This is a genomic window from Winogradskyella sp. (genome assembly GCF_025210595.1).
Classification (GTDB): Bacteria; Bacteroidota; Bacteroidia; order Flavobacteriales; family Flavobacteriaceae; genus Winogradskyella.
The window spans coordinates 1-52721 of the sequence record NZ_JAOARH010000093.1 but is presented as its reverse complement, the minus strand read 5'-3'; the positions used below and the strand labels follow the sequence as shown (position 1 = coordinate 52721).

The window sequence follows — 52721 nt, the reverse complement described above, 5'->3', positions numbered from 1 at the left end:
AGTATATTGTTTTGTCGCATAGTAGCTTCGCCTTCTGTAAGTCTTGCAATACAACTACTACATATACCACCTTGGCAAGAATAAGGCGCGTCAATATCTTGTTTTAATGCAGCTTCTAGAATAGATTGCTTTTCAGAAACTGTAAACTCAAATTCTTCTTCGTCAACAATGACTTTTACTTTTGAACTTCCATTAAAGACATCTAAATTATCTTCATTTGAAGATTCTGTTGAGGCAGTAAATAATTCAAATAGAATATCTTCTTCTTTTATGTTGTTGTTTAGCAATACCTCTTTTACATTAAGAATCATGGTTTCAGGTCCACAGAGATAAAACTTATCAATAATAGCATTGTTGTGTTTGTTCTTTATTATAAAATTAACCGTACTTTTTTCGATACGTCCAAATAACGCATTGTTTTCTTGCGCCTGACTGTAAATAAAATATAGATGAAATCTGTCTTTGTAAGTTTCCTTTAATGCAAGTAAATCATTCATAAACATAGCGTCAGCTAATGTTTTGTTACCATAAACTAGTATAAATTCGCTTAAAGATTCACTTTCTAAAAGTGTTTTTGCAATGCTTAAAATAGGTGTTATGCCACTGCCAGCGGCAAAAGCAGCAATAGTTTTGGTTTTCGTTTCATCTGCTTTAAAAATAAAACGACCATTTGGCTCTGCAACTTCAATAGTGTCTCCAACCTTAAGTTGATTATTAGCAAAAACAGAAAAAGTTCCTTTTTCTACAGCTTTAATGCCTATAGTTAAAACTCCGCTTTTGGGAGAAGAACATATAGAGTAATCTCTTCTAATTTCTTCTCCATTGATTTTAGTTTTAAGTGTAATATACTGCCCAGCTTTAAAACTAAAGTTGTTTTTAAGGCGCTTAGGGATATTAAAAGTTATAGCGACTGATTTTTCAGTTAGTTTATCAATAGATGTTATGGTTAGCTTATGAAACTGAGACATAGGAATGTTTTTTTGCAAAAATAAGGAATCTCTGTTGGTTGAGGTCTTTAGTTATTTGTGAAATACCTTTTTTTGGTTTGAACCAATACATAAAATTCTTATGCATAAGAATTTTATGTATATTTGTTGTGTTATGAGTAATTCAAAATTATATAAGGGAAGTTTAAATACCATTATCTTAAAGTTGCTTAATGAAAATGATAAGATGTATGGTTACGAGATTACCCAAAAGGTTAAAGAGCTTACTAAGGGTGAGCTTAAAATTACAGAAGGTGCTTTGTATCCTGCACTTCATAAGCTCGAAGCTCAAGGTTTATTAGATGTTGAAGTTGCCAAAGTAGATAATCGTTTACGAAAGTATTATAAGCTAACCGAAAATGGTACAAAAGAAACCGTAAATAAACTCGAAGAATTAGCGGAATACATTAAAACCATGCAAGCTTTGGTTAATCCTAAATTGGCTTAGAATATGGCAAAGTTAGATAACGAACAAATACAGTTTATAGATAACTATTTAGAAAATTCTGAAGTGTTCTATGCAGATATAAGAATGGAGATGGTAGATCATGTTGCGTCTGCAATTGAAGCAAGAATAGAAAATGGAGATAAACGCGATTTCTACTATATTTTTAAGGATTATATGATTGAAAACAAATACAGGTTATTGAATGATAACAAACAGTTTTTGAAAGATGTAGATAAAGGAATTTTAAAAAGACTTTTTGTGCTATTAACCAAACCTCAGGCAATTATTGCTTTTGCCCTGTTAGTGTTTGTAAGCCACAAATACATGGAGATAAATGGTCATGCTGGGTTAGTGAGTGTGTTTTTTTGGTTTCCATTCATGTCAATAGTGCCATTTATGATATTATACTTTATGATGCTAAAGCTTTTTAAACTTTCAAGATTTTCGGGTGTAGAAAGACTAGCTTTTGTTTATATGTTTTTCTTTGAATTCTTAAATCTTTTAAGAATTCTATTTAGAAGTAACTTCAATTCTGAAACATCTAATCATTTAATTATTTCAGTTGTAGGGTCAGTTATGATTTTGATTCCAGCTGTGTTGTTACAATTAACGTATCATATAATGAATAATTACAGAAAAAAATACAGAACTATTTAATTCATGAAACTCACCAAAGAAGAAATACAATATATAGACAATTACCTTATAAAAAACGAGGTAAAGTTTTGGGATGTGCGTTTAGAATTGTTAGATCATATTGTGTCTGCAGTAGAAGATAAAATTAAAAGTGAAGGTATTTCGTTTAATGAAGCTTTGCTAGAAGTGCATCAAGGGTTTGGTAATAAAACAACAGTTGGTTATACCAACATCATTGATTTTGAAAAAGCATTATTTGTTGACGATAAGGGGTTTAAGACTTTTACAAGAAATAAACAGAAGGCAATGGCAAAAAAAAACCGTATGCGTTTTTGGAGTATTTTTAAGCAAATGATAATGTCTTCTAAGTTTCTGTTAGAATACGGTTTATATATTTTATTAGTGTTAATAGCATATCAGTACAAGCCTAAAGCAGCGTTTATGATTTCTTTAATAGCTTTGGTGTTGCCAGAGTTGTTAAAATTAAAATATGTCTTCAAAAAAGGTGTTCGCTATTCCTTAAGTGCCAGTATGGTTGGAGGCATTTCTTCTGCTATTTTATGTTTACAAAGTGGTCTTGTTAATTTCTATAAAGATGAATTTACTTTTAATGATGTGGTAGATTATAGGTATGTAATTTGTTTTTATATACTGTTATATTCATTATTTAGAGCCAATTATAATCTATACAAGGAAGTGTTAAGCACTACTATTAATCGTTATAATTTATTAATGTCTTAATGAAACTTACCAAAGAAGAAATTCAAGACCTATACACTTTTACGCGCAAGCACTTTGTAGAACATTATGATTTACAAACGGAGTTGGTAGACCATTTGGCTAATGATATAGAGCAAATGTGGCGAGAGCAACCCAAACTTGGTTTTGAAGATGCTAGAGATAAAGCTTTTAAAAAGTTTGGTGTTTTTGGCTTTATGGATGCTATTGAGCAAAAACAAAAAGCACTAAGAAAAAAATATACTAAGATTTTATTTCAACATGCAAAAGAGTGGTTTAAGTTGCCCAAAATCTTAACTACAATAATGATTTTTTTATTCTTCTATATTTCCATTCAAAATGCTATAGGGATATATTTTTTTTCAGTTGCTATAATAGGTTTAGTTATTGTTGAATTCTATTATGCCTTTAAATTAAAGAAAACAGCAAATCAGCGTTTTAAAACTAATGGTAGAAAATGGATGCTCGAAGAAATGATTTTTAATGTAGCAGCTATGGGAAATATTTTAATTTGTTCTAACCTGCCTAATTTTTTTAATCATATTTTAAAAGACTCAGCAACTCAGCTTCAAGCTTTATTTGTGGCTTTACTATTAACGTTAACAATTATATACTCATATATAACCTTAATGGTACTGCCAGCAAAAGCAGATGAGCTTCTCTCTGAGCAATATCCAGAATTTAGTTTGTAACATTATACACAAAAACGATACTAACACATCAAAATCAACCATAAATTATGATAAAGCACTTTCTTAATTTAGAGTGGAAACAATACTTTCGCTCTTCCTATTGGCAAAAGAGTATCGCTCTAAATATATTATTAGTGTTTTTTGCACTGTATTTTGTGGTTATGTTTTTAGGCTTAGGGTTTGGTTTACTTTTTATTTTAAAGAAAGCTTTCCCAGAGCAAGACGCATTTGTAATTACTAACGGATTTTTATTTTATTGGATAATTGGCGATTTATTAATGCGATTCTTTTTGCAGAAACTGCCAGTAATGAGCGTAAAGCCATTACTTACCTTGCCAATTAAAAGAGCAACAGTTGTTCATTATGTTTTAGGCAAATCGGTACTTAATTTCTTTAATTTTTTACCATTATTTGCTGTGATTCCATTCAGCATAATGCTAATAAGAGATGGCTATGCGGTACCTATGATTTTGACTTGGATGTTTACAATGATTATTATAGTACTTATTGTAAACTTCTTAAATTTTATAATTGAAGCTTTTTCTGCCGAAACAGAATTGTCTTTTCTTCCGGTAATAGCTGTAGTAGGAACACTTTTTGGGTTGGATTATTTTAACATTTTACCAATGAAATCTCTTGTTGGTGATGGACTATTGTATGTTGCTAACAATCCGGTTTTCATTTTAATTCCAATAGCAATATTGAGCATTTTTTACGCTTATAACTTTAAAATATTGAAAGAGAAATTATTCTTAGATAGTTCTCTAAAATCTAAAGTAACTGAAGTAAAAGCAGCAGATTTGTCTTGGACAAACCGTTTTGGAGATATTGCACCATTTATGCAGTTAGATTTAAAGTTAATTTGGAGAAACAAACGCACCAAGTCAATGGCTATGCTTTTAGTAATAGGTGTATTGTATGGTTTATTTTTCTATCCGCAGCCAATGTATCGTGAGATGGAGTTTATGTTTGCTTTTATAGGTGTTTTTTCAACAGGTTTTTTCCTTATTAATTTTGGGCAGTTTATCCCAGCTTGGGATAGTGGTTATTATAAAATGCTGATGAGTCAAAATATAAAATACGAGCAATATTTACGCTCTAAGTTTATACTTATGGTTATGAGTGTTGTTATATTGTTTGTTTTAGGAATTCCGTACGTTTATTTTGGGTGGAAAATTTTAATAGCCCATTTAGCAGCAGCAATTTATAACATAGGTGTTAACTCACATGTTATACTTTGGGGAGGTTCTTTCAACAGAAAAAAGATAGACTTAGATAAAAAGGCGGCTTTTAATTATCAAGGAACAGGAGCTGTACAGTGGTTAATAGGTATTCCATTAATGCTAGTGCCAATGGGATTATTTGGACTTATCAATTGGCTTCTCGGATTTGAGTCAGCAGTTGCCACACTTGTAATACTTGGAATATTAGGAATCGTATTTCATAAAAAATTAATGCGATTTATCACTCAAAAATACCTCGATTCTAAATACAAAATGATTGACGCTTTTAGTCAAGATAATTAATAAAACAGACCAATATCATGATATATACTAAAGATCTTTCAAAATCATACAACGGAACAACAGTTCTTAATATTGAAGAATTGAGTATCCCAAAAGGACAAAGTTTTGGTTTAGTAGGAAACAATGGAGCAGGAAAAACGACTTATTTTAGTTTGCTATTAGACTTAATAAAGCCATCTACAGGAAATATAACAAGTAATGATGTTATTGTAGATGAAAGTGAAGATTGGAAGCCATTTACATCTTCATTCATCGATGAAAGCTTTTTAATTGGCTATCTAACACCAGAAGAATATTTTTATTTCATTGGTGATTTACGCGGGCAAAACAAAGCAGATGTTGATGCATTAACAGCTCAATTCGAAGATTTTTTTAATGGAGAAATCATTGGGAAGAAAAAATACTTAAGAGATCTAAGTAAGGGTAATCAAAAGAAAGCTGGTATTGTAGCTGCGCTTATAGGTAATCCAGAAGTTATAATCTTAGATGAGCCTTTTGCTAATTTAGATCCAACCACTCAAATTCGTTTAAAACAAATCCTGAAAGATTTAGCCGAAAAACAAGGCGTTACTGTTTTAGTGTCTAGTCACGATTTAATGCATGTTACAGATGTTTGCGAGCGTATTGTGGTTTTAGAAAAAGGAAATATTGTTAAGGATTTAGAAACAAACCCAACCACTTTAAAAGAGTTAGAAGCTCACTTTTCTAGCAATATGAATAACGTTCTAGTAGAAGAAGAATAAAAAACTATTTTTTTGTTCCTTTAAACGGAATAACAAAATCAATTTTAAGGCATCAAGCCATCTTAATAAAGGTGGCTTGATTCCTTAAATACATTGCGATAAAACCAAATTAGGCTTTAAATTCAATCTCAATTTCAAAAAGATGCGTATTTTTACCGTTTAGCACACTATAAACCTAATAATTTAGTTATTTATAATGCTAAAATAGCATCAATTTAAATAGGATCAACGTTGAATTATCGCATAAAATTTACAATAGCACTTATTTTAATGGCGATTATCGCCCAAAGTTGCTCGCGCAAAAAGGATACTTTCATCAATAGAAATTTCCATGCTTTAGGAACCAAATACAACATACTTTATAACGGAAATATTTCTCTAGAACGAGGTAAATTAGCTGTTAATGATGCTTTTACTGAAAATTTCTGGGAATTGTTACCTGTGGAGAGAATGCAGGTTAATGATGATATATTTCTTCCTGGTAAAACTAAAAATGCCGATTTTGAACGCGCCGAAGAAAAAGCCATTAAAGCCGTTCAAAAACATGGCATGAATATAAATGGTAAAGAGAAAAACCCTCAAATAGACGAAGCTTATTTGTTATTGGGTAAAGCACGCTATTACGATCAGCGTTTTGTGCCAGCTTTAGCTGCATTTAATTATATTCTCAATAAATATCCTACGAGCGATAAAATTAATCAGGTGAAAATTTGGCGTGAAAAATCTAACATGCGCTTAGATAACAATGAAGGCGCTATTGAAAAATTAAAGCGTTTGCTTGATGAAGAAGATATTGAAGGCCAAGATTTAGCAGATGCTACGGCAACTTTAGCGCAAGCCTATATAAACATTAAATCAAAAGATAGTGCATTAGCTTTACTTGGTATTGCTGCAGAAAATACTAAAGTAAAAAGCGAAAAAGCACGTTTTCATTTTATTAGAGGGCAACTCTACAATGAATTTAAGGAAAAAGATAGTGCCAACATGGAGTTTGATGCTATTATAGATATGCATAGGCAAATTCCACGAGCATTTTACATTAATGCGCACTTAGAGAAATCCTATAATTTTGATGCTTCAAAAGGTGATGAGGTAGAATTTCAAGAATACCTTACTGAGCTAGAAGAAAACAGAGAAAACAGACCATTTTTAGATAAGATTTACTATCGTATTGCAGAGTATCATCGTAATAAAGCATCAGATAGTTTAGCAGAAGCTTATTATAACAAATCACTAAAAAAAACCACATCAGATAAATATTTAAGAGCGCTCAATTACGAAACGCTTGGTAATATGTACTTTGATCGTAATGTTTATAAAACAGCAGGTGAGTATTACGATAGTACAATGACTGCAATGGTTCAAAACTCAAAGCCATATAGAGTTATTAAGAGAAAACGCGAAAACTTAGATGATGTTATTTATTATGAAGGCATAGCGCAAACTAACGACAGCATTTTGCACATTATAGGATTGCCAAAAGAAGAGCAATTAGCAATTTACACCAAATATACTGAAGACTTAAAGCAAAAGGCTATTGAGGAAGAGCAGCGTAAAGCCGAAGAGTTAGAAAAACAAGAAGCTAAAAAGAATATTGCAACTAATGCAATGCAAAGTAAAAACTCAAGACAAGCAATTAGTCCAAGAGGTATACCAGGAGAGTTTTCAACTAAAAAGGGTAGCACCAATAAGCAAAGTAGTTTTTATTTCTATAATCCTACTACTGTAGCTTATGGTAAAAATGAATTTTTAAAAATTTGGGGAGATCGTAAGTTTCAAGATAATTGGAGATTGTCTAATCAGCGTGCTGGCATTAAAAATACAGGGAAAACAGAAAGCATTTCTAAAATTACAGGCAAAGAAGATACTTATAACCCTGAGAGTTACATAGCGTTACTGCCAACCGAAAAAACAGCAATAGATAGTATAGCCAAAGAAAGAAATTTTGCGTACTACCAATTAGGTATTATTTACAAGGAAAAATTTAGAGAACTGCAGTTGTCTCAATCTCGCTTTGAAAATTTATTAAATAACAATCCTGAAAATCGTTTGATTCTGCCTTCAAAATATAATTTATATAAAATTTATTCTGAGTTAGGTTTGTTGGCCAAAGCAGAAGCAATGAAAGCAGATATAATAGCGAATTATCCAGATTCTCGTTATGCAGAAATCTTATTGAATCCGCAATCAGAACTATCTAAAGATGCCAATAGTCCAGAAGCGATATATACCAGTCTTTATGAGAAGTTTGATAATCAACAATATGCTGAGGTCATTACAGAAGCAGAAAAGCAAATAAAACGTTTAGAAGGTGATGATTTCTTGCCTAAATTCGAAATTCTTAAAGCGTCAGCAAGAGGACGTTTATATGGATTTGAAGAATATAAAAAAGGAATAGATTATATTGCCTTAGCTTACCCAAATACCGAAGAAGGTAAAAAAGCACAAGAATTACTTCAAAATGCGATTCCTGTTTTAGCTAAAAAGGAATTTATTGCAGATGATAAAGCTAAGCACTTTAATGTAGTGTATCAATTTAATAATGGTGAAGGTGAAGATATTGATGCTTTTATTAAAACACTCAATGAAGAAATTGAAAAAAAGATAAAATATTTTGATTTAACCACATCAAAAGATTTATATGATGAAAACACAACATTTGTAGTTGTGCATGGCTTAACCAGTATACAAGGTGCTAGTGGGTTTGCAGAGTTGTTGCAGTCTAATGAAAAAGATAAAAGAGGTAGACCTGTAAAACCAAAAATCACTAAAGAATATTTTGCGATTTCTTCGCCAAATTATACCATTATTCAACGACATAAAAATTTAAGCTCATATTTAAAATTAGAATAAAATAAAAACCAAATCACCCATGTTTTCCTCAGACAACAAAAAACCTAAAAACGCATTAAGAATGGAAACAAGTACACAACAGAATATTATAGCTCATGGTACTAAAATAGTTGGCGATATTGCTAGTCAAGGGCCTTTTAGAATAGACGGAACCGTTGAGGGTAATGTTAAAACTTCTGGTAAAGTTGTTGTAGGTAAGTCGGGTTTTATAAAAGGTACATTGCAAGGAGAAAATGCAGATTTTGAAGGTAAGTTTTCTGGAAAATTGATTTTATCTGGTACACTATCTTTAAAGTCTACTGCACATATTGAAGGTGAGGTGCACACCAGTAAATTAGCAGTAGAGCCAGGAGCAACGTTTAATGCTACTTGTAGCATGAAAGGGACTGTAAAATCATTATCTAATGAGCCAATCAAAACCAAACAACCAGAACAAATTACCCAAAGGCAACAAGGGTAATTATAACAAGTTTATAAGATTTACTGGTGTAGCCCTTCAAATGGGATTAACTATTTATTTGGGAAGTCTTTTAGGTGAGTGGTTAGATGGCAAATATCCTAATAAGGATCAACTTTATACCAAAATTTGTACACTTGTAGCTGTTTTTATGTCAATAATTTCAGTGATTATACAAGTAACACGTCAATCTTCAAAAAATGATTAAACGTATTTTAAAATTTATTATAGCAAATATTTTAGTATTTGTAGTGTCTTACTTTGTGCATGATTATGTTATAAATTCTAATGCTGTGGCATTGTCATTTTCTTTATTCAGTGTTTATCTATTTCATGTAGTAGCAGCTTTTATTGTGTATGCTCTAGTTGAAATGGTTGCAGATAAGTTGCCTAATCAAGCAGGTTATGCTTATTTAGCATCTGTTTTTGTGAAAATGGGAATTTTTGTATTAGTATTTAAGGATACTATATTGTCTAATGATCAATTATCAAAGCCAGAACGTTTTTCATTAATTATTCCATTATTTATATTTTTAATTATAGAAGCTGTAGCGATTTCAAACCTACTTAAGCATAAGTAATTTTGTTTACTCTATAGATAGAGATTTACATACTACAAATATTGCTTATAAACATGTAAGTTTATTTCTTTTAAATGGCTCATTAGCTTACTGTAAGGTCGTTTACTCGATAGCGGTTTTTAGTTCTAGAAAACAAAGATTAAAAAGGGTTTGTAGTTTTAATTTATTGTTTACCTTTGCACGGAAATTTAGAGCGCATAAATCTACATTTATAAAAAGGTATGATGATAGCAAAAAAATCTATCAAGTTTTTAACAATAGTAGGAATAGTATTCTTCTCATTATCCACATTTGCAAAAAGTGGAGGAACTTCAGAAAAGGGTGGGCAAGTTAGTTCACCAGAACAAATCAACGATTATATAAAACATCACTTAGCAGATTCGCACGATTTTGCATTATTCTCGTATACAAATGATGCTGGTGAGCGAAAGCATGTTGGCTTTCCTTTACCTGTGATTTTGTGGACAAGTAATGGGTTAACAACATTCATGTCTTCAGAGTTTCATCATAACGATGATGGTCACGTATTAGTGGAGAAAAACGGAATGAAGTTTGCTAAAATTCATAGCAAGATTTATGAGTTAGAAGCAGGAGCTTCAGTAGTAGAGTTTGATGATGATCATCATGCTAAAAATGCTGCTAGAGTTTTAGACTTTTCAATTACAAAGAGTGTCTTTGGGATGTTGTTTGCTGGATTGTTAATGTTCTTAGGCTTTAGGTCACTGGCAAAAGGTTATAAAAAAGGAGCAATACCTACAGGTGTTGGTCGTGTGTTAGAGCCATTAGTGATTTATGTAAGAGATGAAATCGCAAGACCAAACATTGGAGAGAAAAAGTATAAGAAGTTTATGCCATATTTATTAACGGTATTCTTCTTTATCTGGATATTAAACCTTTTAGGATTAACACCATTAGGATTTAATGTTACAGGACAAATAGCAGTAACAGTGTGTTTAGCATTGTTTACATTGGTTATTTATTTATCAAATGGTACCAAAGATTTTTGGGCGCATACTTTATGGATGCCTGGAGTACCAGTAATATTAAGACCAATATTGGCGATTATCGAATTGGTTGGATTTGTATTGATTAAGCCTTTCTCATTATTAGTGCGTTTATTTGCAAACATCACTGCAGGTCACTTCGTAGTAATGAGTTTGATTGCTTTAATGATTACATTAAAAAATCAATTTGGAGCCGTAGGTTCAACAGGTATTTCATTAGTGTTAGCGTTGTTTATTTCCGTAATTGAAATATTAGTAGCGTTCTTACAAGCCTTTATCTTTACAATGTTGTCATCATTGTTTATTGGTATGGCTGTAGAAGAGCACGAACATCATTAAGAATAGAAAAAGAATTTGTTTAATTTATAAATCAATAATTATGTATAATTTAATTGGAGCAGGATTAATCGTAATCGGTGGAGGAATCGGATTAGGTCAAATTGGTGGAAAAGCAATGGAAGGTATTGCTCGTCAACCTGAGGCTGCTGGTAAAATCCAAACGGCGATGATCATCATCGGAGCATTATTAGAAGGTTTAGCATTCGGTGCTTTAATCTTAGGAAAATAATAATATTCTGAGAAACAAAAAAGAAAACACATTCCTGTAACGGTTGGTTGCAGGAAGTGTTTTTTAAGATTAAACAAAAAAATAATAAAAAAGAAAACCAAATATAATGGAGCAATTAATAAATGATTTTTCACCAGGATTATTTGCAATGCAATTATTAATCCTACTTATTTTATTATTTCTTTTAGCAAAGTTTGCTTGGAAACCAATCATATCTGCCTTAAACGACAGAGAAGAAGGTATCCAAAATGCATTAGATGCAGCAGAAGATGCTAAAAAAGAAATGCAAAATTTGCAAGCGGATAACGAAAAGTTGTTAAAAGAAGCTAGGGCAGAAAGAGAAACGATGCTTAAAGAAGCACGTGAGATGAAGAATAAGATGATTGAAGATGCTAAAGAAGAAGCTAAGGCAGAATCTACAAAGTTAGTTGCGGCTGCACAAGCGTCTATAGAATCTGAAAAGAAAGCTGCTATCGCTGAATTAAAATCGCAAGTTGCTAACCTTTCTATTGATATTGCAGAAAAAGTAGTTCGCGAAGAATTATCTAACAAAGACAAACAAGTAAAATTGGTAGAGTCTATGTTAGGAGAAGCAACTTTAAACTAATATAAAATGGCTGGAACAAGAGCAGCAATACGTTACGCAAAGGCAGTACTTAGTTTAGCTACAGAGCAAAATGTAGCAGATACTGTGAATAATGATATGAAGCTAATCACTAGTGCCATTTCTGAAAACGAAGAGTTAGGTCAAGTACTTAAAAGTTCTGTAATCAAATCTGAAGTTAAGAAATCAGCTTTAACTCAGATTTTTCCAAATATTAATGGGATTAGTTCTAATTTGTTCGATGTATTAGTATCGAATAAAAGAATTGATATTCTTGAAGAAGTTGCAGCAAAATACTCAGTGTTATTTGATGTACAAATCGGAAAAGAAGTAGCTACAGTAACTACAGCAGTGCCAATGACTGACGAATTGGAAGTAAAAGTATTGGCAAAGGTAAAAGAGTTAACTAATAAAGCAGTTGAGCTCGAAAACATTGTAGATGAAAGTATCTTAGGAGGTTTCATTTTACGTGTAGGTGATAAGCAATATAACGCAAGTATTGCTAACAAATTAAACAAACTAAGAAGAGAATTTACATTAAATTAAAAGTTTAGATGTCTAGACTCTAGAATCTAAAATCTAATATCTAAATATAAAAAGATGGCAGAAGTAAAACCAGCTGAAGTATCAGCAATCTTAAAACAACAACTTTCAGGTTTTGAAGCAGGAGCTTCATTAGATGAAGTAGGAACAGTATTAACTGTTGGTGATGGTATTGCACGTGTTTACGGATTATCTAATGCACAATATGGTGAGTTAGTTGAGTTCGAAAACGGACTTGAAGGTATTGTATTAAACCTTGAAGAAGACAACGTAGGTGTTGTATTATTAGGACCTTCAAAAGAAATTAAAGAAGGTGCAACTGTAAAACGTACTGAGCGTATCGCTTCTATCAAAGTAGGAGAAGAGATGGTTGGACGTGTTGTTGATACACTTGGTAATCCAATTGACGGTAAAGGACCTATTGGTGGTGACCTTTATGAGATGCCTTTAGAGCGTAAAGCTCCTGGAGTTATCTATCGTCAGCCAGTTGATGAGCCAATGCAAACCGGAATTAAGTCTATTGACGCTATGATTCCAGTGGGTAGAGGACAACGTGAGTTGGTAATTGGAGACAGACAGACTGGTAAAACTACTGTATGTATTGATACCATCTTAAATCAAAAAGAATTTTATGATGCAGGTGAGCCTGTATTCTGTGTATATGTAGCAGTTGGTCAAAAAGCTTCTACAGTAGCTGGTATTGCTAAGACTCTTGAAGAAAAAGGTGCTTTAGCATATACAGTAATCGTTGCAGCAAATGCATCAGATCCTGCACCAATGCAAGTATATGCACCTTTCGCAGGAGCTGCAATTGGAGAGTATTTCAGAGATACTGGTCGTCCAGCATTAATCGTATATGATGATTTATCAAAGCAAGCGGTAGCTTATCGTGAGGTATCATTATTATTACGTCGTCCACCAGGACGTGAGGCGTATCCTGGAGACGTATTCTACTTACACTCAAGATTATTAGAGCGTGCTGCAAAAGTAATTGCAGATGATGATATCGCTAAGAACATGAATGACTTACCAGAGTCTTTAAAGCCAATCGTAAAAGGTGGTGGTTCGTTAACAGCTTTACCTATCATTGAAACTCAAGCAGGAGACGTATCAGCATATATTCCAACAAACGTAATTTCTATTACAGATGGTCAGATTTTCTTAGAGTCTGATTTATTTAACTCTGGTGTACGTCCAGCAATTAACGTAGGTATCTCGGTATCTCGTGTAGGAGGTTCGGCTCAGATTAAATCAATGAAAAAAGTATCAGGTACTTTAAAATTAGACCAAGCTCAGTTCCGTGAATTAGAAGCTTTCGCGAAGTTTGGTTCTGACTTAGATGCTGCAACTTTAAATGTAATTGAAAAAGGTAAGCGTAATGTTGAGATCTTAAAGCAAGCGCAAAACGATCCATTTACAGTAGAGGATCAGGTTGCAATTATTTATGCTGGATCTAAAAACTTATTAAAAGACGTTCCTGTAGAAAAAGTAAAAGAATTTGAAATCGATTATATCGAGTTCTTAAACGCTAAGCATAGAGGTGTTTTAGATACTTTAAAAGCAGGTAAATTAACAGATGAAGTTATAGATACTTTAACCAGTGTTTGTAAAGAATTATCTGCTAAATATGTATAATTGTCATTCCTGCTTCGGCAGGAATCTCATTATTTAAAGTTCAACTTAAATAGATTTTGTGTTTAACACAAAATGACAAACAAAACAAATGGCAAACTTAAAAGAAATACGTAATAGAATATCTTCAGTATCTTCAACGATGCAGATTACCAGTGCTATGAAAATGGTGTCTGCTGCAAAGTTAAAGAAGGCACAAGATGCTATTACAGCAATGCGTCCTTATGCAAATAAATTGACTGAACTTTTACAGAGTTTAAGTGCAACATTAGATGCAGATAGTGGAAGTAAATTTGCTGATCAACGTGACGTAAATAATGTACTTATTGTTGCTATTTCCTCAAACAGAGGTTTAGCAGGAGCATTTAACTCTAACATCATTAAGCAAGTTAGTACTCTTTTATCAGAAACGTATTCTGGTAAAAACGTTTCTATTCTTGCTATAGGTAAAAAAGTCAATGATGCATTTGGTAAAGAGGGTAATGTAATTGCTAACAAAAGTGAAGTTTTTGATGATTTAACTTTTGATAATGTTGCAGAAATTGCTGATATGATAATGAATAAGTTTATCGAAGGTGAGTATGATAAAGTAGAACTTGTTTACAATAGCTTTAAGAATGCTGCAACGCAGATCATTATGACTGAACAATTTTTACCAATTGTTCCAGTAGAAGGAGACGTAAATGTGAATTTAGATTACATCTTTGAGCCATCAAAAGAAGAAATCGTAGAAACATTAATTCCTAAATCATTAAAGACTCAGTTATATAAAGCTATCAGAGATAGTTTTGCTTCTGAACATGGTGCACGTATGACAGCTATGCATAAAGCAACAGATAATGCAACTGAATTGAGAGATCAATTAAAGTTAACTTATAACAAAGCACGTCAAGCGGCAATTACTAACGAAATCTTAGAGATTGTTGGTGGTGCTGAAGCATTAAATAGCTAAATTTTATATTAAATTGTACTAAACTTGCTTTAGTATTTCAATTTTATAGATAAGTAAAAACCTAACTTTAACGAGTTAGGTTTTTTATTTAAACATTGCAGCTAACATAGCAACAGCAATAAAAACATAGCCTATGTATAAAAACCAAGCATGCTGAGCATCGTCTTTTATTATATCTATTCTACGTTGTGTTGTTGCATCTAAAGTATCTTTAGTGCTGTAAGCTTTTTTGCAATTAGAGCACGATAGTTCTGTAGATTTACCTAAAACAAAAGGCAGTATTTTAAGAATAAATATCTTAGAAAACACCTTAACCATTAGTGTATTTTGTTCATTGCAGTGCGTACAAGACGAGTTTTTAACTATTTCTTCTGTAATAAAGCGTTTACTAGTTCCAATCATATACCTTTAGTTTAATTATTTTTAAAAATAGAATAATATTTTAGGTATACATAATAGAAGTTATAACAAAACTCTGTTCAATATAAAATCTTACATTATTATGCCTTTCATCGATTAATGGGTTGAAATATCGGCAATATAGATTGTTTTAGTATATATTGTAGTTCCAAATTTTAACCTACTTATAATGAAAAAACTAAAAAAGGCAACCTATGCCATAGTTTTTATGGTCTCTTTTTCATTTACTTTTCAATGTGCAACTTCAAGTGTTAAGTCTACTAAATTTCAAAAACAAACACCATTTATGCTTAAATCGGTTCTTTTTCAAGAATGGTATGCAGGTGTTAAAGTTGGAGATAAAGGTATAAATGTGTTTATACCAATTAGTAATCTTAATGACGGTGTTACTCTTAAGGATATTTATTTTAGAAGCTTAAGTGGAAAGCTAGTTAAAGAAAACAATAAGTACATTGCTGTTTTAAAGCAGCAGTCTTATAATTATGCACCTTTTAGTGATAGCAAGCAGATCGTTTTTCCTTTCAAACTTAGAGATAATGAATGTGTAATAAGCTATATAGAAAACGGACAAACTAAATTCTGCAAAATAAAAACGCTTAATGAAATTGCTGCAACGTATTATGAAAACGAACCAACTTCGTTTTACACAAAAAGCAATTCTAACGGAATAGCTACCCTAGATGTTGAAGATGATGATTAGAAATTAAGAGAATAATGATTGAGCCTTACCTATTAGTAAGGCTTTTTTATTCTTAGCTATAGAAGACCCATTTATATTTAATATTTTTGGACAATATCATTTTTTTAATTGAGCGGATTTAAATCTCTTTTTAAGCAAACATTTATTTACGGTTTAGCAACGGTATTACCAAGGATGCTAAGCTTTTTACTTGTTCCTTTATATACAAGCGAAGCCGTCTTAGCTAACCCTTCAGAATATGGCAAGGTTTCGGTTATTTTTTCTTATTTCGTGTTGTTTAATGTGATTTTAGCCTATGGCATGGAAACCGCTTTTTTTAGGTTTTTTAATAAGGAAGATGATAAAGATAACGTAGTTAGTACGTCTACTATTTCTCTAATGGTATCGTCCTTAGTGTTTTTTGTTTTGGCTTTAGCGTTTCAAAATCAAATCGCTTATGTTATAGATATAGATGTTAAATACATTAATCTGGTTATTTCGATATTGCTTCTAGATGCATTGGTTATAATACCATTTGCATGGTTAAGAGCTAATGAAAAACCGATGCGATATGCTGTAATTAAGATCATAAACGTAGTAATAAACATTGGTTTAAATCTATTCTTTTTGTTAGCATTAAAAGATCTGGCTGCAAACGAAAACATCTTTAGCAGTATATATAAACCCAATTTTGAGATCAGCTATATATTTATAGCCAACTTGGTAGCAAGTGCTTTTACACTATTGCTAATGGCTTCATTTTATATAAAGCTAAATTATAAGTTCGATAAAAATTTATGGCAACAAATGTTACGATATGCATTTCCGGTTTTAATAGCTGGTGTAGCATTTTCAATCAATGAAACCTTTGATCGAATTTTACTTAAAGAATTACTACCCGCAGATATTGCCGAAAGCCAAATAGGAATGTATTCAGCATGTTATAAATTAGCATTGTTTATGACGCTTTTTGCTACGGCTTATCGTTTGGGAATAGAACCTTATTTTTTTAGTCATGCAAAAACTAAAAATCCACAAAAAAACTATGCTAATATTCTAGAATTTTTTGTTGCCTTTGGGTCAATTATACTTTTAGCTGTAGTTGTTTTTGCAGATGTTTTAAAACCATTTATTATTAGAAGTGAAGCCTATTGGGAAGCTATGCAGATTGTACCAATAATTTTATTAGCTAATTTCTGTTTAGGCATTTATCATAATTTATCGGTTTGGTATAAAATTACAGACAGAACTAAGTTTGGAGCATACATTTCTATCGTTGGCGCAGTAATAACCCTTATAATAAATTTTGTGTTTATTAAAGCATATGGTTATATGGCTTCTGCTGTTGCAACATTAGTAGCTTATGCAAGCATGATGTTATTATCGTATTATTTTGGTAGAAAATATTATCCAATACCTTATAACCTAAAAAAAATAGGGTTGAACTTATTAGTTTCTATCGCTTTTTCAATGTTGTATTTTTATCAATATCGAGGTAATTATATTATAGGGATTACAATGTTAATTGTATTTTTGGGATTGGTTATTTTGCTGGAAAAGAACCAACTATTATCAGTTCTCAAAAAGCAAAAATCTAATTAAATAAAAGAATAATTATATAATACAGTTTCTTCCTTTTTGGAAGAAGGAAGATGGACAGATGAAAATTAAAATCATAAACAAATCCAGACACGATTTACCACATTACGAAACCATAGCTTCAGCTGGTATGGATTTAAGAGCGAGTATTACAGAAGCTAGAACATTAAAACCTTTAGAGCGTACTATAGTCGGTACAGGTTTATTCATAGAATTACCAATAGGCTACGAAGCTCAAGTTAGACCACGTAGTGGGTTGGCAGCTAAAAAAGGAATAACAGTATTGAATGCACCAGGTACAATAGATGCGGATTATAGAGGTGAAATAGGAGTGATTTTAGTGAATTTATCTAATGAAGATTTCGAAATTAAAAATGGGGAACGTATAGCACAATTAGTCATTGCAAAACACGAACGTGCAGAATGGGAAAGTGTTGAAGTGCTATCTGATACAGATAGAGGAGAAGGAGGCTTTGGAAGCACAGGAACTTCCTAATTCCTATATGTGCAGAAATTTCAAAATTAATTACATAAAATTCTGGTATTTCTAGGTAATATGAATTAACAAGAGTATCAGTTAAAATAACTAATAAAATAAAGAGTTTCCTTTTATCAAAGGAATAAAGTATAACACAAAAAGATACCTGCTTTCGCAGGCAATGATATGAAAATAATAGTACCAATGGCAGGTCGAGGATCTCGCCTTAGACCACATAGTTTAACAGTGCCAAAACCATTAATTCCAGTAGCAGGTCAACCTATTGTACATCGTTTAGTAAAGGATATTGCAAAAGTTTTAAAGCAGCCTATAGAAGAGATTGCATTTGTACTAGGTGATCCAGCTTTTTTTGGGAATGATGTTGTAGAAAGCTTAACAGAGCTCGCTGAAGGTTTAAATGCCAAAGCATCAATTTACAGACAAGATCAACCTTTAGGTACAGGCCATGCTATTATGAGTGCTGAGCCATCACTTTCTGGGCCAGCAGTAATAGCGTATGCAGACACATTAATAAGAGCTGAGTTTGACTTAGATCCAGAAGCAGACAGTGTTATTTGGACAAAACGAGTTGCAAACCCAGAAGCTTATGGTGTTGTAAAGCTTAATGAGAATGAAGAAATAGTTGAACTCGTTGAAAAACCTGAAACATTTGTAAGCGACCAAGCCGTTATAGGCATTTATTATTTTAAAGATGTAGCAGTTTTAAAAGAGAAATTACAAGAAGTCCTTGATGAAAATGTAATGAATGGAGGTGAATATCAAATCAATGATGGTATTAAGCGAATGATGGCAGAAGGTAAAGTTTTTAAAACAGGTACTGTAGATGAATGGATGGATTGTGGCAATAAGAATGTAACCTTAGAGACCAATGCCAAGATGCTAAACTTTTTAAAAGCAGATAACGAAGAGCAATTGGTTCATGAATCAGTAGTATTAGAAAATTCTAATATCATAGAACCGTGTTTTATTGGTGAAGGAACAATTTTACGCAATACATCTGTAGGACCACATGTTTCTATTGGTAAAGGTTGTGTTATAGAAGATTCAAGCGTTAAAAATAGCTTAATTCAAAACCAAACAACTATTAAAAATGCTAATTTAGACGAAGCTATGATTGGTAATTATGTAAAGTATAATGGCAGCTTTACTAAGATTAGTATAGGAGATTATTCTGTTTTAGAATAACATTCCTTTGAAAAAAGGAATCTCATTGACTATAGTTTGGAATAACAATTGTGTCTAATAGATATATGTATATAGTGTTGTATACTTTTAATGTAAAGCCCAATAGAGAGAAAGACTTCTTAAAAGGATGGAAGGGCTTAACCGAGTTAATACAAAAACACGAAGGGAGCTTAGGCTCTAGGTTGCACATTAAGAAACCTTTAAATTATATAGCTTACGCACAGTGGCCAAGCAAAACTCATTTTAATGCTTCAGGAAATAATTTACCAAATGAAGCTAATACATATAGAGACTTAATGAGGTCATCTTGCGAAAATATTAAGGTTTTAGAGAAACTCGAAGTGGTAAAAGATTTACTTGTAAAGTAAAATATGATTAAAAGGAAAATTAAAATAGCATTTATTGTTTTACTAGGAATGATATTCATTTCTCAAACTTCTTTTGCTCAAGTCGATTTTAATAAGCGTCCAGATGATGACTTAGGAAATGTTGAAGACGAGTTTCAAGAACATTTCTTCGAAGCCTTAAAACAAAAAGGCATTGAGAATTATGAAAGAGCTGTTGAAGCGCTTCACAGATGCTTAAATTTAGATAGCAAAAAACCTGTTATTTACTTCGAGTTGGGTAAAAATTACAATAAGCTAAAAAATTTTGGAGCAGCTGAGAAACATCTTAAAAAGGCTATTAGTATGCAACCAGACAACGAATGGTTTTTAGATGAATTGTACGATGTGTATTATCAGCAAGATGATATTAATAATGCTATAAAGACTATAAAGCAATTGGTAAAGTATCATCCAGATTATAAAGAAGATTTAGCAGCATTATACGTAAGAGAAAAAAAGTATAAACAAGCCTTAGATCTTTTAGATGAGTTAGATGAAGAATTGGGAGTAAGTGAAGCTAGAGATGCAATGCGTAACGATATTTATAGCATTACAGGCAATGCAGATGATCGTATTGAAAATCTTGAGCAACGTGTTGCTAATAATCCAAATAACGAAGAAAACCACTTAAAACTCATTTACAGATATAGCCAAACAGGGAATAAAAAGAAAGCGTATAAAGCAGCTCAAAACCTTTTAAAGGTTAAACCAGAATCTAAGTTTGTGCATTTGGCTTTATATAAATTTTATTTAGAAGACGGAAAAGTTAATGACGCTATTAACTCTGTAAAAATAGCTTTAACAAGTCCAGAAATTAACGCAGATGCTAAAGCCAAAGTATTAAAGGATTTCGTTGCTTTTGTCTCTAAAAATCCTGAGTACGAAAGCAACCTAGTTGAGATTACTGCTATGGTAGATGATAATAAGAATGCACAAACGCATAGCGATTTAGGAAGGTATTATCTTAAGTCTGGAGATAAAACAAAAGCATTATTTCATTTTAAGGAGGCTTTAAAGCAAGATTCTAACGACTTTAAGCTTATTAAAGACGTCTTATTATTACAATTAGATATGGAAGACTATGCAGCAGTTGTAAAAAGCAGTAACAATGCTTTAGAGCTGTATCCTGCTCAGCCTATTTTGTATTTAGTAAATGGAGTTGCCAATAATAAACAAGGAGATTATAAAAAAGCTATTGATAATTTAGAAATGGGTTTAGATTTTTTAATAGATAACCCTAATATGGAAGCCGATTTTTATTCAGAGTTAAGTATTGCTTACAAAGCCATTAATAATATTAATAAATCTAATACGTTTGCTAAAAAGGCACAAGCTTTAAAAGCGCAACAATAATATTTCCACGAAAGTGGGAATCTCAATAGAGAATGAAAAAACAAAAAACAAATAACATATTTAAGATTGCAATTTTTGTTAGTCTTATGGTTTTAAATTTTAGCTGTAAGTCTACCAAAAGTGTTATTGCTTCTGGTAAAGCTAGCGATAAGCTTTCTGCTAAACAAGTGATTAAGCAGCATCAAAAGAGTGATGTAGATTTTAAAACTTTAAAGGCAAGAGTTAAGATTAATGTTACACAAAATCAAAAAGAGCAAGGAGCTAGTTTTAAAATTAGAATTGAGAAAGATAAGGTTATTTGGTTAAGTGAATCAATTTTAGGCGCTGTAAGAATGATGATTACACCAAATAAAGTTCGTTTTTATAACAAATTAGATAACGAATTTTTTGATGGAGATTACAAGCTGCTTAGTAATTTTGTTGGTGTGGAATTAGATTTTTATAAGGTTCAGAATATTTTGTTGGGTCAGGCAATTTTCAGCCTAAAAAATCAATCGCATATTCTTTCGGTTAATGAAAACTCTTATGCTTTACAGCCTAAAGAACAAAGTGCTCTTTTAGAGTTATTTTATTTAATTAATCCATCTCATTTTAAGATGGATAGCTTGCAAATGTACCAACAATTAAAACGACGTTTTCTTCAGGTAGATTATAAAGCTTATCAAGAAGTGGAAAAACAAGTTTTGCCAAAAAACATTAAAATTATAGCTGTAGAAGATTCAGATCAGGTAGAAATTTCTATGGAATTTAAATCTCTGTCCTTAAATGAAGAGGTTCGTTTTCCGTTTAAAATTCCTTCAGGATATAAAGAAATAGTTATAAAAACAAATTAGATGAATTGTTCCCTTGAGATTAAGTGATCAGTGTTATAAAAGAGGGATTTTAGAGGTGTTTACAAAATGAATAAGCGATTATATGTAATTTTCTTTTTTGGGTGTTTATTATCCTCAATTTCGCTATTTGCGCAAAGCGACAAGCAAAAAAAGCTCGAAGCTGAACTTCAACAAAAGCGTAGAGAGATAAAGCAGATAAATGCATTATTGTTTTCTAAAAAGAAAGAAGAAAAATCTGCTATTACACTTTTAGAAGATCTTAACTATAAAGTTAGTGTTAGAAAAAACCTCATTAGAATCACTAACGAACAAGCCAATTTACTTACTAGAGAGATTAACACAAATCAAAAGGAAATAACAAGTCTTAGAGCGCAGTTACAAGAGCTTAAAGACGATTATGCTGCTATGATTGTAAAATCATACAAAAGCAAGTCAGAGCAAAGTAAAGTTATGTTTTTGTTATCTTCAAGTAATTTTAAGCAAGCCTATAAAAGACTACAATACATAAGGCAATATGCTAATTATCAGAAAGAACAAGGAGAAGCTATAAAAACCAAAACTAAAGCGTTACAAGCTTTAAATCTTCAATTATCTAAGCAAAAAGCAGATAAAGAAAAATTAATTAAAGAAAACAGAATAGCAAAGCGCGAGCTAGAAAAAGAACTTGATGAGCGTGAAGTATTGATGGCCTCTATAAAAGCAGATATGAGCAAGTTTACGGCTCAGATTAAGAAGAAAAGACAGGAAGCTAATCGATTAGATAAAGAAATTAATAGATTAATTAGAGAAGCAATTGCAGCCTCAAATAAAAAAGCAGGAAAGAAAACCTCTACAGGTAAATTTGTGCTCACTCCTGAAGCCAAGAAATTAGCCGATAATTTTGCTGCCAATAAAGGCAAGCTAGGTTGGCCAGTTAGAACAGGTGTTATAAAAGGTAAGTTTGGAAAGCGACGTTCATTAACAGATGCCTCAGTAACACAAAACTATAAAAGTATTTATATAGCTACTGAACCAAACTCTGATGTAAGAGCCGTATTTAATGGAGTGGTTTCAGAAGTACATGTTATGAAACGTGGAAATCCGACTATACTTGTGCGTCACGGAAATTATTTTAGTGTTTACATGAACCTTTCTTCGGTAAAGGTTACTAAAGGTGATAAGATTACAACTGGTCAAGTAATAGGTAAAGTATTTACAAATAAGATAAAGGGAGAAACACTCTTAGGTTTCAGAATTTATAAAAACGATAAAGTGCTTAACCCAGAGTATTGGTTGGCTAAGTACTAAACCCTTACGACAATATAACCTCTTCTGGTTTTTCTGTAGTGCTTACCATTAAAGTAATAATAGCGTTTGCCTTTAATTCTAACCACTTTATATTGTCTAGGTAATTTTTTAACTATAACTACAGAGGTTGGTTGAGCAACCACAACACGTTTTGCACAAGAGCTGAAGCTTAAGGCAAAAACAAAAACTAAAGTGTAAACTACATATCTCATATCATTAATAAATTTGGTTTAATGATAAGACTTATGAAATGAGTAAAGGTTTAATTGTCATTCCTACGTAGGTAAGAATCGTATGATTTTGTTAATGTATTTATTAAAGAGATTCCTGCTTTCGCAGGAATATATTACTCAAAAAGAGCTTTTAACTCAGTAGCATCAACTGGTTTCATTTTTCCTGCTAGTACTAAGCTTAATTGCTTGCGGCGCAAAGCTGCATCGTAACGTTGTTTCTCTAGGTCAGACTCTGGAATAAGTTGAGGGATTTTTACAGGTCTCCCAGTTTCATCTACTGCAACAAAAGTGTAAATAGCTTCATTAGCTTTAACACATTCACCAGATTCTCTATCTTCAATCCAAACATCTAAATATATTTCCATAGAAGATGTAAAAGCACGAGAAACTTTTGCTTCAATAGTTACAACACTACCTAAAGGTATAGATCTGTTAAAAGCTACGTGGTTAACCGAAGCAGTAACTACAATACGACGAGAATGGCGTCTTGCAGCTATACTAGCAGCTCTATCCATACGTGCTAATAATTCACCACCAAAAAGATTATTTAAAGGATTAGTTTCACTAGGTAAAACAATATCTGTAACTACAGTTTTAGACTGTAAAGCGGTTTTAGGTTGCATAAACTTTTTAAATTTTTGCAAAGATAAGCTGATTTTAGATTGTAGGTCTAAGATTTAAGATATTAATAACGTCTAAAGAGTTCAATAATTATTCGTGGAAACTAGTGGAATTCGCGCCTTAATGATTAATCTAACTTTTTAATTAAAAGCCAAGCGTCTTTATTATGCTCGTTACGGATTTTGTAAAGCGCTTTATGAGCTTCTAGCCTGGTTTCAAAACTTTCGTAGATAACCTCATATAATCCATAACGGTTTTTACCAATAGTTTTAGCTTTATAACCTAGACTTTTAAGTTGCTCAACTTTTTTGTCAGAATTGGCTTCAACTCTAAATGCACCAGCAACAATATGATAATTTCCTGTTTGCTTCTCTAACGAAAGTGTTGCGGCAGGTAATGGGTTACTAATAATAAAAGTAGCTTCTTGTACTTTAGCGTCTAATTGTGCATTAGCTTCTTCTTGTGCTAACTGATTATGATTTTCAATGGTGTTGCTGTAATATTTAGCAGCTCCAAAACCACCTAATCCTAATACAACAACAGCTGCAGCTGCATATTTTAACCAATTACGATTAGATCTTTTTTCTGGTGTAAGTACGATTGGAGCAACTTCTTCAATAGTTTCTACCTCTTCTTTGTAAACTTCGCGCTTAATGTCTGACGATGTAAAATGCGATAAACCAAAAGCATCAGTAAGGTAATTAATATGATTAGAAGGGTTAAATACTATTTTGCCTTCAGTATTTAAAACAAGTTCTCCAATGTTTTCAAACGGAATGGTTTCCCCTTCAATGAGGTGAGATTTTATGGTCTTTACCTGCTTAGATATTTTATCGTTAGCAGAAGCGTAAGGTATTTTTTCTACTTCAGCAATGTAGTTAGCCAACAAACCATCATTGTTTTGTAATTGCTCGTTAAAAGACAATACTTTTTTAGGAGGATAAAATGTACTAGTAGATTCGTGCATTTTAGCCGAAACGCGATTGCTTAAAAATGCACCAAATTCTGGTACAGTTACACAATCGTATCTATATAAAAGGTCACTGATGTAAGTCTCTAATTGCATATATCTATAGCCATTATAATAGAACTTAGAATGTAATTAAACCAAGTCCATAAATTTAGCGTAATACCTAGTTTTGCTTAAACTCGAATATCGAGTAAAACAAAATTATAAATTTTTAAACGCGAAAAAAGTTTAGTGGAATATAGTTATTAACATCAGAAAATTTAGTTTCTTGTAGTTTTGAAAATCAATATTTTAAATGACAGATCAAGATTTAATTTATGCTTTAGCCTTGCAACATGTACCTAAGATTGGTTCTACAACAGCTAAAAAATTAATTAATCATTGTGGTTCTGCTGAAGCGGTTTTGAAAGAGAAAAAAACAAGCCTTCTTAAAATTGATGGTATAGGAATAATAACCATAGAAGGACTTTTTAATAGTATTCATCTTGAAGAAGCAGAGCATGAGCTGAAGTTTATTAAAGACAATAATATTGACGTTCATTATTTTACCGAAGATACCTATCCTGAAAAATTAAAACACTGTATTGATGGTCCAATTGTATTATTTCAATCTGGAAATATCAATATAAACCGTCAACCAATTATTAGTGTTGTTGGAGCTCGAAAAATCACTACAAATGGTATAGCCTTTTGTGAAAAGTTGGTAGAATCGCTTTCACCATACAATCCCATTATTGTTTCTGGATTTGCTTATGGTACAGATATAACTGCTCAAAAAGCAGCAATTAAGCATAACTTACAAACTATTGGTTGTTTGGCGCATGGACTTAATCAAATCTATCCTAAGGTGCACAAAAAGTATGTGGCAGATGTAGAAAAACATGGTGGGTTTTACACCGATTTTTGGAGTACAGATGTGTTTGATAGAAACAATTTTTTAAAACGTAATAGAATTATTGCAGGCCTAAGTGAAGCAACTATTGTTATTGAATCGGCTGAAAAAGGAGGTAGCTTGGTTACGGCAGATATTGCAAATTCTTATAATAGAGAGGTTTTTGCAGTACCAGGACGCACAACAGATAGCCAAAGTGTTGGCTGTAATAATCTTATTAAATTTCAAAAAGCACACTTGTTATCCAATCCTATGGATGTCCCTTACTTATTAAACTGGCAGTTAAAACAAGAGCAGAAACCAGCCGTACAAAAACAACTTTTTGTAGGGTTAGAACCAGATGAAAAAATTATCTATAATTATCTTAAAGAAAAGGATAAAGAATTACTTGATGTTATAGCTTTAGAATGTAGCATTCCAACTTACAAACTTGCAGCCATTTTACTTAATATGGAGCTTAAAGGTGTGGTTAGACCTTTGCCTGGGAAGTTATTTGAGGTGATTTAAATCAAGACCTCACAGGTTTAATTTTGTAAGTTTTAGTCACCAAACCTGTGAGGTCTTTTTTCTGTAAATTATGCTTTTTAATAACCAACCTTAACTCTTACACGCTTTAACACATCATCAGCCACAAGTTTTGCCTTTGCAGCACCTTTAGCTAAAACAGCATCTAACTCATCAATGTTATTCATGTAATAATTGTAACGTTCTCTTGGCTCTGCAAAACGTTCTATAATAAGTTCATAAAGTGCTTGCTTGGCATGACCATAACCGTAATTACCGCCTTCGTAATTAGTTTTCATCTCTGATATTTGCTCTTCTGAAGCTAGTAAACTATAGATTGCAAAACAATTACAAGTTTTCCATTCTTTAGGTTCTTCTAATGGAGTGCTGTCGGTTTGTATAGACATTACTTTTTTACGAAGCTGTTTTTCTGGCAAAAAGATATTGATAAAGTTATCTCTACTTTTACTCATTTTTTCACCATCTGTACCAGGAATAAGCATAGTGTTTTCTTGTAAACGTTCTTCTGGTAAAACAAAAGCTTCACCCATTTTTGCATGAAAACGAGAAGCGACATCTCTTGTGAATTCTATATGTTGAACTTGGTCTTTTCCAACAGGAATAATCTCAGCATCATACAACAAAATATCTGCTGCCATAAGCATAGGATACATAAATAGCCCAGAATTAACATCGTCTAAACGATCTGCTTTATCCTTAAAACCATGTGCTAATTTTAAGCGTTGATAAGGAAAAAAACAGTCTAAATACCATGCAAGTTCTGTTACTTGTGGAATATCACTTTGTCTATAGAATACGGTTTTTTCGGTGTCTAGTCCAAAAGCCAACCAGGTAGCAGCTACAGAGTAGGTATTGTTTCTTAACTCTTCTGCATTTTTAATCTGAGTTAAGGTGTGTAGGTTAGCAATAAACAAATACGATTCATTGTCGCTCTTTGCGGATAGTTCTATTGCTGGTAAAATAGCACCTAATATATTACCTAAGTGTGGTGTTCCTGTACTTTGTATGCCTGTAAGTATTCTTGCCATATCAACTTCCTGCGAAAGCAGGAATCTTTTTAAAAATTAAACGATGCGCAAAGATAATTTTTTTACTAGAACTATTTACTTAGTTTTGGTGCCATGGCAATAATTAAATATCCTCTTTGGGTTTTATATCGTATATGGTTTTATATTTTGGTAGCGCTACCAATTATACTACTGTTTCCTTTTCTTTTTACGTCTATATTACGAGAAAAATGGTATCCTTATTTTTTTAAATTAGCGCGTTTTTGGGCTAAATTCATATTAATTGGTATGGGTTTTAATTATAAGATTGTTAAAGAAGAAATGCCAAACCCAAAGAAGAGTTATATGTTTATTGCTAATCATACATCTATGACAGATATTATGTTAATGCTTGTGTCTGTTAAAAATCCTTTTGTGTTTGTTGGTAAGAAAGAGTTAGCCAAACTCCCATTGTTTGGATTCTTTTACAAGCGTACTTGTATTTTGGTAGATAGAAGTAGTGCTAAGAGTAGGCAGGCTGTGTTTTTAAGAGCGCAAAGACGATTAAAACAAGGATTGAGTATATGTATTTTTCCTGAAGGCGGTGTCCCAAAAGAAGAAGTTATGTTAGACCAATTTAAAGATGGAGCTTTTAGGCTAGCTATAAACCATCAAATACCTGTAGTGCCAATTACTTTTTACGATAATAAAAAACGATTTTCGTACACATTCTTTAGTGGTAGTCCAGGACGAATGAAAGCAAAAATTCATCAATTTATGCAAACAAAGGATTTAAAAACCGAAGATACTAAAGCATTAAATAAAAAGGCTAGAGCAGTAATTTTAGATGAGTTAACCAAGAGTTTACAGAAATAGCAAAGTCAATAAAAAAGGAAAAGCCACCCTAACCACGAGCAGCTTTTTTGTCATCATTGCATTCATCATTGCTTTAACAACCTAACCTAAAACTTATAACTTAATCCTGTATATAAACCAATAAAGAATGGTCTATAATTACCAGATGTATTATTAAATGTATTTATTTGATACTTAAACTGAGGTTCAAGATTTATATTCCATTGTTTTGATAAGCTATAGTCTAATCCTAAACCAAAATTGGCACTAAAACTAGTAGTGTTTAAGTTACTTGCTTCACCAATTAAAGTTGAGGTTCCGTCTAAGTCAGCATAAATTTCATTCTGATTTAAGAAGAACGTACTAAAACCACCAATTACATTAACACCAAATTTCTTATCTAACACACGGTATTCTAACTCAAGAGGGACTTCAATAAAACTAAACCTCTGATCTATATTACCTACAATTTTCGTATTAAAAACCTCTGGAGTAGTGCTTGTGTTAAACATATTAGCGCTCATAAACGTAATATTTCCTAATCCTTCTTTTGGGTTAATGTTACGCATTGATGTTTCCGCATTTCTAGACGCAAATTCACCACCATTAAAAGCAAAAACATCTGAAGTACTTTGGCTAAGATTAACACGACTAATACCTGCTCTAACTTTTAATTTTTTAGAAATGGTGTAAGAGCCTGTAATACCATAGCTCATGTTTATGTCGCTACTCTTAGAGTTGTTATTAAATTGTTGATCTATTGATGAACCTTTACCTAGAGAACTGTAATAAACAGGCGCAATATTTGGCGCAATGCTCCACCTACTTTGTTTGTCTTCTTCTTCTTCTTTTTCATCAATATCTTCGTTGTTGTCTGCAATAGCATCTATAATAGATTCCTTGTTTTCATCTTCTTTAAGTATGGAAGTTTCTTTTTCTAATTCTTTATTGTTCTGAGTGCCTTTGTTATTTGAAGTCTCAGATTCGTTAGATGTAGTATTATCAGTAACAGTAGAGCTATTGTTTTTAATAGCTTCTTTGATAACAGATTTTATTTCAGAATCGTTAATTGTACTGTTTTTTAATATGTTGTTTTTAGAATTGTTAATGCTAGACGCTACTTTAGTACTATTGTCTTTATTTTCAATTTTAGTTAAGCTTTTGTGTTGTGTTGAAGATGCTTTTTTGTTTTTGTCAGTATTATTTACTAGTGAGTTTGATTTGGACGCATTAGGTGTTGTTAAGGCTTTATTCGAAGTGTTTTCCTTTAAGATTGATTTATCAGTTTCTTTAGAGATAGACTCATTGTCCTCATTAGAGGATTTAGCGACTTCAGTATTATTTGTTGTGTTGAGGTTGTTTTTTACATTCTGAGAATTAGAATTATTATCATTTTCTATGGAATTGTTGTTGGTTTTTTCTGTGTCAACAATTACAGGAGATTTTGAGTTGTTATTATCAGAATTAAAAATAGAAACACCAACAGTTAAGAGCAAGGCTATTGCAGCGGCAACGCCACCAATTTGCCACCAAAGCGCAATAACTCTTCGTTTTTTCTTTTTCTTAGGAAGACTTTCACTTATACGATCCCAAACTGCATCGCTAGGTGCAGCTTCAAAATCTTTAAACTTTTCTTGAAAAAGTCTGTCTATGTTTTTCTTTTCGTTCATTTTATAATGATCGCGAATTTAAATTCGCTTTGTAAGCTTCTATTTTATTTCTTAAAATCATTCTTGCTCTTGCAAGATTAGATTTTGAGGTTCCGGTAGAAATGTTAATTAACTCACTTATTTCTACATGAGAATAACCATCTAATACATATAAATTAAACACCAATCGGTATCTGTCTGGTAATTCTTGAATGATTTTTAGTAAATACTCTACACTCAAGTCTTTGTCATTTATATCTACAGTAACGTCTTCAATTTTGTTTTCATTTACAATATCAAAAACACCGATATTTTCTCTGTAGCGTTGTAATGATGTATTAATTACGATTCGCTTTAACCAACCTTCAAAAGAACCTTTACTTTTATACTGATTTATTTTACTAAATACAGTTAAAAATGCATCGTGCAGATTATCTTCTGCTTCTGCATAGTTTTTAGAATACTTAAGGCTAACCGAAAATAATTTACTCGCATACCGCTTATATAATAGGCTTTGCGCTTTAGCATCTTGTTTTATACAATTTTTTATGAGTTGCTCTAAACTCACATTTTAGTAGAGTTAATTAATAATCTTTCAGTTTTATTTTTTTGCCGTATTTCTGCCTTGGAAAACAGGCACTTCAACAATATGATATTGATCTATTCCTTGTTCATCTTCTCCTTGAAAAAACTTAAAAACATAAGTATCTGAACTTGTTACAGTAAAATCAAAATAAACAGTTACTTCTTCTGGTTCTCCAATACAATTTGCATTTTCATCTGTATATACTGTATTTACTACTGCAATTATCCTTTCATTACCATTAATTTCATAAGCAAAATCATTGAATTGATAACAGGTATTTGGTTTAATATAACTAATGTTAATAGCGTAAGTTTCTCCATAAATAAATTGCTCTGGCATATCTACGCTTACAATAGGCATGACCTCAAAATTGAAATTTTGTTGAGTGTCATTGTCTAATGAACACGAAGTGAAAATTAGAGTAAATAAAATAAATAAAGCGCTAAACTTTTTCATAAGAATGTATATTAATTCTGCTTATTAGATGCAGAAAATGTAAAAGAGTTGCGTTTAAAAATAAAAAAATCCTGATTTTAACAGGATTTTTTTATAATTTATTGATTATCATTGATTAAAGTCCGAACCTTTTCTTCTAGTTCATCCATTAAATCAGGATTATCTTTAATGAGAGACTTAACAGCATCTCGTCCTTGACCAAGTTTGGTATCTTCATAGCTAAACCAAGAGCCACTCTTTTTTACAATGTCAAACTCTACAGCTAGGTCTAAAACTTCACCAACTTTAGAAATACCTTCTCCATACATAATATCGAATTCAGCAGTTCTAAACGGAGGCGCCACTTTATTTTTTACAACCTTAACTCTAGTTTTGTTACCCATTACATTACTGTTGCTATCTTTAATTTGAGTAGATCTTCTAATATCTAAACGTACAGACGCATAAAATTTTAATGCATTTCCGCCTGTAGTGGTTTCTGGGTTACCAAACATTACTCCAATTTTTTCACGTAATTGGTTAATAAAAATCATGGTACAGTTGGTTTTGCTAATAGAAGCTGTTAACTTTCTTAATGCTTGAGACATTAATCGTGCATGCAATCCCATTTTAGAATCTCCCATTTCACCTTCAATTTCGCTTTTAGGTGTTAGTGCAGCAACAGAGTCTACAACAACAACGTCAATAGCACCAGAGCGAACAAGATTATCAGCAATTTCTAAAGCTTGTTCTCCATTGTCTGGTTGAGAAATAATTAGATTTTCTAAATCAACACCAAGCTTTTCTGCATAAAAACGGTCAAAAGCATGCTCTGCATCAATAAATGCTGCAATACCACCTGCTTTTTGAGCTTCGGCAATAGCGTGTAGTGTTAAAGTTGTTTTACCAGAAGATTCAGGACCATATATTTCTATTACTCTTCCTCTTGGGTAACCACCAACTCCCAAAGCAATATCTAAGCCTAAAGAGCCAGACGAAATAGCGTCAACATCTTCAATGGCCTGATCGCTCATTTTCATTACAGTTCCCTTTCCGTAAGCTTTATCTAACTTATCTAAAGTTAATTTTAATGCCTTTAATTTTGCTTCTTTTTCACTACTCATTTCTTTTGTTTTCTATGTTAAATTGATATCAAAAATACCACTTATTTTATTTTTTTCAATTTTTTGACGCAACCCTTTTACACTTTTTACATCTACTAAATGAAAAAGGAAAAAATTGCTATGAAATTTCGCAAAGTGTTTAGTATACACTTTGTTATTCTACAACGAATTAGTTTTAGGTTATTAGTCAAGGAAAAAAGCATCTTGGATTATTCAAGGTGCTTTTTTTTAATGTAAATTCAATAAAATCAATACCTTTGCGGCAATATATATCTAAGCTTTAGCGAAGATGAACTTTATTCTTTAACCTTAAAATTAGTATAGCATGCAACTGTACAATAACTTAAGTGCTAAAGAAAGAGCAGAACTTATTGAAAAAGCGGGAAAAGAACGCTTAACAATCTCTTTCTACAAGTACGCCAAAATTGGCAACACACAGATTTTTAGAAACCATATGTTTTTGGCATGGGATGAATTGGATGTCTTAGGCAGAATTTATATAGCTCACGAAGGTATTAATGGGCAATTATCGGTTCCGGCAGAGAATTTTGATGCGTTTAAAAATCACTTAGATACCATTACTTTTCTTGAAAACGTTAGGTTAAATGTTGCTATTGAGCACGATAATTATGCTTTCTTAAAACTAAAAGTAAAAGTGAGACATAAAATTGTTGCTGATGGTTTAAACGATGATACTTTTGATGTTACTAATAAAGGTATACATGTTAATGCCGAACAATTTAATGAGCTTATTGAAGATCCTAGTACGGTTTTGGTAGATATGCGTAATCATTACGAGAGTGAAATAGGGCATTTTAAAAATGCCATAACTCCAGATGTTGACACGTTTAGAGAATCTCTAGATTTAATTGAAGAAGATTTAAGAGAACATAAAGAGGATAAAAAGCTGGTGATGTATTGTACTGGTGGTATTCGTTGTGAAAAAGCGAGTGCGTACTATAAGCATAAAGGGTTTAAAAATGTATATCAGTTAGAAGGGGGAATCATAAATTATACTAGACAAATTGAAGCCGAAGGATTAGAGAACAAATTTATTGGTAAAAACTTTGTATTTGACCAAAGACGTTCAGAACGTATAAGCGAAGATATTATTGCTAATTGTCACCAATGTGGTAAACCTGCAGATATGCATACAAATTGTGTAAATGAAGCATGCCATCTTCTCTTTATTCAATGTGAAGAATGTAAAGAAAAGATGGATAATTGTTGTTCAACACATTGCCAAGAAATTATAAAATTACCATACGAAGAACAAAAGGCGTTAAGAAAAGGACAAGGTAATAGTAATGATATTTTTAAAAAGGGAAGAGCAAGACATTTACCTTATAAAAAGGACTTGCGTAATATTTTTGAAGCTCAAGATAATACAGCTCAATAAATGAATATTTACAAACTATTACAACTTAATAGAAAGATAAAAAGCCATAGAATAAAGTTTTTTGCGCTTTTTCTTTTTCATAAATTTAATAGACGTTATTTGGCTGTTAATCTAGATCCTGTAATGGCTTGTAATTTGCGTTGTAAAATGTGTTATTTTACTGATTCAGATTTTGTAAAAACGCTTAAAGGTCAATTAAAGCCAGAGGATGTAGAGTTAATAGCTAAAGTGATTTTTAAAAGAGCTTTAAAATTACAAATAGGCTGCGGTACTGAACCTACTTTGTATAAAAATTTAGATAAGATAGTAGCATTGGGAAAACACTATAAAGTTCCTTATATTTCTTTAACCACCAACGCAAACCTACTTACAGAAGAGCGTATTGAGACTTTACTTAAAGCAGGACTTAACGAATTTACTATTTCACTTCATGGTGTTACCAAAGAGAGCTATGAGCATTTTATGAAAAAAGCAAATTATGAAAAGTTCCAAAATGCATTTAAGGCATTTAGTAAGTTGAAAGCAACTTACGATTTTAAAGTAAGGATTAATTATACCTTTAATAAAGATAATTTTTACGAGCTTAAAGATATTTTTAAACACTTTGACGCTAAAGGTTTCGATATTCTTCAGGTTAGACCAATTCAAAGAATTGGAAATACAGAATATAATGATTTTGATATATCTACATTAGAAAAAGATTATCCTAATGTAATATCAGATATAAGAGCTAATTGTAATGCTAATAATATTATATTAATGGCACCTCAAGCATTGTCTAAATTAAAAGAGTATAATCAATCTAGCGTTATTTTTGACTATACATTTTGTTATATATCACCCAATAAATTTTGGAAAGAAGGCTTTAATTGGCGTGAAGAATCTTTTAATGATTATTCTAAAAAAATAGGCTGGGGTAAAATATTGATTTCTAATGTGTTTAAATCCAAATCCAATCTAAAAACACTATCAAATAAACTTAATTACGAAATAGAACTTAATTAAAAATAGGTTTCAAATAAAAAATTTAAAAAGAATATGCAAAAGATAGAACTTATGGCACCTGCAGGTAATTTTGAATCTTTACAAGCAGCGTTAGATAATGGAGCAGATTCTGTATATTTTGGTGTTGAGCAACTTAATATGCGTGCAAGAGCATCTATTAATTTTACTTTAGATGATTTGCCTGAGATTTCTAAACGATGTGTAGCAAAAAATGTGAGAACATATTTAACGCTTAACACTATAATTTATGATCACGATTTATCTATAGTAAAAACATTAGTAAAAAAAGCTAAAGAAGCTAATATTACTGCTGTAATTGCTATGGATCAAGCCGTTATTGCAATTGCAAGAGAATATAATATGGAGGTGCATATTTCAACTCAAATTAATATCACCAATATTGAGACTGTTAAGTTTTATGCCATGTTTGCAGATACTATGGTGTTAAGTAGAGAGTTAAGTTTACGACAAGTAAAACACATTACAGAGCTAATAGAAAAAGAGCAAATAAAAGGTCCATCAGGTAGATTGGTAGAAATAGAAATTTTCGGTCATGGTGCATTATGTATGGCAGTTTCAGGGAAATGTTACATGAGCTTACATGCTTATAATTCTTCGGCAAATAGAGGAGCTTGTAAACAAAATTGCAGAAAAAAATATACAGTTGTTGATCAGGAAACTGGTTTTGAAATGGAGTTAGATAATGAGTATATAATGTCTCCAAAAGATTTGTGTACCATAGATTTTCTAGATCAAGTAGTAGATGCTGGTATTAAAGTTTTAAAAATAGAAGGTAGAGGAAGAGCTCCAGAATATGTAGCAAAAGTTATTAGATGTTATAGAGAAGCTATTGATAGTATAGAAAATAGCACTTATTCTAAAGCACAAGTTATATCATGGATGCAAGATTTAGAAAAGGTGTATAATAGAGGTTTTTGGAGTGGTTATTATTTGGGGCAGAAGCTAGGTGAATGGAGTAAGGGTTCTGGTAGCCATGCTACACAGAAGAAAGTGTATATAGGTAAAGGGGTACACTATTTTCCTAAAGCCAAAATAGGGGAGTTTAAAATTGAAGCTTATGATATTTCTATTGGAGACTCCATTTTAATTACTGGCCCTACAACTGGCGCAAAGGAGTTTAAGCTAAATGAAATGTTAGTTAATGATGAATCTCTGGATAAGGGAAAAAAGGGAGATTCTATTACTATTCCCTTAGATTTTAGAGTGAGACCGTCAGATAAATTGTACAAGATTGTTGAGAACAAAGTAGAGGCTTAATGGTTGTTATAACGTTACAGCGTAACAAATGTATTGGTTGTAATTATTGTGTAGAGTTAGCACCACAACAATTTCAAATGTCTAAAAAAGATGGGAAATCTGTATTGTTACATACTGAAGAAAAGAAAGGTTTTTTTACGCTTAAGTCAAAAGATTATGAAATTTTAGAACCATGTCAAAATGCTTCAAAAGCTTGTCCTGTAAATATTATTACAGTAAAAGATGTTTAAAAAAAGTGCTTCGTTTTTATTTCTGAAGCACTTTTTTTCCTTAGATTTTTATCTACTTTTTTATAAGTTTAATGGTTTTCTTTTGGTTTTGTTCGCCAATAAGAGTTACAAAATATAAACCGTTAGATAGTGTTCCCATATTAAGTTGAGTAAGACCATTGGCAGAGGTTTCTTTTATGCTTATGACTGTTTTTCCTAAAACATCCACCACATTGGCAGATTTAATTTTTGTTGTTGAATTAATTGTTACAACATCATCAAATGGATTTGGGAAAATAGATGTATTATCTAAATTTTTATCTTTTATACTTAAAGCACCTACATTAAATGTATGTGTAGTAGTTTCTCCCAAATAGGTAACTTCCCATTTCCATTCACCTTCAACATCTGGAAAAGCATTCCATCTCCACCAAGAGAGTTGATAGTTATCTGTTAAGTTAAAATTCCAATTATATAAATCCGTGTTATCGGGTTTTATAATTCTAAGGTTTAAAAAAGTATCAGATTCTTGATCTTTTAAGTATACAGCAAAAAAGACCTCGTCGTTTACATTAAATTGATTGCTTAAATTAGTGGTTTCTGCATTAGGGCAATCATTAAATATAGGATCTGCAGTATGAGTTAATGCAGCATTTACAGTCGGATTTGAATAGGGTTTTTGAGATTGCCACCAAGATTCTGTGTTAAAAGTATTGCATGTGCCAGCGTAAGGGTCTACTAATTGTGTGTAAGTACTATTGGTATGTACTTCAAAATGTAAATGTGGTCCTGTAGAAACTCCAGAACTTCCCATAATGCCTAAATATTCACCTTCAGTAACCATATCTCCAACATTTTTAGAAGTTAAAGAACCGCTTTTTAAATGCCCATACCAAGCAATGCTTCCATCGTAATGTTGTATATATACTGCATTCCAAGGTGTTGTTGTGTTAAAATTGCAACTTCGATCAAAATTGCCATCACTTTTGTGAATAATTTGTCCAGCAGTTGCAGCAATGATTTCAGCTTGGTCATTATCCATGGCATACCATGCAAATGGCCACGAAAAAATATCTATGCCTTGATGATTGTACCCACTGGTAGTATCGTAAGTTTTTGTGCCGCAAAGATAGTCGGTTATTTGGTTTGGATAGTTTGGGTTATGGTCTACATAATTAGAAATTCCCCAAATCTCATTATAAGCTGTGCTTGCAGATTTTTGAACAGGCCAAGCAAAGAGAGGGTGAGTTCCACCTCTTCTTTTAGTGTTAGAAAATGCTAGTTTGTTTGTGTGTTTTAATAAATCAATACTTTCTTTTAGTTCTTTAAGTATGATTTTACGTTGTACCTTAGTTAAGCATTCAGAATTTTCAGTATTCCTAATAAATTCTCCACCAAAGGCTTCAGAAGGAGAATTTTGAGCATAATTTAGATTAAAAACTAAAAAGAAAACAAGTAAAGTAATTTTAGACCTCATGATTTAAATATATTGATTTTAAATAGCATCGGAGATACTTGATAATGTGAGCATTAAGATAAAAAATATTTTATAAAAATCTGTCAGTCAATTAATTAATAAACTGAGGAAATAATATTACCTTTACTCATTAATAAATTATGAATCCTTTATCTAAGTTATAACGCTTAGATTCTATATATATAACTCTTTTATGGCCTGTAACAGTTGTACAACTGCTAAAGACGGTCAGCCAAAAGGATGTAAAAGCAATGGGACTTGCGGTACTGATAACTGTAATAAACTCACGGTTTTTGACTGGCTGGCGAATATGTCACTTCCAAACGGACAAGAACCCTTTAAAGGGGTTGAGGTGCGTTATAAAAACGGAAGAAAACTATACTATAAAAATACAGAGAACCTTGCGTTAAGCATTGGTGATATAGTTGCAACTCAAGCAAAGACTGGACATGATATAGGTATGGTTACCTTAACTGGCGAGTTGGTACGAGTGCAAATGAAGCGTAAAAAAATTAATATTGAAGACGCTGAAAATGTATTAAAAATTTATAGAAAAGCATCTCAAAAAGATATTGATATTTGGTCTAAGTCTCGCGAAAAAGAAGAACCAATGAAGGTTAAGGCAAGGCAATTTGCTATTGATTTAAACCTTAAAATGAAGATATCTGATATTGAATATCAAGGAGATGGAAGTAAAGCAACTTTTTATTATACCGCAGAAGAACGTGTAGATTTTAGAGAATTAATTAAGGTTTTTGCACGAGAGTTTAGAACAAGAATAGAAATGCGCCAAGTAGGTTTTAGACAAGAAGCAGCTAGATTAGGTGGTATTGGTTCTTGCGGAAGAGAATTGTGTTGCTCTACTTGGTTAACCGATTTTAGATCGGTAAGTACTTCAGCAGCTAGATATCAGCAATTATCTTTAAATCCATTAAAATTGGCAGGGCAATGTGGTAAATTAAAGTGCTGTCTTAATTACGAGTTAGACGCTTATCAAGATGCTTTAAAGTCATTTCCAAAGAAGGAAATTAAATTGTATACTGAGAAAGGTGCAGCAGTATGTCAAAAGACAGATATCTTTAAAGGATTAATGTGGTATGCTTATGAAGGTGAGTGGATGAATTGGCATATTATTACTACAGAACAGGCAAACGAAATCATCGCAATTAATAAGAAAAAACAAAAAGTTGCTAGTTTAGAAGAGTATGCTTCAGAGCATCTAGAAGACACTAAAACAGAATTTGAAAACGTTGTAGGACAAGACAGTTTAACACGTTTCGATAATCCAAAGTCAAAAAAGAAACGTAAAAATAATAGGAACAGAAATAAAAATCGAAACAAAAACCGCAATCAAAAACAAAATGCAAAAAAGAACTAGTTTGTTATTACTAGCACTTGTTAGTTTATCTTTAGTTACAAGTTGCGATTCTAAAATGGTATATGACGAATATAAATCTGTTCCGAATGAATGGCATAAAGACTCTATAACAAGCTTTAATTTTAAAGCTCCAGATACCATTAATAATTATAATCTTTTTGTTAATCTTAGAAATACTAATGATTATAAGTTCAGTAATTTATTTCTTATTGTAGAATTAAACTATCCTAATGGAAAAGCCATTAAAGACACTTTAGAATACAAAATGGCAGCACCAAATGGTGAGTTTTTAGGATCTGGTTTTACAGATGTTAAAGAAAATAAGTTGTGGTATAGAGGCTATCAGTCGGCATTTCATTTTACTGAAAATGGTGATTATAGTGTAGATATTCAGCATGCAATGCGAAAAAATGGAGATGTTAATGGAGTAGAAAATTTAGAAGGTATAACAGATATAGGTTTTAGAATAGAAATAGTGCAATAAGTATAATTATGGCAAAAAAGAAAACAACAAAATCAAAAGCAGAAGTAATTGACTTTTCGAAATATGTAAGATGGTTCTGGATGCTTTTTTCAGGTGGAATTCTAGCAGTTGTACTTTTATTTTTATTTGCTTCTTGGGGATTTTTAGGTGAAATGCCAGATCATACCAAATTAGAGAACCCTGAAACCAATTTAGCTACTGAGATTATATCCTCAGATGGAAAAACCTTAGGTAAGTTTTATTTTAACGATAATAGAACACCAGTTAGTTATGAAGATTTACCTAAAAATTTAGTAGATGCTTTAATTGCAACTGAAGATGCACGTTTTCACGATCATTCAGGTATTGATGCTAGAGGAACTTTGCGAGCCTTTTTCTTTTTAGGCGGTAGAGGTGGAGCCAGTACAATTTCTCAGCAATTGGCTAGACAGTTATTTGTTGGAGTCGCATCTCAAAGCACACTCGAAAGACTTACACAAAAAATAAAAGAATGGGTTATTGCAATTAGGTTAGAAAGACAATACACCAAAGAAGAGATTATTGCCATGTACTTCAATATTTATGATTTTGGTAATAATGGTGATGGTATTCGTTCTGCTTCAAGAATTTATTTTGGTAAAGAACCTAAAGATTTAGACATGAAAGAATCAGCAATGTTGGTTGGAATGTTTAAAAATTCATCACTTTATAACCCAAGACGAAATCCTGTTGGAGTTAAAAATAGGCGTAATGTGGTTTTGGCTCAAATGCATAAGTATGAATATCTCTCAGAAGAGGTGAAAGATTCATTACAGGCAACGGAGCTAGATTTAAACTACACACCAGAAACTCATAACCAAGGTATTGCTACTTATTTTAGAGAATACCTTAGAGGCTTTATGAAAGAATGGGTAAAAAAAGAGGAAAACAGAAAGCCAGATGGTAGCAAGTACGATATTACTAGCGACGGTTTAAAAGTATTTGTAACCATTGATTCGCGTATGCAAAAATATGCAGAAGAAGCTATAGCAAAGCATATGCCAAGACTTCAAGCAGAGTTTGATCACCAAAATACTCCAAAGCGAAACCCAACAGCCCCATTTTTAGAATTAGATAAATCAGAGATAGATAGGTTAATGAAAAATGGAATGCGTAGAGGAGAACGCTGGAGGATTTTAAAGAACCAAGGAAAGTCTAATAAAGAAATAGAAGCGTCATTTTATAAACCTGTAGAAATGCGCGTTTTTAAATGGATAGATGGTGAAGTAGGTGAAGTAGATACGGTGATGAAGCCTATAGATTCTATGCGTTATTACAAATCGTTTTTGCATCCAGGTATGATGTCTATGGATCCTTCAAACGGTCATGTAAAAGCTTGGGTTGGTGGCATGAATTATAAGCATTTTAAGTACGACATGGTGAAGCAAGGTAAGCGTCAGGTAGGTTCAACCTTTAAGCCTTTTGTGTATGCTACTGCTATAGACCAATTGCAAGTGTCACCTTGCGATTCTTTCCCAAGAACACCAATTACTATTGAGGCAGAGAAATTTGGAAATCCAGAACCTTGGACGACTAAAAATTCCGATGGCAATTACTCAGGTAAACAAACCTTAAAAGATGCTTTGGCGAGTTCTACCAATACAGTTACAGCGCGTTTAATGAATGAGATTGGTCCGCAACCCGTAGTAGAAATGGCAAAAAAACTTGGTGTAGAACAAGATATTTTACCTGTGCCTGCTATTGCTCTTGGTACAGCAGATATTAGTGTATATGAGATGGTTGCAGCCTATTCTACCTTTGCTAATAAGGGAGTTTATAATAAACCTGTAATGGTAACACGTATTGAAGATAAAAACGGAACGGTATTGTATCAAGTAGCTCCAGAAAGTAAGGATGTGCTAAGTGAAGAAGTGGCTTATGTTACGGTTAATTTAATGGAAGGTGTTACACAAGCTGGTTCTGGTAGACGTTTAAGACATACAGGTGTTGATAAGTATAATCCAATGTATCGAGAGATAATGACAGGTTATCCATACGAATTCAACAATCCTATAGCTGGTAAAACTGGTACCACGCAAAACCAAAGTGATGGTTGGTTTATGGGTATGGTGCCTAACTTAGTTACAGGTGTTTGGGTAGGTGCAGAAGATAGAGCGGCTCATTTTAGCAGTATTACTTACGGACAAGGAGCTTCTATGGCTTTACCAATTTGGGGTTTGTATATGAAGGCGTGTTATGCAGATAAAGATTTAAATGTTTCTAAAGATGAATTTGAAGAACCTTCTGAGCTTAATATTAACATAGATTGTACAGCTTTAGATGAAGGTGATCTTGGTTCAGACACAAACGAAGAAGAAGAACAGCCAGATGTTGTGGACTTCTAAGATTTACTAAAGCCACACCCTTATTTTATAACTTTAAACTATTTATTTAGCACTTTGTTTTGTATTTTTCCAAAAGGAAAAATATTAAACTTATGATTAATAAAAAAGTAGCTAATGTTACTGAAGCTTTACATGGAGTAAAGGATAATATGACCTTTATGCTTGGTGGTTTTGGTTTATCTGGTATACCAGAAAACTCAATAGCAGAGCTTGTAAAGTTAAATGTTAAAGGATTAACCTGTATTTCTAATAATGCAGGTGTAGATGATTTTGGTTTGGGTTTATTACTTCAGCAAAAACAAATCAAAAAAATGATATCATCTTACGTTGGTGAGAATGATGAGTTTGAACGCCAAATGCTATCAGGTGAGCTCGAGGTAGAATTAATACCACAAGGAACTTTAGCAGAACGTGCAAGAGCAGCTCAAGCTGGTTTCCCAGCATTTTATACTCCAGCAGGTTACGGAACCGAAGTAGCAGAAGGAAAAGAAACTAGAGAGTTTAATGGGAAAATGTATGTTTTAGAACATGCGTTTGATGCAGATTTTGGTTTTATAAAAGCTTGGAAAGGGGATGCAGCAGGTAATTTAATTTTTAAGGGTACTGCACGGAATTTTAATCCTAATATGTGTGGTGCTGCCAAGATAACTGTAGCAGAGGTAGAAGAACTAGTGCCAGTTGGTGAGTTAGATCCTAATCAAATTCATATACCAGGAATTTTTGTGCAACGTATTTTTAAAGGTGCGCATTATGAAAAACGAATTGAGCAAAGAACTGTAAGACAAAGAAGTTAATTATGTTAGATAAAAACGGAATAGCTAAGCGAATTGCTAGAGAGGTTAAAGATGGATATTATGTTAATCTAGGTATAGGTATACCAACTTTGGTGGCCAATTTTGTGAGAGAAGATATTGAAGTAGAGTTTCAAAGTGAAAACGGAGTTCTAGGTATGGGGCCATTTCCTTTTGAAGGAGAGGAAGATGCTGATGTTATTAATGCTGGTAAACAAACCATTACTACATTACCAGGTGCATCTTTTTTTGATTCAGCAATGAGTTTTTCTATGATTAGAGGTAAGCATGTAGATTTAACCATACTTGGAGCTATGGAGGTTGATGAAAACGGTGATATTGCCAATTGGAAGATACCAGGGAAGATGGTTAAAGGTATGGGAGGTGCTATGGATTTAGTTGCTAGTGCAGAAAATATTATCGTTGCTATGATGCATACAAATAGAGCAGGAGCTTCAAAATTATTAAAAAGATGTTCTTTACCTCTAACAGGTGTTGGTTGCGTAAAAAAAATAGTAACAAACATGGCTGTTATTGAGGTAACTTCACAAGGTTTTAAATTGTTAGAACGTGCACCAGGTGTTTCAGTAGTGGACATAAAAAATGCTACAGAAGGGCATTTAATTATTGAAGGTGAAATACCAGAAATGCAGATATAGATAATACTTCTTTTAAATCCTAATAATTAGCCACATTTTATATGTGGTTTTTTTGTAGGAAATTTCAATTTTATTTACTATAAATGTTAAAAAAATACGTATTTTATCGATTAATAACGTAATACAACTTGTTTTTTTGAAAATTATTGCATCTTAGTAATCCCAAATAACAAATTAAATTAACCTAAATTTACCATAAACTTAATTTATTGATTTTGCCCCAAATCTAGCATAAACTAAAGCTTATGAAAACCAAATCAAATCTACCAGAACCTACTTTAAATGAAAATCTATTGTTTTCAAATTTTAAAAGCACCATGAGAGTTGTTTCTGGTGTTTTTAAATTAACTAAGAAATTATTCATGCTATAATCCTTTCGGAATAGCATGAATTAATTTTTTGGTGTAATCTTGTTTAGGTGATTTGTAAATTGTATCAGCATCTCCTATTTCTTCAACTTTTCCTTTATTCATAACTAACAATTGATCTGCCATATATTTTACAACAGCAAGGTCGTGAGAAATAAAAATGTAGGTAAAACCAAATAGAGATTTTAATTCGTTTAATAAATTTAAAACTTGCGCTTGAACAGAAATATCTAATGCAGAAACAGATTCGTCACAAACAATAAGTTGAGGTTTTAATGCAATAGTTCTGGCAATACCAATTCGTTGACGTTGACCACCAGAAAACTCGTGAGGATATTTATAAAAACAAGATTCATCTAAACCAACCTTTATTAATAGGTCTAAAACTTTTTGTTTTCGCTCTGCATTAGAAGTTCCTATACCATGTACTTTCATAGGTTCCATAATAGCATTACCAACGGTTAGTCTTGGGTTTAATGAGGCAAATGGATCTTGAAATATAATCTGAATCTCTTTTCTTAATTCTCTAAGTTCAGAAGATTTTAAATTCGTAATATCTTTTCCTTTGTATTTTATGATGCCTGATGTTACTTTATCTAATTGGGTTATGGCATTACCGAGTGTTGATTTACCGCAGCCAGATTCACCAACTAGTCCAAGCGTTTCACCAGGATAAACCTTAAAGCTTACTCCATTAATAGCTTTAAAAGCACTGTTTTTTGAAAAGAATCCTTTTTTTGAGAGATAAACTTTTTCAATATCAATAACCTCAAGCAGTGGTTTTTGTGAATATAAGGCTTTGTGATGTTCTGTTCTGTTAGATTCTGATATGATAGAATTATCAATATCTTCACTCATAAAATCTGCTATAGTAGGTAGTTTTTTTAACCTATAATCTGTAGATGGTCTTGCTCCTATTAATGCTTTAGTATAATTATGCTTAGGCTGTTTAAATATGAATTCGGTTTTTCCTTGTTCTACAATTTCACCTTTGTACATTACCAAAACCTTATCTGCAAGCTCAGAAACTAGTGACAAGTCGTGAGAAATAAAAAGAATGCTCATCTTGGTCTCTTTTTGTATATCTTTTAATAGACTTAATATGTCTTTTTGTACAGTAACGTCAAGAGCAGTTGTTGGCTCGTCTGCAATAAGTAATTTAGGTTTAAGAGCAATAGCCATAGCAATCATAACCCGTTGCTTTTGACCACCAGATATTTCGTGAGGATAAGACTTAAATACTCTTTTAGGGTTAGGGAGTTTTACTTTTTCAAAAAGTGAAAGTACTTCGGCTTTAATTTCTGATTTAGATAATTGAGAATGTAATTTTAATATTTCTTCAACTTGTTTTCCGCATTGCATTGATGGGTTTAATGAACTCATGGGTTCTTGAAAAATCATTGCAATTTCATTACCTCGTATTGCTTGAAATTCTTTATTAGAAAACTGAGTAAGTTCTTTTTTATCAAAGCAAATAGAACCAGAAGTGATTTTAGATATGGCTTTAGGTAGCAAACCCATTATGGCAAGTGACGATACAGATTTACCTGAGCCAGATTCTCCTATAATAGCAACTATTTCATTAGAGTGTACTCGAAATGATATCGATTTAATGATTTCCTTTTCTTTACTACCATCTATAAATGAAATAGAAAGATTATCTATTTTAAGCAAATTTTGTTCAGCCATATGTAAAAATAAATAAAATCAATAATCAAAGGTTATAGTGTTTTTATTGCTCTTAAGAATTGATTTAAATATTGTTTTTATAAATCTCTGATTGTGAGTTATTAAGTTCTTTCAAAATACACTTAATCGATTTTTTATGCATTTAATCTAATTTTTAAAATATTTTATAATATATTAGCCGAAAGAAAATTCATTTTAAAGCCTCAAAGCAAATGAAAAAGATTACTATAACTCTATCAGTTATCTTATTATTTCTGGTCACTATAAATGCTCAGAATCTAGAAAAAATTAAAGCCGAAAATTATATTGAAACTAAAGGTGAATTGACATTCACTTTTCAAATGAGTACTACTGGTTTAAAAGACTTTGAAAATAAATTATCTATAGTTCATTATGATCCAGATAGCAATATTGTAAAAGCTTGGGCGAATGAAGAACAATTTAGATTTTTTGAAGCTTTAAATATTCCTTATCAGGTTCCTGAAAATGAAAATGAAGTTGACGAAAATTCTATCTATGATGTAAGACCTTTAGCAAGTAGAGGTATGATGTCTACACTTACCTTTCCATTAGGAAGTTACCCAACTTATGCAGAATACGCTCAGCAAATGCAAGATTTTGAAGACGATTATCCTGCTTTAGTAGAAAAAGTAAGTATAGGTGCTACAGGACAAGGTGACAAAGAGCTTCTGTTTGTAAAGATTTCTGATAATGTATCTGTTGACGAGGCTGAACCAAAGCTAATGTTTACCTCATCTATGCATGGTGACGACATTGCAGGTTACCCTATGATGCTAACATTAATTGATTATATATTAACGGTATATAATGATACAGGACACACAGACCATGCCAGAGTAAAAAACTTAGTAGAGAATGCTGAGATTTGGATTAATCCGAGCGCAAATCCTGATGGAACTTACCATAACAGTGCATCTAACACTTCTGTCGCAAATGCAAGACGAGGAAATGGCAACAATATAGATCTTAACAGAAATTATCCAGATAACGTTCAGGGAGCTCATCCAGATGGTGAAGTATATCAAACAGAAACCATTGCATTTATGAACTTTGCTGACCAACACAATTTTGTTATTGCAGCAAATTTTCACGGAGGTACAGAATTGGTAAATTACCCTTTTGATAATGCTTATGCTTCATCGCAATACACACATGCTGACGGTGATTGGTATGAGTTTGTTGGTGTAGAATACGCAACGCATTGCCAAACAGATGCTAATGCTGGTAACACATCAACACCTTCTTACACAAATAAAGCATCTTATATGACGGATGATGAGGATAGTAGTGTTTATCCAAGCCCTGGTGTAACCCATGGAGCTGAATGGTATCGTGTATATGGAGGGCGTCAAGATTATATGAATTTTTATCATCAATGTAGAGAAACAACTATTGAGCTGTCTGACACTAAAATTTTACCTGAAAGCTCTCTTATAGATTACTGGTATTATAACAGAGATGCACTGTTAGATTATTTAACACAAGGTACTTATGGATTTAGAGGTGTTGTAAAAGATGCTTCAACCACAAATACAATAGAAGGTGCTACTATTACAGTTGTTGGGCATGATGCCTATGGTTCTGAGGTTTCTTCAGATACTAATGGTGATTTTTACAGACCAATAAAAGGTGGTACTTACAATTTAACAATTAGTGCACCATGCTATCAGTCAGTAACATTAAGTAATCAATCTATTTCAGATTATACTATTGTAGACTTATCAGATATTTTGTTAACACCATTAACACCATCTATACCTAATAGTTTAAATGCAACAGCAATTACAGCAAGTACAGCAGATTTAGGTTGGACGTCTTCTGAAGCTACCTTTGATTTAAGATATAGAGAGGTTGGCTCGGGCTCTTGGACAGATGTTTTAGGATTGTCTACAAACTCTAACAGTCTTTCGGCTTTAAATCCAGATACAAATTATGAATACCAAGTGCGTTCTAAATGCGAATCAAATACTTCATCGTATTCTCCTAGTTTCTTATTTGCAACATTAACAGTAAGTTATTGTTCTTCATCAGGAACTACTCAGTATGAAACAGGTGTGACACGAGTTGTTTTTGGTGATATTGACCATGTAGATGGTCCATTAAAAGATAACGGATATGAGAATTTTACTAATATAAGTACTAATGTTACTCAAGGAACAACAGTAGACCTTACAGTTAGAGTTAATACAGATGGGGGTTACACGGTTCATGCATTTGCATGGATTGATTGGAATAAGAATGGGGATTTTAATGATAGTGGAGAAGAATATGATTTAGGCGATATAACTAATGTGTCAAACGGAGCTTTGCCAACATTATCTATTGCAATTCCTGAGAGTATGAATTTTGGTAATACAAGGATGAGAGTTTCTGCTAGGTACAATGATAATCCATCATATTGCCAAAATGATTTTGATGGAGAAGTTGAAGATTATACTGTGAATGTAAGATATAATGGTTTAAGATATTCAGGAGGTACTTGGATTCCAAGCGCACCAAGTGGATCTACATCTTCAGAAGATGTACTTGTTGAAGAGGGCACTTATAATGTGAATTCTGCAATTAGTGTTAATAACATTACAGTAAACTCAGGTGCTACTATAAATGTTGATAAAAGTGAATCAATTACTGTAGCAGGAAACATAACTAATAATGGGGAATTTATTTTAAATTCAGATTCTAATGAGTTCTCAAGTTTAATGGTAGATGGCACAGTAACAGGGGATATTAAGTATAACCGTTATGCAAATTCAAATGCAGGTGGTAATGATTTAATAGCTCCTCCTGTGAGCGGTCAATCGTTTGTAGATTTCTTATCTAACAATAGCAATGTTTTGTCTAATTCAGGCCAAACCTTATATTTATTTGGACCTTTTGAAAAACCTTCTAATGATTATGTACTGTTTGCAAACAATGAAACAGCAAACTTAGAAGCTGGTAAAGGTTATAGAGTGGCATCAACAGATAATGGAACATTTACATTCTCTGGTAATGTAAGTACAGGAAATGTTACAGTCCCTATAGTAAAAGTAGGTTCTAACTTCGATAAATGGAATTTAATAGGTAATCCTTACACAACTTATATTTCACTTGCAGATTTCTTAGCAGCAAATATCTCAGAATTAGATCCGTTTAGTGCAGCTATCTATGGATATGATGCAGACACTTCTAATGGGAGTAATTGGACCATTTGGAATTTAGCATACTCAGATGCAAACCCAGGAGCATTAATTGCACCAGGACAAGGGTTTTTTGTGTCTTCTAAAAATGGTGGAGCAAATATATCTTTCACACCATCAATGAGAGCTATTGGAACATCTGATGATTTTATTGCAGGTAGAAACAATAATACTATTGGACATTCTATTTTAAGAATGACAACTTCAGAAAATACTTTTGAAACGGAGATATATTTTAATGATAATTCAACTTTAGGATTAGATTTAGGATATGATGCCGAACACTTTGGTGGAGCGCCATCAGGTTTTTCAATCTATTCTAAGTTAGCAGAAAATAATCAAGGTTTAGATATGGCTATTCAATCTATCAGTACTAATGATATTAGTGATACAACTGTAATTCCTTTAGGTGTTAATGTGGCATCAGGGCAAGAGGTAATGATTAGCATAGAGAACACTAATGTAACTCAAGATATTTATTTAGAAGATATTGAGACAAATACTTTAACACAATTAAATACATCTAATTATAGTTTTACTCCAGATACAGATTTAACAGATACAGGTAGATTCTACTTAAGATTTGGACAGAGTACTTTATCAACTAATACTTCAGAACTAGATAATATATTAATATATAATAATGTTGATATAAAACAGTTAATAATAAGAGGTTTGTTGAATTATGAAACCACATTGACACTTTTTGATATACAAGGAAGAAAGGTGCTAAGTAAAGACTTAGATATGAATAGTGTTATAAATACGATAAATACAAATAGTCTTGTAAAAGGTGTTTATCTAGTTCAACTTAATAATAAAGAACACTTAATGACTCAAAAGATCATTATTAGGTAATATTGAATATATGATGATACAAAAAGCTCATGAATTTCATGAGCTTTTTGTATTTTAAGTACTAAAGTAACCGCATTCTTACTTTTGATTACGGTTTTTCCGCACATTTTTAAAATTTAGGGTAATAAATTAGTATGACTAGTTTTTTGAGGCGAATAATTGGTTAATTTCAAGCAGAAAGCTATTAATAAATTTATCATTTAACCCTAACATTATGAGATTAAAATTATTATTGTTCATCGCAATGATGACATCGACCATTATATGGTCTCAGAGTAATGACTTATGGCAAAAAACACGCTCTAACACCAGTACTACTCTAAAAGAAAACCATCAATCTTTAAAAGAGTTTCATACATTTAGTTTGAACATTGATGCACTAAGGCAATCCTTAAATGGTGTTGCGAAACGAAACAATTTTTCTGTTTCATCAAACACTATTTTATCTTTTCCAAATTCTGAAGGAAAACTAGAGCGCTTTTCAATCAAGGAAGCGTCTGTAATGCATCCTGATTTGCAAGCAAGGTTTCCAGATATTAGATCTTACGTTGGTCAAGGAATAGACGATGCGTCTTCTATACTAAGGTTTAGTGTTTCTCCTGAAGGATTTAGTGGAATGATGCTTTCATCAAACGGAAGAAATACTTTTATAGAGCCAATAAACCAAGGCTCAAACAACTATATCATATTTAACAGAAAAGACAGAATAAATTATAATAATGATTTTGAATGTTCTGTTTCTGAAGACATAAATACTGCAATAGGCAGTGGTTTTGCTTTAAGAAATGCGGACGATTCTATTTTAAGAACCTACCGTTTAGCAGTTTCTGCAACAGGTGAATATACTCAATTTCATGGAGGTACAAAAGCACAAGCTTTAGCTGCAATTAATACCACAATGACAAGAGTCAATGGTATTTTTGAAGTAGATTTTAATGTCACCATGATATTAATTTCTAACACTGATGATGTTATATACACAAGCACATCTTCTGATCCTTATGGTAATTCCACAAGTGGTTATAATTCTCAACTACAGAACACCCTAACATCTGTTATAGGAGAGTCTAATTACGATATAGGGCATTTATTTGCTAACCTTCAAAACAATGGTAATGCAGGTTGTATAGGGTGTGTTTGTGTTAATAACCAAAAAGGAAGTGGTTGGACTTCGGCTACAAATCCTGTTGGTGATGCTTTTGATGTAGACTATGTCGCTCATGAAATGGGGCATCAATTTGGTGCAAACCATACTTGGACGCATGGTGGTAATGAAGGTACTAATGTACAGTTTGAGCCTGGAAGTGGTTCTACCATTATGAGTTATGCAGGTATTACTGGTACTAATACAGATGTACAGCCTAATGTGCACCCTAATTTTCATGCAGCTTCAATAGAGCAAGTTACCGATTATATAAAAACAACAAGTTGTCAAACTAACACCAATACAGGTAACGCAGTGCCTATTGTAAATGCAGGATCTAATTATACAATTCCTAAAGGAACACCTTTTATTTTAGAAGGCTCAGCTACAGATGCTGACACACCATCTAACGCTCTAACCTATAGTTGGGAGCAACTGGATGAGAATAATGCATCTAGTACAATTCCTAGTGCAACTGCAACTACAGGTGTAGCTTTTAGGGCTTACGAGCCAAGCTCAGAATCTTATAGGTACTTTCCAAGATTAGAAACTATAAAAACAGGAGCGACTTCATGGAAATGGGAAGTAGTGCCTAATGTAGCAAGAACATTAAACTTTAGACTTACTGTTAGAGATAATGTTGCAGGAGGCGGAACCAATAATAGTGATGATATGGTGGTTACTGTTAATGGTACTGCAGGTCCTTTTGTTGTAAACTCACCTAATACAAACGTTACATGGAATGCTGGTACAACTCAAAATGTAAATTGGGATGTTGCAGGTACTACAGCAAATGGTGTAAATGCAGCTAATGTTGATATTTTATTATCAACAGATGGAGGAGATACTTATCCAATAACTTTGGCATCAGGTGTTGCGAATGATGGCTCACACGATATTGTTGTTCCTGATAATCAAGGAACTCAAAACAGAATTATGGTAAGAGGGTCTAATAATATATTTTTCGATATATCTAATACCAATTTTATAATTGGTCCACCAGTAGTTTGTAGTGCAGATGTTCCTACTGGTTTAGCAGCATCTAACATAGCCGAAACTACAGCAACATTAAGTTGGACAGCTGTGCCAGGAGCTACTTACGATTTAAGATATAGAGAAACAGGAGCTTCTAGCTGGACAACAATAGCAGTAACTGGAGTGTCTTCAAATCTATCAGGCTTAACCGCTCTAACACAATATGAAGCTCAGGTGAGAAGTAAGTGTTCTGGAGGATCAAACTCTGCATATAGTAGCTTAATTAATTTTACGACAACAGATGTGCAATTAAACTATTGCAATTCTGCGAGTACAAATGTTAATGACGAATATATAAGTAGAGTGCAATTAAATACTATAGATAATACATCTGGAGCTCAATTTTATTCAGATTTTACTAATATTTCTACCACTCTAACTAAAGGCTCTCAATATACCATAACGATTACTCCAACATGGACAGGAACAGCTTATAATGAAGCTTATGGTGTTTGGATAGATTATAATAGAGATGGTGATTTTTCAGATGCAGGTGAAGAAGTATTTACTTTAGCACCAACACAATCAACACCAGTAAGTGGTAGCTTTACGATTCCTTCTGGTGCAGTAGAGAACTCTACAAGAATGAGAGTAACTTTACGCTATAACCAAATTCCTGGTCCTTGTGATAGTTTTACTTATGGTGAAGTAGAGGATTACACAGTAGTAATCGAGGGAAGTGGACCAGATACGGAAGCACCAGTTATTACTCTAAACGGATCTTCTACTTTAGATTTAGAATTAGGGGATACTTATACAGAATTAGGAGCAACTGCAACAGATAATGTAGATGGAGATTTAACTTCTAGTATTGTTGTTGGTGGAGATGTTGTAAATACAAGTTTAGTTGGTTCTTATACGGTGACTTATAATGTAAGTGATGCAGCAGGTAATGCTGCAACAGAAGTTACAAGAACTGTAAATGTAAATGCAGACACAACACCACCAGTAATTACTTTAATTGGAGCATCAACTATAAACTTAAATGTTGGTGATGCATATAATGAGTTAGGTGCAACAGCTACTGATAATTTTGATGGTGATATTAGTGCAAATATTGTTATTACAGGATCAGTTAATACATCTAATGCAGGTACATATTTTGTTAATTATAATGTAAGTGATAGTTCTGGTAATGTTGCTGCTCAAGTTACAAGAACAGTAAATGTAAATGCAGATACAACACCGCCAGTAATTACATTAATTGGTTCATCTACAATAAATCTTACAGTTGGTGATACTTATACAGATCAAGGAGCAACAGCTACAGATAATCTTGATGGAGATTTAACAAGTAGTATTGT

General features: G+C 32.4%; 50 protein-coding genes. 38 read left to right on the top strand and 12 right to left on the bottom strand.

Features of this window, described 5'->3' with window-relative positions; all coding sequences use genetic code 11:
- The coding region (locus N4A42_RS09920; protein ID WP_294073466.1) for a ferredoxin--NADP reductase at positions 1-968 on the bottom strand (968 nt) is incomplete at its 3' end.
- A gap of 133 nt (positions 969-1101) precedes the next feature.
- On the opposite strand from N4A42_RS09920, the gene N4A42_RS09915 reads away from it, so the two are divergent.
- The 16 genes from N4A42_RS09915 to atpG all read left to right on the top strand — a co-directional run bounded on the left by N4A42_RS09915 (position 1102) and on the right by atpG (position 14963).
- On the top strand, positions 1102-1434 hold the full coding sequence (locus N4A42_RS09915) for a PadR family transcriptional regulator (protein ID WP_294073464.1): 333 nt from the start codon (positions 1102-1104) through the stop codon (positions 1432-1434).
- 3 nt (positions 1435-1437) lie between these two features.
- The gene (locus tag N4A42_RS09910; RefSeq protein WP_294073462.1) at positions 1438-2091 is read left to right on the top strand and encodes a hypothetical protein; all 654 of its coding nucleotides are present in this window, start codon (positions 1438-1440) and stop codon (positions 2089-2091) included.
- 3 nt (positions 2092-2094) lie between these two features.
- Entirely contained in the window at positions 2095-2811 is a 717-nt protein-coding gene (locus N4A42_RS09905) for a hypothetical protein (protein WP_294073460.1), read from the top strand.
- Positions 2811-3500 (top strand): hypothetical protein, encoded by a 690-nt coding sequence (locus N4A42_RS09900; protein ID WP_294073458.1) that lies wholly within the window; start codon positions 2811-2813, stop codon positions 3498-3500. The genes N4A42_RS09905 and N4A42_RS09900 overlap by 1 nt, the downstream gene beginning before the upstream one ends.
- Before the next feature lie 47 nt (positions 3501-3547).
- Complete coding sequence (locus tag N4A42_RS09895) at positions 3548-5026, top strand: DUF5687 family protein (RefSeq protein ID WP_294073456.1); 1479 nt, start codon at positions 3548-3550, stop codon at positions 5024-5026.
- 17 nt (positions 5027-5043) lie between these two features.
- Positions 5044-5769 (top strand): ABC transporter ATP-binding protein, encoded by a 726-nt coding sequence (locus N4A42_RS09890; protein WP_294073454.1) that lies wholly within the window; start codon positions 5044-5046, stop codon positions 5767-5769.
- 270 nt (positions 5770-6039) lie between these two features.
- A complete protein-coding gene (locus tag N4A42_RS09885; protein WP_294073452.1) occupies positions 6040-8622 on the top strand; it encodes a hypothetical protein in 2583 nt (860 codons plus the stop codon).
- Between the two features lie 19 nt (positions 8623-8641).
- Entirely contained in the window at positions 8642-9082 is a 441-nt protein-coding gene (locus N4A42_RS09880) for a polymer-forming cytoskeletal protein (RefSeq protein WP_294073450.1), read from the top strand.
- Positions 9027-9287 carry an AtpZ/AtpI family protein gene (locus N4A42_RS09875; RefSeq protein ID WP_294073448.1) on the top strand — a complete coding sequence of 87 codons (261 nt, stop codon included), beginning with the start codon at positions 9027-9029 and terminating at the stop codon, positions 9285-9287. Before N4A42_RS09880 ends, N4A42_RS09875 begins: the two co-directional genes overlap by 56 nt.
- Positions 9280-9660 carry a DUF6168 family protein gene (locus tag N4A42_RS09870; RefSeq protein ID WP_294073446.1) on the top strand — a complete coding sequence of 127 codons (381 nt, stop codon included), beginning with the start codon at positions 9280-9282 and terminating at the stop codon, positions 9658-9660. The genes N4A42_RS09875 and N4A42_RS09870 overlap by 8 nt, the downstream gene beginning before the upstream one ends.
- Before the next feature lie 221 nt (positions 9661-9881).
- Positions 9882-11003 carry a F0F1 ATP synthase subunit A gene (gene atpB / locus N4A42_RS09865; protein ID WP_294073444.1) on the top strand — a complete coding sequence of 374 codons (1122 nt, stop codon included), beginning with the start codon at positions 9882-9884 and terminating at the stop codon, positions 11001-11003.
- A gap of 40 nt (positions 11004-11043) precedes the next feature.
- A complete protein-coding gene (gene atpE, locus N4A42_RS09860) occupies positions 11044-11232 on the top strand; it encodes an ATP synthase F0 subunit C (RefSeq protein ID WP_004569351.1) in 189 nt (62 codons plus the stop codon).
- 106 nt (positions 11233-11338) lie between these two features.
- On the top strand, positions 11339-11839 hold the full coding sequence (locus tag N4A42_RS09855) for a F0F1 ATP synthase subunit B (RefSeq protein ID WP_294073419.1): 501 nt from the start codon (positions 11339-11341) through the stop codon (positions 11837-11839).
- A 6-nt stretch (positions 11840-11845) separates the two neighbouring features.
- The gene (gene atpH / locus N4A42_RS09850) at positions 11846-12382 is read left to right on the top strand and encodes an ATP synthase F1 subunit delta (RefSeq protein WP_294073417.1); all 537 of its coding nucleotides are present in this window, start codon (positions 11846-11848) and stop codon (positions 12380-12382) included.
- A gap of 54 nt (positions 12383-12436) precedes the next feature.
- A complete protein-coding gene (gene atpA, locus N4A42_RS09845) occupies positions 12437-14014 on the top strand; it encodes a F0F1 ATP synthase subunit alpha (protein WP_294073415.1) in 1578 nt (525 codons plus the stop codon).
- An 88-nt stretch (positions 14015-14102) separates the two neighbouring features.
- On the top strand, positions 14103-14963 hold the full coding sequence (gene atpG / locus N4A42_RS09840) for an ATP synthase F1 subunit gamma (protein ID WP_294073413.1): 861 nt from the start codon (positions 14103-14105) through the stop codon (positions 14961-14963).
- Positions 14964-15047: 84 nt separating this feature from the next.
- Here the strand turns inward: atpG and N4A42_RS09835 are convergent, their stop codons facing one another.
- On the bottom strand, positions 15048-15365 hold the full coding sequence (locus tag N4A42_RS09835; protein ID WP_294073411.1) for a hypothetical protein: 318 nt from the start codon (positions 15363-15365) through the stop codon (positions 15048-15050).
- A 187-nt stretch (positions 15366-15552) separates the two neighbouring features.
- On the opposite strand from N4A42_RS09835, the gene N4A42_RS09830 reads away from it, so the two are divergent.
- The 8 genes from N4A42_RS09830 (at position 15553) to N4A42_RS09795 (ending at position 23204) form a co-directional block, all read left to right on the top strand.
- The gene (locus N4A42_RS09830) at positions 15553-16083 is read left to right on the top strand and encodes a hypothetical protein (protein WP_294073409.1); all 531 of its coding nucleotides are present in this window, start codon (positions 15553-15555) and stop codon (positions 16081-16083) included.
- A 108-nt stretch (positions 16084-16191) separates the two neighbouring features.
- Positions 16192-17664, top strand: a complete 1473-nt coding sequence (locus N4A42_RS09825) for an oligosaccharide flippase family protein (RefSeq protein ID WP_294073408.1) — start codon at positions 16192-16194, stop codon at positions 17662-17664.
- Positions 17665-17722: 58 nt separating this feature from the next.
- Entirely contained in the window at positions 17723-18157 is a 435-nt protein-coding gene (gene dut / locus N4A42_RS09820) for a dUTP diphosphatase (protein ID WP_294073406.1), read from the top strand.
- 168 nt (positions 18158-18325) lie between these two features.
- A complete protein-coding gene (locus N4A42_RS09815) occupies positions 18326-19345 on the top strand; it encodes a sugar phosphate nucleotidyltransferase (RefSeq protein ID WP_294073404.1) in 1020 nt (339 codons plus the stop codon).
- A 65-nt stretch (positions 19346-19410) separates the two neighbouring features.
- Complete coding sequence (locus N4A42_RS09810; RefSeq protein WP_294073402.1) at positions 19411-19713, top strand: antibiotic biosynthesis monooxygenase; 303 nt, start codon at positions 19411-19413, stop codon at positions 19711-19713.
- A gap of 3 nt (positions 19714-19716) precedes the next feature.
- Entirely contained in the window at positions 19717-21084 is a 1368-nt protein-coding gene (locus tag N4A42_RS09805; protein ID WP_294073400.1) for a tetratricopeptide repeat protein, read from the top strand.
- Positions 21085-21116: 32 nt separating this feature from the next.
- Positions 21117-21917 carry a DUF4292 domain-containing protein gene (locus N4A42_RS09800; protein ID WP_294073398.1) on the top strand — a complete coding sequence of 267 codons (801 nt, stop codon included), beginning with the start codon at positions 21117-21119 and terminating at the stop codon, positions 21915-21917.
- A gap of 66 nt (positions 21918-21983) precedes the next feature.
- Positions 21984-23204 carry a peptidoglycan DD-metalloendopeptidase family protein gene (locus N4A42_RS09795; RefSeq protein WP_294073396.1) on the top strand — a complete coding sequence of 407 codons (1221 nt, stop codon included), beginning with the start codon at positions 21984-21986 and terminating at the stop codon, positions 23202-23204.
- Here the strand turns inward: N4A42_RS09795 and N4A42_RS09790 are convergent.
- The 3 genes from N4A42_RS09790 to N4A42_RS09780 form a co-directional block, all read right to left on the bottom strand.
- Positions 23201-23416, bottom strand: a complete 216-nt coding sequence (locus tag N4A42_RS09790) for a DUF6515 family protein (RefSeq protein ID WP_294073394.1) — start codon at positions 23414-23416, stop codon at positions 23201-23203. The genes N4A42_RS09795 and N4A42_RS09790 overlap by 4 nt on opposite strands.
- 134 nt (positions 23417-23550) lie before the next feature.
- Positions 23551-24060 (bottom strand): acyl-CoA thioesterase, encoded by a 510-nt coding sequence (locus N4A42_RS09785; protein ID WP_294073392.1) that lies wholly within the window; start codon positions 24058-24060, stop codon positions 23551-23553.
- Positions 24061-24185: 125 nt separating this feature from the next.
- A complete protein-coding gene (locus N4A42_RS09780; RefSeq protein ID WP_294073390.1) occupies positions 24186-25124 on the bottom strand; it encodes an SPOR domain-containing protein in 939 nt (312 codons plus the stop codon).
- Positions 25125-25323: 199 nt separating this feature from the next.
- Here N4A42_RS09780 and dprA point away from each other — a divergent pair, with 199 nt between their 5' ends.
- The gene (gene dprA / locus N4A42_RS09775) at positions 25324-26427 is read left to right on the top strand and encodes a DNA-processing protein DprA (protein WP_294073388.1); all 1104 of its coding nucleotides are present in this window, start codon (positions 25324-25326) and stop codon (positions 26425-26427) included.
- 77 nt (positions 26428-26504) lie between these two features.
- On the opposite strand, the gene trpS is transcribed toward dprA, so the two are convergent.
- Entirely contained in the window at positions 26505-27473 is a 969-nt protein-coding gene (gene trpS, locus N4A42_RS09770; RefSeq protein ID WP_294073386.1) for a tryptophan--tRNA ligase, read from the bottom strand.
- Between the two features lie 93 nt (positions 27474-27566).
- Here trpS and N4A42_RS09765 point away from each other — a divergent pair, with 93 nt between their 5' ends.
- Positions 27567-28307: a 1-acyl-sn-glycerol-3-phosphate acyltransferase gene (locus tag N4A42_RS09765; RefSeq protein WP_294073384.1), complete on the top strand. Its 741-nt coding sequence runs from the start codon at positions 27567-27569 to the stop codon at positions 28305-28307.
- An 86-nt stretch (positions 28308-28393) separates the two neighbouring features.
- Here the strand turns inward: N4A42_RS09765 and N4A42_RS09760 are convergent, their stop codons facing one another.
- The 4 genes from N4A42_RS09760 to recA form a co-directional block, all read right to left on the bottom strand.
- Entirely contained in the window at positions 28394-29956 is a 1563-nt protein-coding gene (locus tag N4A42_RS09760) for a hypothetical protein (protein WP_294073382.1), read from the bottom strand.
- Position 29957: 1 nt separating this feature from the next.
- Positions 29958-30503, bottom strand: a complete 546-nt coding sequence (locus N4A42_RS09755; protein ID WP_294073380.1) for an RNA polymerase sigma factor — start codon at positions 30501-30503, stop codon at positions 29958-29960.
- Between the two features lie 33 nt (positions 30504-30536).
- The gene (locus N4A42_RS09750) at positions 30537-30977 is read right to left on the bottom strand and encodes a hypothetical protein (RefSeq protein ID WP_294073378.1); all 441 of its coding nucleotides are present in this window, start codon (positions 30975-30977) and stop codon (positions 30537-30539) included.
- A 98-nt stretch (positions 30978-31075) separates the two neighbouring features.
- The gene (gene recA / locus N4A42_RS09745) at positions 31076-32080 is read right to left on the bottom strand and encodes a recombinase RecA (RefSeq protein WP_294073376.1); all 1005 of its coding nucleotides are present in this window, start codon (positions 32078-32080) and stop codon (positions 31076-31078) included.
- A 325-nt stretch (positions 32081-32405) separates the two neighbouring features.
- Between recA and N4A42_RS09740 the strand changes: the two genes are divergently transcribed.
- Genes N4A42_RS09740 through N4A42_RS09725 form a run of 4 tightly spaced genes read left to right on the top strand, consistent with a single transcriptional unit; the run spans position 32406 to position 35992 of the window.
- Positions 32406-33479, top strand: coding sequence for a rhodanese-related sulfurtransferase (locus tag N4A42_RS09740; RefSeq protein WP_294073374.1), 1074 nt, complete (start codon positions 32406-32408; stop codon positions 33477-33479).
- Positions 33480-34484 carry a radical SAM protein gene (locus N4A42_RS09735; RefSeq protein WP_294073372.1) on the top strand — a complete coding sequence of 335 codons (1005 nt, stop codon included), beginning with the start codon at positions 33480-33482 and terminating at the stop codon, positions 34482-34484.
- 33 nt (positions 34485-34517) lie between these two features.
- Positions 34518-35762 carry a peptidase U32 family protein gene (locus N4A42_RS09730; protein WP_294073370.1) on the top strand — a complete coding sequence of 415 codons (1245 nt, stop codon included), beginning with the start codon at positions 34518-34520 and terminating at the stop codon, positions 35760-35762.
- A complete protein-coding gene (locus tag N4A42_RS09725; protein WP_294073368.1) occupies positions 35762-35992 on the top strand; it encodes a ferredoxin in 231 nt (76 codons plus the stop codon). Before N4A42_RS09730 ends, N4A42_RS09725 begins: the two co-directional genes overlap by 1 nt.
- A 52-nt stretch (positions 35993-36044) precedes the next feature.
- Here the strand turns inward: N4A42_RS09725 and N4A42_RS09720 are convergent, their stop codons facing one another.
- Complete coding sequence (locus N4A42_RS09720) at positions 36045-37448, bottom strand: peptidoglycan DD-metalloendopeptidase family protein (RefSeq protein WP_294073366.1); 1404 nt, start codon at positions 37446-37448, stop codon at positions 36045-36047.
- 193 nt (positions 37449-37641) lie between these two features.
- Between N4A42_RS09720 and N4A42_RS09715 the strand changes: the two genes are divergently transcribed.
- From N4A42_RS09715 to N4A42_RS09690, 6 genes are all read left to right on the top strand, one after another.
- Positions 37642-38826, top strand: a complete 1185-nt coding sequence (locus N4A42_RS09715; protein WP_294073364.1) for a regulatory iron-sulfur-containing complex subunit RicT — start codon at positions 37642-37644, stop codon at positions 38824-38826.
- Positions 38810-39310, top strand: a complete 501-nt coding sequence (locus tag N4A42_RS09710; protein ID WP_294073362.1) for a gliding motility lipoprotein GldH — start codon at positions 38810-38812, stop codon at positions 39308-39310. Before N4A42_RS09715 ends, N4A42_RS09710 begins: the two co-directional genes overlap by 17 nt.
- Before the next feature lie 8 nt (positions 39311-39318).
- Positions 39319-41673, top strand: a complete 2355-nt coding sequence (locus tag N4A42_RS09705; RefSeq protein WP_294073360.1) for a transglycosylase domain-containing protein — start codon at positions 39319-39321, stop codon at positions 41671-41673.
- 92 nt (positions 41674-41765) lie between these two features.
- Entirely contained in the window at positions 41766-42467 is a 702-nt protein-coding gene (locus N4A42_RS09700; protein ID WP_294073358.1) for a CoA transferase subunit A, read from the top strand.
- Positions 42468-42469: 2 nt separating this feature from the next.
- Complete coding sequence (locus N4A42_RS09695) at positions 42470-43123, top strand: 3-oxoacid CoA-transferase subunit B (RefSeq protein WP_294073356.1); 654 nt, start codon at positions 42470-42472, stop codon at positions 43121-43123.
- A gap of 245 nt (positions 43124-43368) precedes the next feature.
- On the top strand, positions 43369-43494 hold the full coding sequence (locus N4A42_RS09690) for a hypothetical protein (protein WP_294073354.1): 126 nt from the start codon (positions 43369-43371) through the stop codon (positions 43492-43494).
- Here the strand turns inward: N4A42_RS09690 and N4A42_RS09685 are convergent.
- The gene (locus N4A42_RS09685) at positions 43489-45180 is read right to left on the bottom strand and encodes an ABC transporter ATP-binding protein (protein ID WP_294073352.1); all 1692 of its coding nucleotides are present in this window, start codon (positions 45178-45180) and stop codon (positions 43489-43491) included. The two genes, N4A42_RS09690 and N4A42_RS09685, sit on opposite strands and share 6 nt — an antisense overlap.
- A gap of 212 nt (positions 45181-45392) precedes the next feature.
- Between N4A42_RS09685 and N4A42_RS09680 the strand changes: the two genes are divergently transcribed.
- Both N4A42_RS09680 and N4A42_RS09675 read left to right on the top strand, forming a co-directional pair.
- A complete protein-coding gene (locus N4A42_RS09680; protein WP_294073350.1) occupies positions 45393-49238 on the top strand; it encodes a M14 family zinc carboxypeptidase in 3846 nt (1281 codons plus the stop codon).
- A gap of 214 nt (positions 49239-49452) precedes the next feature.
- Positions 49453-52721 (top strand): immunoglobulin-like domain-containing protein (locus N4A42_RS09675; protein WP_294073348.1); only part of this gene is annotated, 3269 nt, incomplete at its 3' end.

Bases quoted from the DNA above. Each gene is read 5' to 3' on its own strand.
- N4A42_RS09710 (WP_294073362.1), top strand. From the start codon at position 38,810: ATGCAAAAAAGAACTAGTTTGTTATTACTAGCACTTGTTAGTTTATCT.
- atpE (WP_004569351.1), top strand. From the start codon at position 11,044: ATGTATAATTTAATTGGAGCAGGATTAATCGTAATCGGTGGAGGAATC.
- N4A42_RS09805 (WP_294073400.1), top strand. From the start codon at position 19,717: ATGATTAAAAGGAAAATTAAAATAGCATTTATTGTTTTACTAGGAATG.
- atpG (WP_294073413.1), top strand. From the start codon at position 14,103: ATGGCAAACTTAAAAGAAATACGTAATAGAATATCTTCAGTATCTTCA.
- N4A42_RS09720 (WP_294073366.1), bottom strand. From the start codon at position 37,448: ATGAGGTCTAAAATTACTTTACTTGTTTTCTTTTTAGTTTTTAATCTA.
- N4A42_RS09780 (WP_294073390.1), bottom strand. From the start codon at position 25,124: ATGCAATTAGAGACTTACATCAGTGACCTTTTATATAGATACGATTGT.
- N4A42_RS09765 (WP_294073384.1), top strand. From the start codon at position 27,567: ATGGCAATAATTAAATATCCTCTTTGGGTTTTATATCGTATATGGTTT.
- N4A42_RS09890 (WP_294073454.1), top strand. From the start codon at position 5,044: ATGATATATACTAAAGATCTTTCAAAATCATACAACGGAACAACAGTT.
- N4A42_RS09790 (WP_294073394.1), bottom strand. From the start codon at position 23,416: ATGAGATATGTAGTTTACACTTTAGTTTTTGTTTTTGCCTTAAGCTTC.
- N4A42_RS09910 (WP_294073462.1), top strand. From the start codon at position 1,438: ATGGCAAAGTTAGATAACGAACAAATACAGTTTATAGATAACTATTTA.
- N4A42_RS09760 (WP_294073382.1), bottom strand. From the start codon at position 29,956: ATGAACGAAAAGAAAAACATAGACAGACTTTTTCAAGAAAAGTTTAAA.
- dut (WP_294073406.1), top strand. From the start codon at position 17,723: ATGAAAATTAAAATCATAAACAAATCCAGACACGATTTACCACATTAC.
- N4A42_RS09895 (WP_294073456.1), top strand. From the start codon at position 3,548: ATGATAAAGCACTTTCTTAATTTAGAGTGGAAACAATACTTTCGCTCT.
- N4A42_RS09750 (WP_294073378.1), bottom strand. From the start codon at position 30,977: ATGAAAAAGTTTAGCGCTTTATTTATTTTATTTACTCTAATTTTCACT.
- N4A42_RS09875 (WP_294073448.1), top strand. From the start codon at position 9,027: ATGAGCCAATCAAAACCAAACAACCAGAACAAATTACCCAAAGGCAAC.
- N4A42_RS09705 (WP_294073360.1), top strand. From the start codon at position 39,319: ATGGCAAAAAAGAAAACAACAAAATCAAAAGCAGAAGTAATTGACTTT.
- N4A42_RS09905 (WP_294073460.1), top strand. From the start codon at position 2,095: ATGAAACTCACCAAAGAAGAAATACAATATATAGACAATTACCTTATA.
- recA (WP_294073376.1), bottom strand. From the start codon at position 32,080: ATGAGTAGTGAAAAAGAAGCAAAATTAAAGGCATTAAAATTAACTTTA.
- N4A42_RS09815 (WP_294073404.1), top strand. From the start codon at position 18,326: ATGAAAATAATAGTACCAATGGCAGGTCGAGGATCTCGCCTTAGACCA.
- N4A42_RS09690 (WP_294073354.1), top strand. From the start codon at position 43,369: ATGAAAACCAAATCAAATCTACCAGAACCTACTTTAAATGAAAATCTA.
- N4A42_RS09915 (WP_294073464.1), top strand. From the start codon at position 1,102: ATGAGTAATTCAAAATTATATAAGGGAAGTTTAAATACCATTATCTTA.
- N4A42_RS09835 (WP_294073411.1), bottom strand. From the start codon at position 15,365: ATGATTGGAACTAGTAAACGCTTTATTACAGAAGAAATAGTTAAAAAC.
- atpB (WP_294073444.1), top strand. From the start codon at position 9,882: ATGATGATAGCAAAAAAATCTATCAAGTTTTTAACAATAGTAGGAATA.
- N4A42_RS09715 (WP_294073364.1), top strand. From the start codon at position 37,642: ATGGCCTGTAACAGTTGTACAACTGCTAAAGACGGTCAGCCAAAAGGA.
- N4A42_RS09700 (WP_294073358.1), top strand. From the start codon at position 41,766: ATGATTAATAAAAAAGTAGCTAATGTTACTGAAGCTTTACATGGAGTA.
- N4A42_RS09685 (WP_294073352.1), bottom strand. From the start codon at position 45,180: ATGGCTGAACAAAATTTGCTTAAAATAGATAATCTTTCTATTTCATTT.
- N4A42_RS09725 (WP_294073368.1), top strand. From the start codon at position 35,762: ATGGTTGTTATAACGTTACAGCGTAACAAATGTATTGGTTGTAATTAT.
- N4A42_RS09855 (WP_294073419.1), top strand. From the start codon at position 11,339: ATGGAGCAATTAATAAATGATTTTTCACCAGGATTATTTGCAATGCAA.
- N4A42_RS09735 (WP_294073372.1), top strand. From the start codon at position 33,480: ATGAATATTTACAAACTATTACAACTTAATAGAAAGATAAAAAGCCAT.
- N4A42_RS09810 (WP_294073402.1), top strand. From the start codon at position 19,411: ATGTATATAGTGTTGTATACTTTTAATGTAAAGCCCAATAGAGAGAAA.
- N4A42_RS09900 (WP_294073458.1), top strand. From the start codon at position 2,811: ATGAAACTTACCAAAGAAGAAATTCAAGACCTATACACTTTTACGCGC.
- N4A42_RS09740 (WP_294073374.1), top strand. From the start codon at position 32,406: ATGCAACTGTACAATAACTTAAGTGCTAAAGAAAGAGCAGAACTTATT.
- N4A42_RS09730 (WP_294073370.1), top strand. From the start codon at position 34,518: ATGCAAAAGATAGAACTTATGGCACCTGCAGGTAATTTTGAATCTTTA.
- atpA (WP_294073415.1), top strand. From the start codon at position 12,437: ATGGCAGAAGTAAAACCAGCTGAAGTATCAGCAATCTTAAAACAACAA.
- atpH (WP_294073417.1), top strand. From the start codon at position 11,846: ATGGCTGGAACAAGAGCAGCAATACGTTACGCAAAGGCAGTACTTAGT.
- N4A42_RS09870 (WP_294073446.1), top strand. From the start codon at position 9,280: ATGATTAAACGTATTTTAAAATTTATTATAGCAAATATTTTAGTATTT.
- N4A42_RS09795 (WP_294073396.1), top strand. From the start codon at position 21,984: ATGAATAAGCGATTATATGTAATTTTCTTTTTTGGGTGTTTATTATCC.
- dprA (WP_294073388.1), top strand. From the start codon at position 25,324: ATGACAGATCAAGATTTAATTTATGCTTTAGCCTTGCAACATGTACCT.
- N4A42_RS09695 (WP_294073356.1), top strand. From the start codon at position 42,470: ATGTTAGATAAAAACGGAATAGCTAAGCGAATTGCTAGAGAGGTTAAA.
- N4A42_RS09785 (WP_294073392.1), bottom strand. From the start codon at position 24,060: ATGCAACCTAAAACCGCTTTACAGTCTAAAACTGTAGTTACAGATATT.
- N4A42_RS09800 (WP_294073398.1), top strand. From the start codon at position 21,117: ATGAAAAAACAAAAAACAAATAACATATTTAAGATTGCAATTTTTGTT.
- trpS (WP_294073386.1), bottom strand. From the start codon at position 27,473: ATGGCAAGAATACTTACAGGCATACAAAGTACAGGAACACCACACTTA.
- N4A42_RS09830 (WP_294073409.1), top strand. From the start codon at position 15,553: ATGAAAAAACTAAAAAAGGCAACCTATGCCATAGTTTTTATGGTCTCT.
- N4A42_RS09680 (WP_294073350.1), top strand. From the start codon at position 45,393: ATGAAAAAGATTACTATAACTCTATCAGTTATCTTATTATTTCTGGTC.
- N4A42_RS09885 (WP_294073452.1), top strand. From the start codon at position 6,040: ATGGCGATTATCGCCCAAAGTTGCTCGCGCAAAAAGGATACTTTCATC.
- N4A42_RS09880 (WP_294073450.1), top strand. From the start codon at position 8,642: ATGTTTTCCTCAGACAACAAAAAACCTAAAAACGCATTAAGAATGGAA.